This window comes from Bacillus sp. CECT 9360 (assembly GCF_918741275.1).
Classification (GTDB): Bacteria; Bacillota; Bacilli; order Bacillales; family DSM-1321; genus Peribacillus.
In genome coordinates this window covers 1-56,196 of sequence record NZ_CAKKNA010000012.1, presented here as the reverse complement: position 1 = coordinate 56,196, position 56,196 = coordinate 1, and the positions used below count along the sequence as shown (strand labels likewise).

The following is a 56,196-nucleotide window of genomic DNA, read 5'->3' as shown; positions in this document are numbered from 1 at the left end:
AAACGGAAGACTGTGAAGAAGCAGCAACTTCAGACAATATTTCCTTTTCTTTTTTTCGGTAGATGGCAGGAACATCATACGGCTCTCTGTCCAGCTTTACAGGAGTTGGTTCCTTGCTTTTAAGCTCGAATTCAACTTTATCTTGCTCTTTAGGTTCTTTCTTTTCCGGTCGCTGCTCTAATCCGTAAATGGGAGATGGAGTTTCTGTAGGCCGGAACGGAATATTGGAAGGCTGAATCTTCCTCGGCTTATTTTCAACAGATACCGGAGCCACTTTTCTCCTCGTTTCAGTCTGCTCCTGGCGTCCTGTCCGCTTCTGTTCGGCAGCCCCGCCTCTGTGCTCTGCCTCTTTTTTTCTGTTTAACCGGTCATGGTCCGGTATCAATGGAAATTTAAAATTTCCTTTCGGGTATTGATAGAGAACCTTTGCATCCGGAGCGTTTGTTTTCATTGGAGAAATGGGTGCCGCCCCGGGTCCCACCTGAATTGATTTCGTTTTTTCCTTAAGGTTAGAAAAGTCCATCTTTTTTAATTTTTCTTTATCAATTGGTTCATCAAGGATAATTTCTTCTATTTCAATGATTTCTTCATCTTGAAACCAGTTTCTCACTTTTTTATACCATTTCAAAAATATCACTCTTTCTATCACTCATTCTTTACTCATTTTAACAGCATTTCACAAAATTTGTAGAAAAATTAACAGATTGGTACAATATGCGGATTGTTTGGATAACATTGGCTGTCAGGCTGCAATTTCATGGTTCCACCTACTTATCCCTAAGTAGTGATATTTCAAACATCAACTCTTATTTCGACAAAATTCTACACTTATTAATATAGGACAATAAAAAAAGGAGTAAAATTCCCATCTGATACAGCAATATCATTTGCTGTTTCCATGAAAATTCAACTCCGGCTTTATTGCTACCTAAGAATTATTGCTCGCGTTTCTTATTTTTCCCCAATATGAAGATCGGCTCAAGTCCATCTTCTTCATAAAGGAAAGACAATGCAGTGATCGGAACATGTCCGCTTGCAAAAAAGCTCATCGCCATTTGCGCCAATATATCATAGCCCGTATCGTTTTCGACATCCGCGATAATGATGACATCCTGATGGGGAATGGCGATTGCCATCGTGCCCTTCATTTTGCCTTTCATCTCTCTCAACCATGCTTCATTTAGAATTCTGCTTGCATCATATCCGTCGTTTGTATTCAGAAAGTAAAATGTATTTTCTGCCACCGTATCTGCCTTTACCGACGTGGCAAGAGAGCGGACGTTGAAGCGCGCTACCTGGCGAATCCGTTCAGTGTCCCAATTTTCTTTCTTTAACAGCTCCTCGTCTATCAGGCGGTACGTATTTCCTAGGTCCAGTGCATAATAAATTCTTGTCTCCGCTGTATGCTCATCGAAGAAAAACCGGTTCCCTTCCGCAGCCTCTTCCGGAAATGATGTAGATCTTATAACAGGATAAATTTGTTTTTCGCGGCCTTCCAATGTATGCTCTTCCCCCATTACGTTCAACGCCTCTTCCACGTAATAGACGACTTCATCGACTGCTTTTTCCTTAAGTGTTTCCCACTTTGCGATAATCCCTGCCAATTCGATGGATATCCCTTTTCCTGTTGTGGTGTTTTCTATACGAAGAACATCTTTCTTGCTATCGAAGCTAAATGTCCGATTATCCGAACCAATTCGTTGCTTCAGCATGTCCTTCATTTTCCTTCCATCCATTTTCATTCTAGCTCCCCCCTCTGCTCCTGAGAATAAATTGCCCCCATCCATGGATGGGGGTAATAATTATTATTTCTGGTAGATTATTTGGATTTCTGCTCGATATCCGAATTTGTGCTCGATCATCACAATTTCTGCTCGATTATTCGGATTTGTGCTCGATTATCATATTTTCTGCTCGATTACCCGGATTTGTGCTCGATCATCACAATTTCTGCTCGATGCCCGGATTTGCCGCTCGATCATCATAATTTCTGCTCGATTATCACATTTATAAAATTCCTAAGCTCTAATTACAGCGATTGAATAAAATTTTCAATCTCCTGTTGCGTCTTACGGTCCTTGCTGACAAATCGGCCTAATTCTTTACCATCTTCATAGGCAATGAAACTCGGAATTCCAAAAACATCATTTGCCGCGCAAATATCGATGAATTCGTCCCGGTCTACATGAATAAAAGCGTATTCCGGATATTTCTGTTCAACCTCAGGCAGGAGTGGTTCAATTACTCGGCAATCCGGGCACCAATTTGCCGAAAATAAAAAGATATGTTTACCGGCGTTTTTCAGTTCATCATATTGCGCTTCTGATTCCAACTGTTTCATAAATCATTCTCCTCCATCGTATATCTATCATCAATCGTTAAAAGCTAGTGTTGTCCAATGCTATTTTGATAATACCAAACAAATAAGCACAGACCAAATAAAATGCAATTTAATGGTGATTATACTAAACTAAGTAACAACATATTAGTTTGGAGGCGACAGTATGAAAATGATCGTTTATTTGGCAGGTGAAATTCACACGGCTTGGCGAAATGAACTGAAGGAAAAAAGCGAGGCTTTGCAGCTTCCGCTCGAATTTGTCGGCCCGATGGAAAACCATGAACGTTCGGATATTGTCGGAGAGGAAATCTTAGGCCCTCAGTCTTCCAGTATATTGAAGGACGCTGCAGCTTCAAGCATCAATAATCTGCGTACTGAGCTGCTCTTAAAGAAGTCAGACCTTGTCATTGCTTTGTTCGGGGAGAAGTATAAGCAATGGAATACAGCAATGGATGCGAGTGCGGCCATATCTCACGGAAAACCGCTTATCTTGATCCGTCCTGAGGAATTGCACCATCCGCTTAAAGAATTATCAGGTAAAGCGAGCGTGACTGTTGAATCTGTAAACCAGACTTTAAAGGTTTTATCTTACATTTTTGAAAAATAAAATAAAAATCCTTGTCGCTTAAAGTGTATGACAAGGATTTTTCATGCATTTCTCGTTATATTCATATTGACCGATAAGCATTTTCATAATGTGTTGAAACATTTCAGCACGCGTAACCCGTTCATTTGTAAAGACACCGATGGCCCCTTCCTTTTTTCGGATGTTTTGCTTTTTTGTGAAATCGTCCATAACAGGTCCCAGCTCCTCACCTGCAATCAACCTTTGGGAGATATTATCGGGCAGTCGGACCCTGGCACCACCGGCAATCACGATGGTCCCATCCCGGTCAGCCAATGCTCCCCAATTGCAGACAAATAAACCATATTCGGTTTGGACAACTCCTCCTTCAAGGCCGATGCCAATCACAGCGTCGCTTTGTTTCAAACAATTTTTTGCACGGTTACCCGCTCCTTCAATCGTTTCCTCATCAGAGAAAGGCTGGTCAGCGACTCCTGATGGAACATCTAGCGAAATGACCTCTGCAGACTGGCCATATGCATCCATGACAGCCTGCGTCTTCGCCGGGTTCTTGCTTCCAATTGCAACTTTCAAGATTGTCTCCCTCCGAATGTTAACCATTGTCCTTAATGCTTGCCACCGTTGTTTTATCACATGCTCTTACAAGCTTGCCAAGTAGCTCGCGAGCTGCAGCATAATCATCGACATGAATCATGGAAGCATGCGTATGGATATATCGGGAACAAATTCCGATGACACCACTAGGTACTCCTTCGCCAGCGATATGTACTTTTCCAGCATCCGTGCCACCCTGGGAAACAAAATATTGATAGGGAATGTTATTGGATTCAGCAGTATCCAGAATAAATTCGCGCATGCCTTTATGAGTCACCATCGACCGGTCAAGTATCCGTAATAACGCTCCTTTTCCAAGCTGGCCAAATTCCGATTTATTCCCCGACATATCATTTGCCGGACTAGCGTCAACTGCAAAGAATATATCCGGTTTTACCATGAAAGCCGCTGTTTGGGCTCCTCTTAAACCGACTTCCTCCTGAACGGTTGCGCCCGAATATAAGGTGTTTGGCAATGTTTCATCCTTCAAATCCTTTAACAACTCAATGGCCAGACCGCAGCCGTAGCGATTGTCCCATGCTTTGGCAAGGATTTTTTTCTCATTTGCCATCGGAGTAAACGGTGTAAGCGGGACAATTTGTTGACCTGGTCTCACTCCGATCCTTTTCACATCCTCCTGATCGTCGGCACCGATGTCGATTAGCATATGTTTCATTTCCATTGGCTTGGAGCGCTGGGCTTCTGCAAGCAAATGCAGGGGAGTGGAACCGATCACGCCGATAACAGGGCCATTTTCAGTTATAATCTGCACTCTTTGCGCAAGCATTACCTGGCTCCACCAGCCACCAAGAGGTTGAAAGCGAATCATTCCGTTCTCTGTTATCGATGTCACCATAAAACCTACTTCGTCCATATGTCCGGCAACAAGAACCCGTGGTCCATCAGCACTTCCTTTTTTCACACCAAAAATGCTGCCCAAATTGTCCTGTACGAGCTCATCCGAATATTTATTAAGCTCTGAACGCATAAACTTCCTAACAGCATGTTCATTTCCGGGTGCACCAGGCAATTCAGTTAAAGTCTTAAACAGTGATAAAGTTTCCTGATCCATCTCACTACCCCTTTATCCAGTCAATTTTCACACAATTCCTATTCTACAGAAATATATGATGAGTTACCATATGAATGCTTGCCTGTTTTACGTTTGATCTTGAGAAGAGTGTTGTGATTATTAGGCATTCCGTTTATTCTTTTGTATACTATAAGAAGATTATTCAAATTTCAATTTGGAGGGGAACAGTATGAAGATAAGAACCTTGCTTCTAGGTGCTGCAGCTGGCTTTGCCGCGGGATATGTGACGAAACAAGTAGTGGAACAAACAGGTGGTCCTTCTCCTGAAAAAGTGCTGGAAAACGTAAAGTCAGCTGTCAAAAAAGATGGAAAAATATATGGCTCCTGGATTCTTATGAAGCCGGAAAATTATCAGAAGTTCGATTTGAATTATCAAGTGTATAAAGGCGGGATCACCCGCCATGAAAACGGGAAACCGGAACAATTTGAATTTATCGCCGACGCTACTACCGGGACGATTATCAATCTCACCAAAAAAGGCTGAATATAGTTAACAGGCTGACCTAATAGGGCAGCCTGTTTTTTAATTGGGACATTGACTTAAATTGTGCTTCAAGCCGATAGATTCTGTTTCCTTTTTGTGAGAATCTTTCTTCGTATTCGGTCATGATATTTCCCTCAAAATCACTGTTGTGCAAATCAAGGCTTACATATGTCAGTAGCATGCCGTATCGCGAAATACTCATGAGCGAAGATTCAAATAACCCCTGATTATCCGTTTTAAAATGAATCTCACCGTTATCCGGAAGAATATCTTCATACACCTGCAAGAAGGTCTCGTATGTCAGCCTGCGCTTTTCATGGCGTTTTTTTGGCCATGGGTCAGAAAAGTTTAGATAAACCCGTGAAACATCACCTTTGCCGAAAAAATCACGCAAATCATTGGCATTCACATTCATTAACTTTACATTTGGCAACTCAGCTTCTATAAGCCGATCGAGTGCTGACACGATGACATTTTTCGCCAGTTCGATGCCAATAAAATTAACATCAGGATGGGCTTTGGCCATTTCTGTGATAAAACGACCCTTCCCTGTTCCTACCTCTATATAAAGCGGATGATCATTCGCAAATACTTCTTTCCATTTCCCTTTGTGGCTATCGGGCTGCTGGATCAAATAATTTGGATATTCCTTTAATCTTTCTTCAGCCCAGGGCTTATTTCTTAAACGCATCGATGGCACCTCTATTTACCTATATCTTTTACATCAAAAACGGTTTTATTCAATAATTCAACGTATAAATGCGCGCGCAAAACACACTATAACAAGAAATCCTACAAACAAAGAAAGGGTGTGCGCATATGCCGCTTTCTCATGAAAATCAAGTTTCCTTATTAAAGGATATATTAAGCAATCATCAAAGTGACTGTTGTGGATCGGTTTCTGAATGCGAGCAGGTGGAACGGCTCGTAAAATCGTTGATGGTTAACGCAGATATTAATCAAAATGTAAAAACGGTCTTGGAAGAAATTTATCGGTACAGCCAGAATGGAATCAATTCATCCAATCTGGATGCTCATATTACTTCACACCAAAACCAGTTGAACACATGGATTGATGATATCGACCAGTTTTCATGATCAATTTTTTAGAATGGAAGTAATGTTTTGAATCAGCCGATTCATTTCCTCAAGGCGATTCTTATCTTTATGCCACTGAATGGAAGACAATGATTGAGCAATCACATGCCATTTCATCCGCATTTCAAGACTTGCATCGAGGGTCATGCCATACTGGCTCAACCATGCGCGCCAATCGTCCTTTGGTATATATGAATAAAGCAAGACTCCCAGATCAATCGCAGGATCGCCAATAATAGCGCCATCCCAATCAATCAAGAACAATTCTTCTTCTTTTGTCATGAGCCAATTATTATGATTCACATCACCATGGCAGACAACTTTTTCTTCACATTCGATCAGCAATAGGTTATTTTGCAAAAAAGCGATGGCCTCATATACCACCGGGAGCTGAACGATATCATGGTCAAGGCTGGTTTCTAGTTGTGTCAATATGCTTTCAGGCCTTAAAGGGGACTTTCCTAATCTTTTCAGCATCGTCAGCAATGGTTGGGATCTATGGATCTTTCGCAAAAGCTTTGCGACTCTCTCCTCATTCATTTCCTGGTGGGAAAGCTCTCTCCCATTCAACCAATGCTGTGCCGTTATCACATCCCCGTTTTCCAGACGTTTTGTCCATACAAGCTTGGGGACGATGCCTTCCGCTGACAAAACCGCGAGAAATGGGGATGAGTTTCGTTTCAGAAAAAGTTTTTGTTCATTATCTTTAAGGGCGATGAAGGCTTCTCCTGTAGCTCCTCCAGCGGGAACTATTTCCCACTCATGACCTAATAAATGTTCCAAAGTGTGTTCACCTTCAATTTCTTAAAAAGTACCATGAAAAGCGGAAGCGCCCTTGCATAGAAGGAAGAACGACTAAGATCGCCACATCGTTATGTCTTCGTCGTTCTGACCCGTTTAGAGGAACGTCGGCTAAGGCCCGCCACGTCCATGTGACGAACGCCGACGCCAGCACATCCTGTGCAAGTCCGAGGGGCTGGGCGCTGTAGCTAGACAACTATCAAAGTAAAAAAGTTATACTGCCTTTTCTCCTATGAAAAACAAAACTAAAATAAAAAAGACAGCCACAATAGCCATCTTATTAAATTTTAGTGGAAAAGTCGTTTCTTAGTCAAGTCAAATCAAGATTTTTTTATGGGAAAATGCTCCTACAAGGACAGTCTTTTATGATTCTTTCGCAAAAATTCTTATCTTCTTCATCAACATTTTAGCCTGCACTCTAGAATCCCCGACTATTTCGCCGTCAGCCTGGATCTTGACGGGGCTTTTAGAAGTAATCTCCACTTCCCTGCAGACAAAGGATGTTACATTTTTCAGACGCAAATGGCCGCCCCAGAATACAGTCATAAAGACCAATAAAAGTTTTACATGTGGAATGTCATGAACCGCTATTAAATTGAACCGGCCGTCATCATACTCAGAATGGGGTGAAATATTTATTCCGCCGCCGAAGTAAGACTGATTGGCCGTGACGATAAACCAAACCTTCTTAAACACATGCTCAGTGCCGTCGATTACAACAGTCATATCGGTTCTTTTGTAAGTAAGCAGCTTTTTCAGAAAAAAGTAAATGTAGACCAGCTTTCCCAGCTTCAAAGCATTAAACCGGCTTTTCCATGCTGAATGATTCACTTCATATGTAATTTCCGCATCTATCCCTATACCAAAACTGTTAATAAACGCTGCTTGTGTCTCATTCGTCTCTAAATATCCGATATCAACGCACCTGATTTTCTTTGGACTGCTGTTTAAAATCAGCGATAAAGCCGCCATATAGCCTTTAGTCCGTTGAATTCCGCGGGCATAATCATTTCCAGAACCAGCAGGAATACTTGCAATAATTCCATGCGGATAGCCAGCAGCCCCGTTCATGACTTCATGGAGAGTACCGTCGCCTCCTACTGCTGCGATTATCGTGTCTTTGTCTGTTTTAGAGAGAATTTCACTTGCGATCTGCTTTGCATGTCCTTTATATTCGGTATAAAAGGAATGATAAGCAATATTGTTAGCAAGCAGTTGTTTTTCGATTTGCTGCCAGATCTTCAGGCTGCCTTTATTTTGCGCAACCGGATTAATGATAAAATATAAATCCTCCGCTACCCCAGCCTGCTCTTGTTCAACCTTATTAAATTTGATCGTCTTCAACGATAACACCCTGATCCACGTCCCATTCCAACCGTCTGCTCGATGTCGTTTGACAATACTCCAATAAAGCCTGAGCAGCTTTTAATTGCTGGTGCTTTAACGGAGTAGACAGTTCCCTCATTTTCTTGAACCATTCGGGGAACTTACGCTTATCAAGAAGCATCACATCAAAAGGTGCAAGAGGATAATCGATATATCCGTTCCGCGAAACGATTGCTTTTTTTATTGGCAAAGTGACGTCATAAAGTGAAAAAAGCTGGGCGACAATTTTCTCCATTCGGTTTACGGCAAGCAATGGATTTAATATTTTTTTATCTTTATGCTGATGATGTCTTTTTACCCAGAATCTTTCACTGGAGCCAACAAAAGCCGCATCATCTTCTCCCTCAATGAAGGTAATGCACCAGGCATCGGTCGGGCTTAGCAAAATAACTTCCACTTCGACTGGAGCATTCTTTAATAGAAAAATAGGTTTATATAATAATAGAAAAGTATCAGGAAAACGCTGCAAAAAGAACCGAAGCTTTTCATCTAGAAAGAATGGCTGATCGACAAATGACTTCTCATGAATTGTGGAACTTCCCCATTTTATTTGAAAACGGATTAGTTGATTCAAAAACGTTTGTTTTAATTCTTCAAGGCTGTTTACGCTTGATGAAATTTGCAGAGAAAATATATTTTCCTCCTGGACCAAGGCGGTGGGCATTTCATGCCCCTGCGCCTCAGGAGGCTCCCTCTTTTCGCTTCGTTTAAAAATTCCTTTTACTCTTTCCTTTAGATCCGGTTTTTCATCGAGCAGCCATTCTTCTTCCAGATTCCCTGCTGCCGGACGGGAATACAATTGCTCCAATTCACCTGCAAGGTAGGCCGCCTTCAGCTTCTCCCATTGCTGCTGCTTCAAGCGGACAAACTGTGTCGGATAACGATATATATCCTGTTCATATCTGGAGATGTAGTCCTGCAATTTAATAAGTTGTCCCATGCTATCACACCAGTCTCTATTTTATAAAAAATCCATTGATATTATTTCAGAGGTATTGTAAAAACCGGTTCATATGACGGAGAAGCTCCGATATGTGTTTGATAAAGCGTGACCGCTGTTGCGGAAAAGGAATGACCTCTTGACGCAAGGCCCGCTTTTATCTGAAGATCTTCAATGGAAAAAGGTCTTTCATCTATGTATTTTCTTGCTATGGTAATATGCGGTTTAAATGGTTTTCTATCCAATGAAAAACCAGCCTCTTGACAAGCATTGTACACTTTTTTCTGAATTTGAAAAAGTCTTTCCTGAACAGCCACACTGGTCCACAGTATTCTTGGGATTTCTTTGCTGCCAAAAGTGCCGATTTGAAAAAGCGCAAGCTGGAAGGAAGCTTCATCCTCCAAAGCTTCATTGACGAGATACATGGATTTTTGCTTCATATCGTCAGGTGCATTTCCTAGAAAGCTAAGGGTGATATGATAATCAGCTTTATGAAGCCATTTTTTGAAAGGAAAATCCGGTTTGATTTGCTCTGTTATCTCGAAAATATATTCTTTCGTTTCATCAGGCAATGTCAATGCATAGAAAAAGTGAGTATTTGAAGTCATGTTTATCCCTTCCTTTTTTATCTTATCATAAACACATCTTGCCCTCTTATACCCCGTTTAAAATTCCCGCACAAGGATTGTACAGGAATTTCGTTTTTTTCTTATGAATTAGATCCGCACTGTTTTGTTACTTTATCTCGGAACAATTGCTGAAGCTTCCTAGTGACTTGACCTGGAGTGCCGTCACCGACGGATTTGCCATCAATCTCAATGATTGGAAGGACCTCAACTGTTGTCCCCGTTAAGAAAACTTCGTCTGCTTTTAGAAGCTCATCTACTGTATACGCCTCTTCTAAGAAAGGAATTCCATTTTCTTTGCAAGACCTGAGCATTACCTGTCTCGATATTCCGTTAAGGATCAAATTCGTTGCCGGGTGTGTTTTCACTCTACCATCCACAACAATTGAAACGTTGGAAGAACTTCCTTCCGTAACGATCCCGTCCCTGTGCTGCAACGCTTCAAAGCAACCCGCTTCGGCTGCCTTTTGTTTCGCGAGGATATTCCCGAGCAAATTTAAGCTTTTAATATCACATCTTAGCCAGCGAATATCTTCTGTCAAAATCGTTTTTACACCCGTTTCGGCTAATTCAGAGGAATAACCTAAAGGCTTTGTATAGGCTACATAAACCGGATCCACGGCAGGAACCGGGAAGGCATGATTCCTTGGCGAGATGCCCCTTGAAAATTGCATATAAATCGTTCCATCTACCAATCCATTTTCTTGAATCAACTGTTTGAGCTGCTCTTCAATTTCCGGCACCGTAAAGGATATTTTTAACGAAATACTCTCAGCGCTCGTCATGAGACGATTGAGATGCTCCCTGCTTGTGAAGAGCTTTCCGTTATATACACGGATTACTTCGTAAATCCCGTCGCCAAACTGGTAGCCGCGATCATCTAAATCTACCTTTATATCCGATTTCAAGGTGATTTCACCGTTGAGAATCATTTTTTCCATTGTTTATCTCTCCCTTAAGTACTTATTTTGCCAATTCATAAATAGCGTGGGCGTATATCGCCGCAGCCTTCAACATATCCTCTATATCAATGTATTCATCCTTTTGGTGTGCGATATCCTCGCTTCCAGGGAATAATGGCCCGAATGCAACGCCTTCTTCAAGCGATCTCGCATAGGTTCCGCCACCGATGGAAAGCAGTTCTGCTTTCTCTCCTGTTGCTTCTTCGTACACCCTTTGAAGCGCCTTAATCAGGAAGCTGTCACTTTTCACATGGTGCGGCTCAGAATTGGAGTCGGATTCTATTTGAAAACCAAGCTTGTTTCCTATGCTTTCGAGGGCTTTGTAGCCTTCTTCCCATTGATATGTGACCGGGTAGCGCATAGAGAGGGAGATGCTTCCGCCTTTTTCTTTATAGTAGCTAAGTATTCCTGCGTTTAGAGTCAAATCGCCTGTGGTTTCATCCGAATAGGCAATACCCAGTTTGTTTCCGCGCGAATCGCCGAAGAAGTAATCATGAACGAAAGTAAAATAATCCTTAGCAGGCTTTGGGAGAGCAAGCCCTGATAAAAACGCCGACAAATATAATCCAGCGTTGACACCATTGTTCGGTTCCATACCATGAGCCGAAACCCCTTCAACCTCCAGGATGATATCATCATGCTCAATGGTCGCTTTCCCTTTCAGCGAATGCTTTGTGGTGAACGTCTTGAATCGTTGTGTGATTTCTTCCTGTTTAGCTTGTGTATGCAGGCGGGCAATCGCGTAATCAGGTACCATATTCCGTCGTCTGCCTGAGGTGAATTCCACAATATCCAGCTCCGCTTTGGCTCTACTTGCCGTATCCCAATTTTGTGTAATCGAAAAATCCCAGATTCCTTTTTCGGCGTAGATGATCGGAAAATCCGCATCGGGAGCAAAGCCTAAAGTCGGCATTTCTTCGGTTTCAAAGTAGCGGTCGACACATCTCCATTCTGACTCCTCATCTGTCCCGATAATCATCCGGACGCGTTTGTTTAGGGGCAGTTCCAGTTCTTTAATGATCTTCATCGCATAATAAGCCGCCATCGTCGGTCCTTTATCATCAATCGCGCCTCGCGCAAAGATTTTCCCGTCCCTGATTTCCGCGCCATAAGGATCTGAGCTCCAGCCGTCTCCCTCAGGTACCACATCAACATGACAAAGGATGCCCACCAACTCATCGCCCTGTCCCATTTCCAGATGTCCTGCTATATGATCAACATTCTTTGCCGTAAAACCGTCCTTTTCACCCAGCTGCAGCATAAATTCGAGCGCTTCCTTAACCCCTTTGCCGAGCGGTGCCTCGAGAGATGTGTTTTCTTCATCAAGAACACTTCTAATGCGAAGAAGGTTTTGGGTGTCCTCGAGCAAATCTTCCTTCCGATTTTCTACTTCTTTTCGCCAATTAATTTCAGTCACGAACGACACTCCTATTCTTTGGATAATCTAATGTTAGTTTATCATTATTTGCTAAAATTAACGCTCTGCGTAATTAACGGAGTGAATTTATTAGTGGGGGAAGCTCCTTTCTTTCTCTGGATTCATACAGTAAAGAGATAAAAATGAAAAGGAGACAAGAAAATGAACCAACATAATCCACGAACACTTGCCTGGCATGAAACGCTTGAACTTCATGAATTGGTTGCTTTCAGTTCAATCGGTCTGATGAAGGTTAAGAAGGGCTTAAAAGAAATTAAAGATGATGCATTGGAGCGTATTTACCTGCAAACCATTCAGGACCTCGAGAAAAACTTACAAGAACTGCTTCAGTTTTATCCATATGCCCCTAAACCGGGTGAATCAGATGAATATAGGATGTATGGGGACGGCTTTCTGGCAGGTGATTTGCTCGCCTTTGCAAAATCCAGTGTAAGAAACTACGCTGTCGCCATTACCGAAACAGCAACACCAATGCTAAGAGAAGTGCTGAAAAAACAGTTGAACGGGGCCGTCAAAGTCCACGAACGGATTTTCAATTATATGTACCAAAAGGGATTATATCCGGCGTATGACCTGAATAAGCTTCTCGAAAATGATGTCAAGCTTGCGAGGAAGGCTCTGTCTTAATGGATTAAATGGTACAGAATTCCATTGCAAGTCGACATACTTTTCAAAAAAGGATTCTATTTAAACATTCTTTGCCGAACAGCCACTTGTTTTGTCACCCTAACAGGAAACATACATGAAAATTGCAAGTCGACATACTTTTCAAAAAAGGATTCTATTTAAACATTCTTTGCCGAACAGCCACTTGTTTTGTCACCCTAACAGGAAACATACATGAAAGAGAGAATATGTATTTCAAGGGGTGATAGGATGAATACAGGTACGGTTGCAAAATTGTTGGGCGTTTCCCCGAGCACCATAAAACGTTGGATAAAAGAGCTGCATTTGGATATGGAGCGCAATGATCTTGGCCACTATTTGTTTTCGGAAAGAGACATTGAGCTATTAAAACAGATACAGGAACAGCTATTCAGCGGAATGGTTCTGCAGGATATCGCGGTCACCGAAAAGAAAATTCGCAAAGGAACACTTAAGAGTCATAATAATAGCGACCCCGCAATAGAAAAACTGGTATTCAATGTGAACGAGCTGGAGAGAAGATTGAATAACAAGGCGGACGGCGTAGCCTTCTATCAAATATTACAGCATCGGAGTGAAATAGAGGAGCTTCAGCAAGAAGTTCAGAGGCTGCATGAACGCTTAGATGCTTTGGAGGACAAACAAAGAGAAATAAAGAAAAGTCCGCCTGCTGATTTGCTGATTTTTGATCAATCAAGACCAATGAAAAAAACGAGAAAGAAAAAATTGTTATCCATATTGTTTGGATTTTGAAGATGATAGGATTCCTTCAGAATTTGTTAAATTTATAAATAGCAAGAATTCGAGACGCCTGAATAAAAAAATCCAGGCGTTCTATTCATTTACCCAATGGTTTTGAAAATAAATGATCAGGCCAAACTTAATACTCTAATGGATTTTCACCATAGAAAGTAAATCTTCGAAATCAGGCATGACCTCTTCGTATATATCCTTGCCATGACATGGAAGCAATGCCCTGAAATAGTCCAAACTATCATCCGAACTCCCTTTATATGTTTTTAGATTTGTTAATTTTGTATATACATATCACAGGAAGGTAAATATTGCAATTCTTTTGTAAATTCAGTTATTTACCGTGGAATTTCACATATTATAGGAGTAAAATAAAGCCAATGACAGCATAGTGGTTACAGAGGAGTTACAGGGTGGTATAGCAAGTACATAAGGCAGCTGAAACGCTTCCTGATATCGGTTGTTTTTACTTCGTTTTTGAAATGAGTTAAAAATGAATAGGAGTGATTTTTTGAAACCTTCAACTAATCGCATGTTAACCCGTATTAAATCCGTTTATATGTTTATTAATGATAACGGTACGGTTTCAACTCAAGAACTTGTAGATGAATTTGGCATCACTCCCCGGACGATACAGCGCGATTTAAATGTGTTAGCTTATAACGACTTAGTAAAAAGCCCGAGCCGAGGTTTGTGGACAACTACCAACAAACGGGTAAAAATATCATCTTAAAAAGAGAAAACTTGCTTTAAACCATAGAGAACTCCACCTAACTTTTGTTAAAAAGAGATGAGGCGAATCCTTTTAAGGGATCCGCCTCAATTTTTATTCTTTTCCGTATGATTTAAGAGCTCCAATTTCCTCATCCGTCAATTCCCGATATTGCCCTAGCTCCAACTCTTCGTCAAGCAGCAGGCTGCCCATTGAGATTCTCTGTAAGTATATGACCTGTTTCCCGACGGCCTCAAACATCCGCTTTACCTGGTGAAACTTACCTTCTGTAATCGTGAGCTTAATATCAGAGCGGATTCCGGACTTAAGAATCTCCAGTTCACCTGGTTTTGTCTGATAGCCATCATCCAAGGTAACCCCATTTTTAAAGGATTGAACATCTTCTGCGTTGACTTCTCCGTCAATGACAGCAAAATACGTTTTTGGTACGTGTTTTTTCGGAGATAACAGCTGATGTGCAAGCTGTCCGTCATTTGTCAGCAATAATAATCCTTCCGTATCCTTATCAAGGCGGCCTACTGGAAATGGTTCGAAAACGGCATCTTCAGGCTCCAGAATGTCAATCACCGTTTCTTGATACTTGTCTTCCGTTGCCGAGAGGACACCCTGAGGCTTGTTCATCATCAAATAGATAAACTCCCTGTATTCCACTGTCTCTCCATGCACAGTCACCAGATCTTTATCAGGATCAACATGCTCCTTCGCATCCTTTAATGCCTTTTCATTAACTATGACAGCGCCCGATTTCAGCAGTTTTTTTACTTCCTTCCTGCTGCCATAACCTGTATTGGCTAGTAATTTGTCAATTCTCATATGGCCCTCCCAGATATGAAAAAACCTTGCTGCTATGCTAAGCAGACAAGGTCTTTCTATATTTTTAAGTTTTACACTTTCAATTTTAATTTTCTTTGAAGCTTCTCGATACGATTACCGAACAGCTTATAAGCCAGGGTGCTCTTTAATGATAGAACTGTGTATACAAGTCCGCCAACTAATATGCAAATTGCGGTAAATAAAATGGATTGCCACCGGCCTTTAGAATCCAACATTAGAGACATAAGACTCTCCATTCCCCAAACGACTAACCCCATCGCCCCTGAGAAAATAAAAATCAAGATCGTTCTTTTGACAACTAGCTTATAGCTATATTCGGTGAAGAAATGAATGAAATATAAATTCAGCAAACATGCAGCCAGATAGCCTAATGTCGTTGCATAAACAGCACCTGCCGTTTCGAACAGCTTGATCAATGGGATGTTCAAACTTAATTTAATTAACAATCCTACTAACAATCCCAGCACAGTATATTTTTGCTGATTAATTCCTTGCAAGATGGCAGCTGATACCGAGAATAAAGCAAATAAAATGGCAGTTGGTGCATATGTTGCCAGGATATCAGCCCCGAGCTGGCTGTGTTCATAAAATGCAGTATAAATAGGATCGGCCAAAACCGCCATTCCTATAACGGCAGGAATCGTGACGAATAATAAAATTTGAAACGCTTGATCAAGCTGATGCCGGAATGCATTCGAATCGTTGTTCATATATGCACTGGTTACAGATGGTACAAGCGCCATCGAAAAAGCAGTAGCAAGTGTCATTGGAATGACTACAAGCTTTTGCGCATTAAAATTCAAAATACCAAAGGCCCGGGTCGTCGTGTCCCTATCCATTCCGATGGCTGCCATTGTCCTGCTAAAGGTAATATTGTCCACGAACTGGAAAAGCGGCATAGCAATGGCAACAAAGATAAATGGGATAGAAGAAATAAAAATTTCCTTGTAAATTTCGATCAAGGAAATATCCATTGTTCCCTTATCTCTAGCTAAAAGCTGGTTTAAATATGGTTTTTGTTTTTTCCAATACAGTAAAAGGACAGCTAAGCCGCCTATTGCACCAATAGTCGCTGCAAAGGTAGCGACACTGACGGCTGTTACTAAATCGCCATCCAAAACTTTTAAGACGACAAACGCTCCGCTTAATAGGAAAATGATGCGGACTAACTGTTCAACAACTTGCGAAACAGCAGTCGGCTTCATGTCCTGATGTCCTTGAAAAAAACCGCGGATAATACTCATGGCAGGCACGAGGATTAGCGCAAAGCTGACTGCCCGAATCACCGTCGTCAAATCTTCTTCAGAAAACTTGCCATAGCTGCCCAGACTTGCCAATCCCGGTGCCATCGCATACATAACCAAAAAGGCCAAAAAGCCCGTAACCACCATCAGCTTTAAGCTGGATTTAAACAACTTTTGACTGACCGCATACTCTTCAATCGCATTATATTTCGAAACAGTTTTTGATACGGCAAGCGGCATCCCTGCCGTTGCTAAACTGATAAAGATTGTATATGGAATATATGAAAATGAATAAAGTCCGGCACCTTTTTCGCCTAACAATGCATCAAATGGAATGACATATAACAAACCCAAAACTTTAGATAATACCGAACCAAGGGTTAATATAAACGCCCCTCTTAAAACCTTAGATGACATACAATCCCTTCCTACCATTCAGTTGCATTCGCACGCTTTTAATCTTACCACAATTATGAGCCTATCGTAATAATTTATCCTGATTTGCTTTTTCCAGTATCATACTATTTAACTATTCATCAGTGGAAATTGCCTTGTCTATTTTTTATTTTTGATAACTTCCTATATAATAAAGAGACTGAAAATGACATAAGAGCGGTGATATAAATGAAATATGATGTAATTGTAATCGGCGGCGGCCCTTCCGGATTGATGGCTTCGATAGCGGCCGGAGAAAAAGGGGCAAAGGTGCTTCTGATTGATAAAGGAGAAAAGCTTGGCAGAAAGCTTGCCATATCAGGTGGGGGGCGGTGTAATGTAACGAACCGTCTCTCGATTGACGAAATCATAAAACACATACCTGGCAACGGACGTTTTTTATACAGTGCTTTTTCGGAATTCAGCAATGAAGATATCATTGCCTTTTTCGAAAAGCTAGGTATTGAATTAAAGGAAGAAGATCACGGACGGATGTTTCCTGTCAACAACAAGGCGCAAAGCGTGGTTGATGCACTAATTAACCGGATGAAGGATTTAAAGGTTACGGTCTATACAAATTCTCCTGTTGCAGACGTAACATATGAAAACGGGAAAACGACCGGCGTGCGTTTAAAAGATGGCCACTATTTTGAAACAGATTCTGTTGTCGTAGCAGTTGGCGGCAAGTCTGTTCCGCATACCGGCTCCACCGGCGATGGCTACGCTTGGGCGAAAAAAGCCGGACATACCATTACAGAGTTATTCCCTACCGAAGTACCGCTGTTAAGCGATGAACCTTTCATTAAGCAGAAAACACTGCAAGGACTATCACTCAGGGACATTTCTTTGAGTGTATTGAATCCTAAAGGCAAGCCGCTGATCACTCATACAATGGACATGATCTTCACCCATTTTGGAATATCGGGACCCGCCGTATTGCGGTGCAGCCAATTCGTCGTGAAAGCGATGAAAAAGTGGAACCTTTCCCATGTAACGATGAAACTTGATGCCCTGCCTGATAAGAACACGGAAGATCTTTTTCAGGAAATCATTAAAGAGATAAAGGCGGAACCTAAAAAAGCTGTAAAAAACATTTTCAAAGGGATGTTGCAGGAAAGGTATCTTCATTTTCTTCTGGAGAGAAGCGATATCGACCTTCAAGAACAAGGGAGCACTATTTCCCATGATAAACTTCGTAGGTTCGCGGAGCTTTGCAAAGACTTTCAATTTACCGTTAACGGAACTCAGCCACTTGAGAAAGCTTTTGTCACCGGTGGAGGCGTTTCGGTCAAGGAAATCCATCCAAAGGAAATGGGCTCTAAATTGATGGGCGGTTTATATTTTTGCGGGGAAATTCTCGACATACACGGCTATACAGGCGGGTACAACATTACTTCCGCCCTTGTCACGGGCAGGCTTGCTGGGAAAAATGCAGCCTTATACAGCCGGAACGAAAAATAGCACGCAGTCCGCGTGCTATTTTTTTAAAAAAGATAAAAAAGTATAAAATTTTCAACATGTATTGATGTCTAGCGTAAGCAGCCCAGCCCCTCGAGGTCATAAGTCACCCCTCTCCGGACTTCCACAGGATGTGGTGACGTCAGCGTTCGTCACAGGACGTGACGGATTTTAGCTGAGGGTCCTTACTTGGCCCTCCTACGAGGTGCGCGTTATGCTGGTCGGGGCTGAACAGGGCGCTTGCGCTTTTCTTATAAATCCATACTCAAATATCGCTCACCCGTATCCGGTGCGATACAAAGCACTCTTTTGCCTTTTCCTAAACGTTTTGCAATTTCAATTGCGGCATAAACAGCCGCTCCAGCTGAAGGGCCGACAAATATTCCTTCTTCGCTCGCCAATCTTTTAAATGTATCAACAGCTTCCTCATCTGCTATTTGAATAATCTCGTCATAGACGTCTGTGTTTAATATGATAGGAACAAATCCAGGGCTCGTGCCTACCAGTTTATGAGGACCAGGCTTACCTCCTGACAATACCGGTGACCCCTTTGGCTCAACAACGGCAATATATAAACCAGGAATTTTCCCTTTTAAAGCTTCTCCCGTTCCGGTAATCGTTCCTCCCGTGCCAGCAGTAGCCACGAAGGCATCAAGCTGTCCATCCATCTGCTCGAAGATTTCCAGAGCGGTCGTACTCCGGTGGATATCAGCATTTGCTTTGTTTTCAAACTGCTGGGGAATGAAACTGCCCGGAATTTCACGCTGTAACTCAAGAGCTTTTTCAATCGCTCCTGGCATTTTCTTGTCGCTTGGCGTCAGCACAACTTCCGCACCATAAGCTTTTAAAATATTGATTCGTTCTTTTGTCATATTATCAGGCATAATCAAAATCGCCCGATACCCTCTCGCCGCTGCAATCATGGCCAAACCAATGCCCGTATTGCCGCTCGTCGGCTCAATGATCGTATCTCCCGGACCCAGCAGCCCTTCATCCTCAGCAACCTTGATCATATTATAAGCCGCGCGATCCTTTACACTTCCTGAGGGATTAAACATTTCGAGTTTCACATATACATCCGCTGCATTTTCAGGGACAAGCTTGTTGAGTCGGACAACAGGTGTTTCCCCGATTAAATCTGTGATATTATTGACAACCTTCATTTTAAAAGATAACCTCCAATATTTAAAAAAACGTACTTCCGTACTAAGTATACAATGGTTTCTAGAAAGTTGCTTAGCTGCAAATTCTCGGGTTACCAGTTTTTTACATTTATAATATACTATTTTAAAAGGAGATGATTGTATGATTTGGCTGATTATTTTTTTACCACTGCTTGTAGTCATTGCCCTGGTTCTTTATTTAAATCGAAAAAATAAAATCGAATCTCCTGATATGTTTGACGGAAAAAGTGACAACGTTGAATCAGCAAAAACTGAAGCATTAAAGGGGCCGTTTGGCGGACCCGGTGGTGGTCTATAAAAGAATCATAAAGAAAACATTTCAACCGCGATCATTGAAATGTTTTCTTTCATTATTTTTTATAGATGATCATCGCACTAAAGCAGTAAATTTGTTCTTCTTCCTCTTCAGCGGTTGCCGCGACATTGTATTTAATATCGACAATCTGCTTATCACGGATGTCTTCAAGAAACGAATTCATCTCTTCCTCTAGATCCTTTTCATGCTCGTAATCAAAAAGTTTTACTTGAATCATGGCTTTCCCTGCCCTTTTAGAAACAGGGTTGCCCCTAATCCTGAATTTTATTCAAAAGTCGAACATAAATCAGGTTTCGGTCATATATTTGAAATTCCGAGCATATATCTTAATTTTCGGGCATATATTCATAATCTCGGTCATATATCTCAATTTTCGAGCATATATCTAAGATTTCGGGCATATCCCAAATCTCGGGCATATTTCTCAAGTTTCAGGCAAATCCCAATCTCCGAGCGTATATCTCAAATTCGTGTTATATCCCAAATCTTAGGCATATCCAACATTCCGAGCATATCCTCCATATTCAGGATTATTTTACAATCACTTCGCCATCCCAATTCATCATGCCGCCAACCATGTTGCGCACTTTATAGCCTTGCTCCTGCATGTAGTGACAAACATTCATGCTTCTGCTGCCTGACCTGCAGATAAAAATATATTCCTTATCTTTGTCGAAGTAATCAAGATTCTCTGGAATCGTACCCATCCGGATGTGCTTGGCTCCTTCGATCATCCCATACTCCACTTCTTCATCCTCGCGGACATCCACTAATTCGAGCTTTTCGCCTGCTTCCAGCTTTTCCTCTAATTCATCCGTTGTAATCGTTTTGATCTCTTCCATATCGGCACCTCATTATCTAAAATTTTCGTCCTTTCATTATAGCAATAACAACCGCTTCCACCAAACTTTTACTCCACACAAAAACCTCCCTCATTATAAGGGAGGCTTCTATTTAGTTTGCAACAATATTGACGAGCTTGCCCGGTACGGCAATTACCTTGCGCACGGTTTTGCCGTCAATTTGTTCTTTGATTGTGTCATCATCCATTGCTATTTCCTCTAACTGCTCTTTCGTAATATCCGTTGGCACCATTAATTTCGTTTTGACTTTGCCATTGATTTGGATGACGATTTCGACTTCATTGTCAATCAGTTTTGCTTCGTCATAAGCTGGCCATGTTTCGTAAGAGATGCTTTCTGTATGGCCAAGCTTTTCCCAAAGCTCTTCGGTAATATGAGGAGCTACCGGGGAAAGCAATTTAGTAAATCCTTCGATATATGCTTTCGGAAGCGTATCCGCTTTATAGGCATCATTGATGAATACCATCATCTGCGAAATGGCTGTATTGAACTTAAGCTCTTCATAGTTCTCGGTCACTTTTTTCACAGTTTGATGATACACTTTTTCCAATTTGCCGCTGTCATCGTTATTGACTACTTTGGAGGTAAGTGAGCCATCTTCCTCAATGAATAAGCGCCATACACGGTCAAGGAAGCGACGAGATCCATCAAGGCCGTTTGTCGACCAGGCAATCGAGGCATCCAATGGCCCCATGAACATTTCATAAAGGCGAAGCGTATCTGCGCCATGGCTTTCAACAACCTCATCAGGGTTTACGACATTGCCTTTTGATTTGCTCATTTTTTCATTATTCCCCCCAAGAATCATCCCCTGGTTAAACAGTTTCTGGAAAGGTTCCTTCGTAGGGACAATGCCGATATCATATAAGAATTTATGCCAGAAACGGGCATACAATAAATGAAGTACAGCATGCTCTGCCCCGCCGATATAGACATCAACCGGAAGCCATTCTTTCAGTTTTTCATAATCGGCGATTTTCTCGGAGTTTTTCGGATCGATGTAGCGCAGGAAATACCAGCTGCTGCCTGCCCATTGCGGCATCGTATTTGTCTCGCGGCGCCCTTTACGACCGTTTTCGTCCGTTACGTTTACCCAATCCGCGATATTGGCCAGTGGTGATTCCCCTGTGCCGGATGGTTTGATTTCGGTAGTTTTCGGAAGAAGCAACGGAAGCTCTTCTTGTTTTACAGCTTCCACGCTGCCGTCTTCCCAGTGGATGATTGGAATCGGCTCACCCCAGTATCGCTGGCGGCTGAAAAGCCAATCGCGTAGGCGGTAGGTAATTTTCTTTTTGCCGATGCCCTGTTCACCAAGCCATTCAATCATCGCTTTGATCGCTTCTTCTTTTTTCATTCCATCCAGGAAACCTGAGTTGACATGCTCCCCGTCACCAGAATACGGTTCTGTTTCGATGTTTCCGCCTGTAACGACTTCTTTGATTTCTATTCCAAATTTTTTCGCAAATTCATAATCCCGTTCATCATGGGCCGGAACCGCCATGATTGCTCCCGTTCCATAGCTCATTAACACATAGTCCGCAATCCAGATCGGTACTTTCTCCCCGTTTACTGGATTGATGGCATAAGCGCCGGTGAATACGCCTGTTTTATCCTTTGCTAAATCAGTCCGTTCCAGCTCCGATTTATTTTTGACGGTTTGAACATATTCCTCTACCGCACGTTTTTGTTCCTCGGTCGTTATTTTATCAACAAAAGGATGTTCGGGAGAAAGCACGGTATACGTTGCGCCAAATAGTGTGTCAGGACGAGTCGTGAATACGGTGAAGGATTCATCATGTCCGTCAATGGCAAACGTCACTTCAGCACCTTCAGACCGGCCGATCCAGTTTCTTTGCATATCCTTGATGCTTTCAGGCCAATCAACCTCTTCCAGGTCATCGAGCAACCTGTCTGCGTACGCCGTAATCTTAAGCATCCATTGCTTCATTGGACGGCGTTCAACCGGATGGCCCCCGCGCTCGCTTTTTCCATCGATGACTTCTTCATTTGCCAAAACCGTCCCGAGTGCCTGGCACCAGTTAACCGGCACTTCGTCGATGTAAGCGAGGCCTTTTTCATATAATTTTAAGAAAATCCACTGGGTCCACTTATAATAATCTGGATCTGTCGTATTGATTTCACGGTCCCAATCATAGGAGAAACCAAGCGACTTGATTTGGCGCCTGAATGTATTGATATTCTTCTGTGTGAATTCAGCCGGATCATTCCCCGTGTCTAAGGCATACTGCTCTGCGGGCAGCCCGAATGCATCCCAGCCCATCGGGTGAAGCACTTTATAGCCTTGCATTCTCTTCATACGAGATAATATATCGCTTGCCGTATAGCCTTCCGGGTGTCCTACATGTAGACCGGCACCGGATGGGTATGGAAACATATCAAGCGCATAGAATTTGCGTTTTCCCCTTTCTTCATTCGTTTTGAAAGTCTTATGATCCTCCCAATGTTTTTGCCACTTTTTTTCGATTTGCAGATGATCGAAACTCATAGTATTTTCCTCCTATTTTTCTTTAAGCATTTCCGGTTGTTGAAACCAATAAAAAAAACCCTCATCCCAAAAAGGGACGAGAGGATTATGTATATCTTCCCGCGGTACCACCCAAATTGGCGACAAGATAATCGCCCCACTCAAAATCCGTAACGTGGAAACTACGTCAAGCACTACTAAGGTTCATGCTTAAAACTCAAAGGCGAGTTCACGACTGCTCCCGGTTGGCTTGCACCATTCGCCAACTCTCTGTACAGGAACTAAATCGTTACTAATCCTTATCATCGTCATTTTGCAATTATTAGATTATATAATATTCTATTAAATTTCAGTCATAAAATCAATAGCCGTTAGCTAAGATTATAAACAGGTTCTCAGTTATATATGCAACCGCGGAAAAAAAAGTGTGTTATTTCGTTTGTGAAATGATTCGATTTTCATCATTGGATCTTCTAAGCCGGCGGTCAAATAGGATCGTCGTCATGATCGCAACCACAAATAGAACCGACAAGACGCTAAACATCATGTTCATTCCATGGAAGTCGACCAAAAAACCACCGAGCAGCGGACCAATCATTCTTCCCGCTGTCGCCGTGCTGTTCACGACCCCCTGGTAGAAACCTTCTCTACCTTTTACAGCTAGGTCATTCGCTACTGCAGGGACAGCTGGCCAAACAAACATCTCGCCAATAGTCAAAATCACCATGGCTGTTAGTAACCCTGCAAAACCATTGGCATTTGCAGCTACTGAGAAGGAAACAATAAAAGTAAGCATTCCAGCAATCAATTGAACCTTTAACGTTTTCGCAAACCATTTGATAGCCGCCGTTACAATCGGCTGGGCCAATACAATCAAAGCACCATTGATCGTCCAGAGAAGACTATATTGCTTAAGCGAAATGCCTATTTCCTGGGTATAGGCAGCAATTGTCGATTGCCATTGCACATAACCGACCCAGCATAAAAAGTAGCCGATACAGAGGATAAACAAGGCGTTTAGCTTTGCACTGTTTTTCAAAGGTCTCTGTTCATTTAAGATGGATGTCTGACTTCCAGCCTCTCCATCCATTCCTTTAAAACCAAAAAAAGCAAGCAGCATGAATAGCAGATACAAACCTGTATTAGCGGCGAATATATACTCAAAGGATATGGAAGCAATCACCCCGCCTAATGCGGAACCTATGGCAACCCCGAGATTTTGGGCTACATAGATGGCGTTAAAGGCCTTTCTGCCTCCTTCTTTCCAGCTCGTTCCAGCCATAGCAAAGATAGCCGGGAACACGATTCCTGTACCAAAGCCGGAGAGTGTCAAAAACACAATGTAAGGAATCCATTCATGATTGATCGTCAAACCTAGTGAGGAAATCAAGGTAATTACAATACCGGCAAGCGACGTTTTGTAACCGCCGATTTTATCAAATAAGCTCCCCCCGATAAGATTCCCAATAACACTTGCCAAGGCGTTCGCCATCAGCACAAGACCCGCTACTGACAATGATTTCCCAAGCTGATCATGAATGAAAATGGTATTCAAAGGCCATAAAAAAGAAGAAGCCGTTACATTTATAATCATTCCAATAATTAATAGCCAAAAAGAACGAGGCATGAAAAACTTCCTTTGCATTAAATTGTTTCGTTAACCTAAACAATTTTATGGCTTTTCATATCCCACTGCAATATTTTTTTCTTATATTCCACAAAGATGTATTATTCGGTAAATTATCCCCTGGACGACCATGGTGAACCAATCCGAATATACAAATATCCGGATCAGCTCAAGTATTTTTATCAGCGATCATGATCCAGCACAGTCATGTTATGCCGCATTTGGTCAAGCTGAAGCTTCATTCTAAGCAGTTGTTCTCTTTGCTGGGTGTTGGAACTGTTCGCTAATGTTTCAACATTATTCAAAGCGCTTTGCAGTTCCTGCTGAGACTGGATAAAATCCAGGTCATTATCATGTTCCTGCGTAGATGCTTCCCTGTACTGATCAGTAGCGCTACGGAGAGCGTCTTCACATTGCTGAATGCAATTTTCAACGGATTGTCTTGTTGCCACTAGGTGCCTCCTCCTCTCCATTCGTATTCAAATAATAGATGATATCCATCATCTTGATTAGTTTTGTCTGTTTCAATCTGGATTATCAGATTTAACCAGGGCCAAATCTCTCCAGTAGCATAATTCAATTGGAGAAGCCGGTTTTTTCATGATAAGCTATGTTACATATCCTGTTGATTTTGGGTCATTTGCTCCCCATCTATGAAACGATTGGGGAAAGCTCGCTTTTCCCAATCGTTTCATGGATGGGAAGCTACCTTTCAGCAAAGCTGAAAGGTGTGTGAAACCAGGTTTCACACAAATGAATCAACAGAGTCTCATCTAAAATACGTTCTACCTTAGGGAAAAAGATAAAGGAGGGTTTTGGCTTGAATCAGACAAACCCGTTTATATATGCGACAGATGATAAACGATATCATACGTGGAACTACCATCTACGCCAAGAGTTTGGCCATAAAGTGTTTAAAGTGGCTCTTGACGGCGGCTTCGATTGTCCTAATCGCGATGGCACCGTCGCCCATGGCGGCTGCACATTCTGCAGCGTTGCCGGTTCCGGGGATTTTGCAGGTAACAGGGCAAAAGATTTAAAAACACAGTTTGAGGAAATAAGCGCCAAGATGCATCATAAATGGAAAGATGGCAAGTATATGGCCTATTTCCAAGCTTTCACTAACACGCATGCTCCGCTTGATGAACTAAAGGAAAAGTATGAAACCGTATTAAAACAAGATGGGGTCGTCGGGCTTTCGATTGCGACTCGTCCTGATTGCCTGCCTGATGACGTTGTCGAGTATTTGGCAGAGCTGAATGAGCGCACTTATTTATGGGTCGAGCTTGGCCTGCAGACTGTCCACGAAAGAACCTCACTCCTTATCAATAGGGCCCACGATTTCCAATGCTATGTAGAAGGCGTAAACAAGCTTCGAAAGCATGGAATCCGGGTTTGTTCCCATATCATTAACGGCCTTCCGCTCGAGTCTTACGAGATGATGATGGAGACGGCCCGGGAAGTAGCCAAGCTTGATGTCCAAGGGATTAAGATTCATTTGCTTCATCTTCTAAAGGGAACGCCTATGGTGAAGCAATACGAAAAAGGGATGCTTGAATTCCTCTCCTTTGAAGATTATGTTTCTCTAGTGTGCGACCAGCTTGAAATACTTCCGCCTGAAATGATCGTCCACCGAATCACGGGAGATGGCCCTATTGAGCTGATGGTCGGCCCGATGTGGAGCGTCAACAAATGGGAAGTGCTAAATGCGATTGATGCTGAGTTGAAAGAACGGAACAGTTGGCAGGGTAAATTCTATAGTCAGCAAGTTGTGGAAGTGTAATGAAGCTTGATAAAATTCTCCCCTTTGCCCAAACGTTGCTCGCAAAAGCGGTGCAGCCTGGCAACATAGCGGTTGATGCTACGGCTGGCAATGGGATTGACACGTTGTTCCTTGCTAAACTCACTGGAAATGATGGACATGTATATGCATTTGATATTCAGGATGAAGCGATTGCCGCAACTTCACGCCGCCTTCAATCCGCGGGAATGGATAACCGTAGTACGTTATTTTTGACAGGGCATGAAAACATGAAAGCAATGATACCCGAAAGCAAGTACGGAAAGATAACAGCCGCTGTGTTTAATCTTGGTTATTTGCCGGGAGGTGATAAGACAATCGCAACCAAAGCAGATACCACCATATCAGCGATTGAACAGTTATTGGAGATCATGGCACATGAAGGAATCATTGTCCTCGTCATTTACCACGGATATCCTCAAGGGGCTGATGAGAGGGATTCGTTACTACACTATGTTTCAAACCTGCCTCAGGAGCAGGCCCACGTTCTTCAATACAGCTTTATTAATCAAATCAATCATCCCCCTTTTATTATTGCCATCGAAAAACGCTAAAAAGAGTCTGTGGGACCCTCAACGGGAAACAGACTCTTTTTATTTTTATTTTATTTAACCGCTGAAAAAAACAACCCGCCGGACTTTTTCTTTTGGAGATTCCGATAGGCCCTGCCATTAATATAGAAAAAGATTGATTCCAAACCGCCGAAGCGGATTAATTTTTTCGCCAGTAATTTTACGGCTTTTTGGGATTTTACTTTATCATCAGATAGGTACAGTCCTAAAAGACCTCTGTGAATTAATTGATGGAACCGTTTATGCGGCAGCTTTTTTGCATATTGGTTCGACTTTTTAACAAAATGGGAAAAACGTTCAAACATCTCTTTGTCATCTTTGTAATAAAAACAAAAATTCAAATCTCCGCCATCCAGGTCTTCTTCCTGGTCGATAAAATAATCAAGCAAGATATGAAGGCCTTGTATATATGGAAAGTATCCTTCACGGATCATATCTGCATTGTCTGCCTCGAAATCGTCTCGAATACTGTAGGAGACTAGGCAGAAAATTCCGAGAGTAGAGCCGGAACATGCCGAAAATTCATACCACGACATCGCGGGCAGCTGCTGTTCATAACGATCAAACCACGATTGTAGGCGGGGAATTCTTTCTTCGACCGTCACATGCTTATGAACTTGCAGGTCGCAATAGTAAGAACACAGTTCCTTTAAATAAGGAAGGATGGTCTGGTAATTGGGGATGTCCCGCAAGACAGATCGGCACGTTTCCACCAGGTCACTCAAATATCCGCCATCGTCATGTTCGGTACGGCAGCGGTAATAATTAGTCTGTTCGGCTTCAATATCAAGGGCATGCTGCATCGATTCATGCAGGGCCTTAAAATCTTCCGGGTCGAGCGAAGTGCTTCTGTCGCATAAATTATCCAGGTAATCACTGATCGTTTGATAGGCGACGATAAACCGAATCGCTTCGGCTCGCTTTTCCTCAGCGACCAAGGCCAGGATGGACCCTCCTTCACAATGAAAGGTTTTGGCATTGATACTGTCCAGTGCTTGTTTTCTTAATTCTTGATCTGGAATAAGTTCGACCCTCTTTTTCCAATAATCGAGTTCTTCGTGCGCGATTGGGAATACATCCCGATATACTTGTTTCATTAATGCTATAGGGTTTGTCGGGACCGACATCCGTAACACCTCACTTAAATGATGTATCCTAGCGTTTTTAATCGATTTTCAACAAACCCTAATGCATACTGAAATACGTCTTCTCTTTCCGGTTCGTTAAAGATTTCATGATACAAACCAGGCCATTCTTTGTAATGCTTCTCACTGCACTGATTGTAATTGAACCATTCCCGCACAGACCTTTTATCGACAACCCGGTCATCACCGCCCTGCATGAGCATGAGCGGTACGTCTTCAAAATAGGGAATATCATCAAACGCCTGCTTCATCGCATTGACAAGTTCGCGGTACCATCTGACCGATACTTTCGTCACGTAAAGGCTATCATTCAAGTCCGCCTCACGCACTTCTGGATTTCTTGTCGCGATTTCGGGAGTGATATCTGCGTTGATTTTTAATTTTGGATAAACGAGATTAATCCCGTGGGACAGCGTATTTAACAGTTTTGATGGCTGGGTTACGAGCCCTAAGCATGGGGATGACAGAATAACCCCTGCTAAATCATACTCCTCTTCCTGCAGCAGGCGGATTGCCACGAGGCCGCCCATGCTGTGCCCCAATAAAAATACTGGAAGCGAATATTGGTACGCTTCGTGAATCCAGCCTCTTACCTCATTTAAATAGGTATCAAAAGAATTAATATGTCCCCTGAAAGCACGGGTAGTCATTCCCTGTCCCGGAAGGTCTCCCATAATGACATGGTAACCGGATGAACGCCACATCTGAGAAAGCCATTTGTAGCGGCCGTGATGCTCCATCGCGCCATGTATCATGACAATCACAGCTTTTGCGTTACCTTCTGCCTCCCATTTCCACATAGGAAATCCTCCTTTATTTTCTACATTTAGGAATGAACTGCTACATATATTGCGGCATCGTATTTTACACCCTTTTATATTCCCGCTAAAATGAAATAGATGCTTATTACATCCCATGTTTAAAAATTATGTAATTTATAAAACGCTATACTTGAATAATACCGAAAAAAACGCACCTCGGAAAGGATTTGATTCCAAATTGATTAATTACCCATATAAAAACCATACACCGAAAATAGCAAAAAGCGCGTACATCGCTGATAATGCCGTCATTACGGGCGATGTTATCATTGGCGAATACTCGAGTCTATGGTTTAACTGTGTAATCCGGGGTGATGTCGCCCCGACAATTATCGGAAATAAAGTGAATATCCAAGATAACTGTGTACTGCATCAAAGCCCGAACAACCCACTGATTCTGGAAGACGAGGTGTCTGTAGGCCACCAGGTAATCCTCCATAGCTGCAAAATAAGAAAAGGCGCCCTGATTGGTATGGGCTCCATCATTCTGGATAATGCCGAAATCGGCGAAGGAGCATTCATCGGTGCAGGAAGCCTTATTCCCCAGGGTAAAGTGATCCCTCCCAACACCCTTGCCTTCGGCCGGCCGGCGAAAGTAATTCGGGAATTAAATGAAGAAGACAAGAAAGACATGGAGCGAATTTGCCGGGAATACGCTGAAAAGGCGCAACTCTATAAGCAGGCTAAGCAAATTAAATAGCCGATTTTCTTTGCATACTATAAATAGTATGAATTAACTTTAAGGGAAATATGAAATAAAGAAGAGGACTTACATAGCTGTAAATCCTCTTCTTTATTTCTATAAATTATTTTGCTTGTGCTTTTAAATCTTCAGCTTTGTCAGTCCGCTCCCACGGCAACTCGATATCACTGCGACCGAAATGCCCGTACGCTGCTGTTTGCTTGTAGATTGGGCGGCGTAGATTCAGCATGTTGATGATACCCGCAGGGCGAAGATCAAAGTTGCGACGAATGAGGTCCACAAGGACGTCTTCATTAACTGTTCCCGTTCCGAACGTATCGACGGAAATTGATACAGGCTGGGCAACACCGATTGCATAAGCAAGCTGTACCTCCACTTTATCAGCAAGACCGGCTGCCACGATGTTCTTTGCTACGTAGCGTGCTGCATATGCTGCTGAACGGTCTACTTTTGTAGGATCCTTGCCTGAGAATGCACCACCGCCGTGGCGCGCATAGCCGCCATACGTATCAACGATAATTTTACGGCCTGTTAATCCTGCATCCCCTTGAGGACCGCCGATAACAAAGCGACCAGTTGGGTTGATGAAATATTTTGTGTTTTCATCAATCAGCGCTTCTGGAACTACCGGGTTGATGACATGCTCTTTTAAATTACGTTGGATTTGCTCCAGGCTGATTTCCGGGTGATGTTGAGTCGAAATGACGATCGTATCGATGCGAACCGGTTTGTCGTTCTCATCGTACTCAACAGTCACCTGTGTTTTCCCATCTGGACGCAGATAAGGAAGAATTTCCTCCTTGCGTACTTCTGCTAAACGCCTTGAGATTTTGTGAGCTAATGAAATCGGAAGAGGCATAAGCTCTTTCGTTTCGTTGCAGGCAAACCCAAACATTAATCCTTGGTCTCCCGCCCCGATTGCTTCGATCTCTTCATCAGTCATTTGACCTTCACGTGCTTCTAATGCCTGATCTACACCCATTGCAATATCAGCCGACTGTTCATCGATAGATGTTAGTACAGCACAAGTTTGTGCGTCAAATCCATATTTTGCCCGAGTATATCCAATGTCAGCAATAGTTTCACGCACGATTTTAGGAATATCTACATATGTAGAGGTAGTGATTTCTCCCGCTACAAGTACGAGGCCAGTGGTTACTGACGTTTCACATGCAACACGAGCGTTTGCGTCTTTCGCAAGAATCGCATCCAAAATTGAATCTGAAATCTGGTCACAAATTTTATCCGGGTGACCTTCAGTTACAGACTCAGAAGTAAATAGACGACGTTGTTTGGACATCTGATTTCCTCCTTACGGTTAATATTTTTTTAGGCTCAAGAAACGTAATGATGCTTCATTTCCTTTACCATGATTTGTCGACGGAGTTCATTCCCTTTTAAGTTTCCACCATAGATGCATTTTAGTATGATGACAGCAACTATTCTACCGTTTCTTTACATACTGTATACAAAAAAAAACTTTCCTACTCATAGAGGAAAGGTTTGTTGTCTAACATCTATCCTTTCACTCTTATCGTTCAAGGGTTTGACCTTGCATCAGGTTAGCACCAGCGCCAATAAATTCCCTTAAGAGGAATGATCACTTAAATCTTTTGGCAGGTTGCCGGGTTTCATAGGGGCCTGTCCCCTCCACCATCTCGGGATAAGAGAATCCGTACAAGTTAGTATCATAACAAAATTTCAAAAAAAGTCAACTATTGAGTCTCATCCCTTCATAAAGGCTACTTCCTCTTGGGTAAAACTAATCAGTTAACTAAATTTGGTGGGAGATTAATCATAAGAAAATGTTCACAATTTTATAATTAATAGTATAGACTATTTATATAAATGTGTTATACTAATTACATTGAATTAAATATTTATAAAGGAAGGTATCTCATATATGAATTCTGTTGACATTTCAAATGAGTTACACGAGTTATTAGCCGGAAGCAACGTGAATGTACAACTTTCTGTTCCTCAATTAGTCGAGAAAGTATTGAACCGGAAAGAAGGTTCACTTACATCAACGGGTGCGGTCAAAGCCGAGACCGGTAAGTATACAGGCCGTTCTCCAAAGGATAAATATACAGTAGCAGAATCTTCCGTAAGGGACAAAATCGATTGGGGCGCAGTGAACCAGCCGATTTCCGAAGAAGTTTTCTCAAACTTATATGATAAAGTGATCCGTCATTTGAAAGAAAAAGAAGATATTTTTGTATTTAACGGTTTCGCCGGCGCCGATGAGAAGTACCGTCTGCCGATTCAGGTCATTAATGAATATGCGTGGCATAATTTATTCGCCCACCAATTGTTCATTAGGCCAAACGAAGAAGAACTTAGGGGCCATAAAGCAGAATTCACGGTTATTTCCGCTCCGGACTTTAAAGCAAATCCGGCGATTGACGGTACGAAATCCGAAACGTTTATCATCATTTCATTCGAGCGGCGCACTGTTTTGATAGGCGGGACGGAATATGCAGGTGAAATGAAGAAATCTGTCTTTTCCATTATGAATTACCTGCTGCCGGAACAAGGAATTCTTCCAATGCACTGCTCAGCAAACGTGGGCCGGGAAGGGGATGTCGCCTTATTCTTCGGTTTATCTGGTACGGGTAAAACCACTTTATCCGCTGATTCTAACCGTAAGCTGATCGGCGATGATGAGCATGGCTGGTCCAATAACGGCGTTTTCAATATCGAGGGCGGCTGTTATGCTAAATGCATTAACTTATCCCGCGAAAAAGAACCGCAGATTTTCGATGCGATTCGATTTGGAGCCGTTCTGGAAAATGTAGTGGTTGATGAAGATACAAGAATCGCGGATTATGATGATAACGCCTTAACTGAAAATACTCGAGCTGCTTATCAGATCCAGTCCATCGACAATATCGTGAATCCGAGTATTGCAGGGCATCCAAATACAATTATCTTTTTAACGGCCGATGCTTTTGGTGTACTGCCACCTATTAGCAAACTTTCAAAAGAGCAAGCCATGTTCCATTTTTTAAGTGGTTACACAAGCAAACTGGCCGGAACAGAGCGCGGGGTTACCTCTCCAGAGGCTACCTTCTCCACATGCTTCGGTTCTCCATTTCTGCCGCTTCCAGCCACACACTATGCAGAAATGCTTGGAAAAAAAATCGATGAGCATGGAGCGAAGGTTTATCTTGTTAATACCGGCTGGACCGGCGGCGAGTACGGTGTCGGGAGCCGCATGAAGCTGGCTTATACACGCGCAATGGTACAGGCTGCGCTCGAAGGCGAATTGACGAATGTTGAAACCATCAAGGATGATATTTTCGGATTGGAAATTCCGCTTCATGTTCCAGGTGTACCTGATACTGTATTACAGCCTGTCAAGACATGGGAAGATAAAGCAGCATACGAAGCCAAAGCTACGGAGCTGGCAGCTAAATTCCGCGCTAACTTTAAAAAATTCTCTAACGTTGCAAGCGATATCGAAGAGCTTGGCGGACCGAATGCCTAATAAGAGTTTCAAACGCCCAAAATCCATCAATTGGAATTTGGGCTTCTTTTATTTTTTCTTAACATGGACGTTCATCTTTGTATTTCCTATTTTAATTTGCCAATCGCCCTCTTTATCAAAAACGAGCTGCCCATCGTATATGGAAAGGGGTTTCCCTTCACTATCAGTAAAATCTTCCTTGGCGGCAAAGATAAAAGTCTTGGATGGTGCAAGGCTATACTTCTTAGAAACTTTCACTTCTAATTCTTCTGGCAGTTGATCTCCCTTATATTCAATCGCTACATGATCCATAGTCCCAGTATGAAAATCCTCTCCTGATGTTAAAACCGTGATTTTCCCACTATTTGGGTACGCTTCTTTAACATCAACAGTAAAGCTAGAAAGTTCTTTGCCATTCACCTTAAAAGATAAAATCCATTCACCTTTCTCCGAAAATGGAGTAAATTTTGTTAAAGCATGGGCATCATCAGAATCCAGCCCGCTTGTGAGAACCGTTTCGGTTAGTGTAATTGATGTACTTCCATCCACCTGTTTCCCGGTTACTTCTAATGTTTCATCAACCATATCTTCATTCTGGTCTTCCCAAAGAAATATCATCATTTTAGAAAGATTTCTATGGTCTTCAGCTACCCATTCCATAGGTCTGAGTACGCCCAGCCGCCCTGGAATGCCGTAAAGTGTCTTCTTTTGGATAACATTCCCATCCTTATCCGTCCTGTCAAAGTAAACACCTGATTGAACCTCCTGCTCCGGATTGGAAGAGGTATAATCTATCTCCTCTTTTTGAAATAAAATGATTGCTAAAAACGCTGCCAATGAAAGCACTATACAAATAGTTCCTGCGTATATGCCCTTATTAAAGAGAACCCAACTCTTTTTTTTGTACTGTTCCGAGTTTTTAATATTATGCAGGATACGACTGCGTTGCTGTTCAGACAAATGGTAGTCGGGGAGGTTTTTCAGGTCATTCAATAGCATATCTTCATCGTGATCTTTATTCATTCTCTTCATCCTCCATCAGCTTCTTCAGTTTTCGTATCGCCCTAAAGAAGGTCACATTGAGTTTATTAGGGCTCCATTTCAATACTTCTCCGGCCTCTTTCGGTGACAGCTCAGCGATTCCTCTCAGCAGAATCACTTCACGATAATGATCCGGCAGCCTATTTATCGCTTGATATAACTTTTCATATCTTTCTTTGCTAATCAACAGCTCTTCAATGAGTAGCTGTGAATGTCCTTGGGTTAGATCTTGTTTTTTCTGCAGCCGTTTCCATAAACTCTTCTTCTTTGACGAATCAATCGCTGTGTTCCGTGCAATTTTTAACAGCCAGGTTTTAGGATGCGATTCCTTCCTATAGCCGTTGAAAGACCGCAACGCTTTAAGAAACGTATCTTGCACTAAATCTTCCACGTCTGAATGACCCGTATAATAAACAAGGTATTTGGTGATGTCCGCTTCAAAATCATGAAACCATTTTTCTATTATTCGTTCATTCTCATTCATCCCCTTAGAACCCTCCCCTCACTTATTAGACGATATAAGTTGGGATATATTACATATACCGCAAATTTTTTTACATAAAAAAAACAGACCAATATGGCCTGCGTCAGTTTGTGGAATTCAATGATACCAGTTTGTATATAATAATCGTCTGCCCGCTCTCCCATTCCAGCTTTTGTATGACAGCCGTCCCGCTCGTCTCGCTTTGGATGGTTTTCCGGATATCAAGTGGAATATCAAGCGGATAGAGACGATAGCCATCCTTTGTAAGACGAAAAATATTCTCTTCTTCTCTCTTTTCCCGGCCTTTGGTTACAATCATGGTATTGAGTTCTAATGGCATCCCCATAATTCGTACCCTCCTTAGTAAGATATCTCTATAGTATCACTTTTCCGTTTGCTGTTTCATCCACTGAGTTAAATCTTCTACGACGCGCCGGTTTGTTGCGGGAGGAAAGTAATGCGTGAAGTCGTCAAAATACCAGCTTTCAACCGGTTTATCCTTTGCTTTCAGTATCTTTTCCAGCCGGTGGGCATGTTCGACGGAAACATTTTCATCCTGTACCCCGTGAATGATGAGCACAGGTGCCATAAGTTCATCCGCTTCAAATAACGGTGTCCGATACTCATATTCCTCAGGATATTTCTTTGGCGTTCCCCCTATTACCCGCTTCATCATTCTTCTAAGATCCTCTCTCTCTACGTAGGTCAGGAACATGTCAGAAACGCCTCCCCAGGTTACAACCGAAGCGGTATTTTTACAGTTTATCGCCGTCCACAAAGCCATCACCCCGCCTCGTGAAAAGCCGAATACATGAATGGAATTCGGTCTAACCCTTGGGTGGTTTTCAAGCAGGTTAAATGCAGAAATTGCATCCTGCCGGTCTTCGCCTGCAAAGTCTTCATCCCCTTCACCACCCTGGTTCCCCCGGTAAAAAGGGGCAAAAACAATAAACCCCTGGGCTGCGAACTGCACGATCCTCCCCGGCCTGACCTTACCGACATTCTTTATGCCTCCCCGTAAATATAAAAACCCATCATGAATATCTCCCTCTATAGGCTCTGCTAACAGTCCCTTTACTTTGAGTCCTTGAGAAAGATAGGTAATCGAATAAAGATGAATCCCCGGATGAGGTGATGGAAAACGTCGCTTTTCAATAATGGTGCCGTCTTTCATGCCAGATTCTCCTTTCACCGCTTTTGATCTTATTGTAAAACAAACATGTCCATCTATCCCATAGGAATCATGAAAAATGCTTCAATGCTTTCTTGTTCCCGGTGAACCTGGATAGTCAAACCCTAGGTTTCAAAAGTGTTCCATAGGCAATCACACATTTTTGTTTATCGAATACGATATGTTAGGCCCATACACATACGCAAAAATGAACAAAAAGGAGGAAGATTCACATGAAAAGGTTAAAAATAGGCATATTTCTTTTACTTAGCTTCATTCTGATTGTCTCCCTCGCCGCATGCGGCAAGGAGGATGTGCAAAAGGTAAGAGTGGCCGAAGTAACACGTTCCATTTTTTACGCTCCACAATATGTAGCGCTTGAAAAAGGATTTTTCAAAGAAGAAGGTTTGGATGTCGATTTAAAGACGACACCCGGTGGAGACAAGACAATGACAGCACTGCTTTCAAACGGAGCTGACGTTGCCCTCGTAGGTTCAGAGACTTCCGTTTATGTTGCCGCACAAGATCCTAAAGACCCGGTAATCAATTTTGCCCAACTGACTCAGACAGACGGCACTTTCCTTGTTTCCAGAAAGAAGATGGATCACTTCGAATGGAACATGCTTGAGGGCAGCACCTTCCTTGGACAGCGTAAAGGGGGGATGCCCCAGATGGTCGGAGAATTTGTTCTGAAAAAACACGACATTGATCCTAAAAGTGATTTGAAGCTCATCCAAAATATCGACTATGCTAATATTTCAACAGCCTTTGCTTCCGGAACAGGAGACTTTGTCCAGCTTTTTGAACCGACCGCAAGCGTGTTTGAAAAAGAAGGCAAAGGATATATTGTGGCTTCATTTGGTACCGAATCAGGGCATGTTCCTTATACGACATTTATGTCTAAACAAAGCTATATAAAAGAAAACAAAGAAACGATCGAGAAATTCACACGCGCAGTGAAAAAGGCGCAGGACTTTGTCCAAAAAGAGAGCGCTGCAGAAACAGCCAAGATCATTCATCCATTCTTTGAAGATACCGACCTTGAAACGATTGAAATGGTAATCGATCGATATAAAAGCCAGGGCTCTTTTGCGGAAGATCCAATTCTCGATAAACAAGAATGGGATAATCTGCAGAACATCATGGATGAAGCTGGAGAGCTGCCAAAGAGAATCGAGTACAATGAATTGGTAAACACCGACTTTGCCGAAAAGGTCTCTAAATAGAGGAGGCTAGACCATGGGGTTTTTATCGGTGAAGAATATTCATCATACGTATTTTTCAGAAAAAACAGCGACCACTGCATTAAATAATATTAGCCTGGACATTGAGGAAGGTGAATTCACCTCCTTCCTCGGTCCAAGCGGTTGCGGAAAAACGACGCTGCTGTCAATTATAGCCGGGCTTTTATCTCCGACGTCAGGAAGTATATTATTAGAAAACAAACCATTAAACACAGGTAAAGAACTCTCAATCGGCTATATGCTTCAGCAGGATTATCTGTTTCCATGGAAGACGATAGAAGAGAATATTACGCTTGGGTTGAAGCTATTAAACAGAGATGAAACTGAATCCAGAAATCAAGCATTCAAGCTGCTTGAGGATGTTGGATTGCAGGGAGTCGAGAAGCAGTTCCCAGGCCAGCTTTCCGGAGGAATGAGACAAAGGGCAGCATTGGCAAGGACTCTCGCTGTCGATCCGAAAATATTATTATTGGATGAACCGTTTTCGGCACTCGATTACCAAACCAAGCTAAAGCTTGAAGACCTCGTATCCGAAACCCTGAAGGCATTTCGAAAAACAGCCGTTCTCGTGACACATGATATCGGTGAGTCGATTGCGATGAGTGACAAAATTTATTTATTCTCGGCCCAACCAGGGAGAATCCAAAAGTCTTTCACCATCCCACTAGAGCTTCGTTCACTATCTCCATTTGAAGCAAGGAACCATCCCATGTATACAGATTTATTTCAAACGATATGGAAGGAGCTTGAGAGTCTTGAACATTAAAAGCCTCCATGATCAATACAAAGCTTCTCTACAAAAGGAAAAGCGCTGGATCCGCATTTTCCAATTGTTAATCTTCACTGTTTTCTTTGCTTCATGGGAAAGTCTTTCACGATTGGAATGGATTGACCCGCTGATCTTTAGTTCACCATCAAAGGTATGGAATCTTTTCACCGATAAGGTTATGGATGGAACCTTGCTGTCACATTTGAGCGTCACCGTATTTGAAACCGTGCTCGGCTTTATCCTCGGGACACTGCTTGGGACGATTCTCGCTGCTATCCTATGGTGGTCCCCGTTTCTATCAAAAATATTGGATCCTTATCTCGTCATTTTAAACGCGATGCCAAAAGTAGCCCTCGGCCCTATTTTAATCGTTGCCCTAGGACCGAGCCTCACCTCGATCATCGCGATGGGAGCGATCATCTCAATTATCATCACAACGATTGTCGTATACTCCTCGTTCAAAGAAGTCGATCCAAATTATTTAAAAGTACTGCAAACCTTTGGTGCAAACCGCTCGCAAATGTTTAAGGAAGCCATCCTTCCGGCCTCGTTTCCAACCATCATCTCAACCTTGAAAGTAAATGTCGGATTGTCATGGGTAGGAGTAATCGTGGGGGAGTTCCTGGTTTCTGAAAAAGGGTTGGGCTATATGATCATCTATGGTTTCCAGGTTTTCAATTTCAACCTTGTTATGCTTTCATTGATGATCATCGCTGTATTCGCTTCAATTATGTATCAGCTCGTCGAACTGCTTGAAAGGAAACTGATAAAAAAACACTGAAAAGGAATAGCAGGGAATAATCTCCCTATATTCCTTTTTCTAATGATTGCAGGGCCTGTAAGCTGAGCGGCAGGATCTCGTCCTTCATAATAAAACTAAATCTTGCATCTGCCTTTACGTCATCAGGCAGACTTTGCATCAGAACAGGTCCGTTCGTTTCCATATAGTTGTCTCTGGTCTTTAGTTCCTGAAGTTCAGCAAAATAGATCGATTTTATGAAGGTCTCTTCAGGAGAGTCGACCCGATATTGGCCAAGATAGATGAACTCATTCGTCACCCCTCCAGTTTCTTCAAAAACCTCACGCTCTGCCGCTTTTTCAATCGTCTCTCCTTTTTCCCGCTTACCACCTGGAAATTCCAAACCGCGCTCCGCATGGTTCGTCAGTACCCACTTATTTCCGAATCGGCACAGCACTAATACATGCCATGCGTCACCAAACGCATTTTTATCATAGGAAAAATTCACTACATATCCATTGGCATCCACAAATGGTTTCAAAATATCCGCTCCAATCCATAGAGAAAAAGCACTGTTTTACATCATTTTACACCATAAGACAAGAAAATCATTTATCCTGTATTTATATTCCAATATCGAGAGGAGCAACAGAATGAAAAAGTTTCTTATTTGCATTCCCGTTTTGATTTTGCTTGTAAGCGCCTGTGATCAAAAGGCGGAACCTGTTGTGGAAGGTTCGTCCAATAAGAAGGCTGCCGATAGCGGAGAGATGGAGGAACTAACTCTGGAACAGGTTTACGAGAAAACAGTTGAAGTCTCGAATAAGCTTAAAAGCCTGACACTGGTCTCCGAACTAAATCAGTCGATCACTTTGAAGGATCAGCCACAGCCGTTTATGATTAACTCCGAAATTAAGATGGATGTAGTGAAAGATCCGCTCAGCCTTTATCAAAAAATGAATATGACACTTGAGGGACAGCCTCCTCAGGATACCGAAAGCTACTTGACTCACGATGGCTTCTTCCAGTTCGATCCGCTCACACAAAAGTGGATTAAACTTCCGAAAAATATGTCAACTGAACTATTGCAGATACAAAATTCACAAGCAGATCCATCTGCGGAGCTAAAGAGTATGCAGGAATACCTCAAAGACATCTCATTCGAAAGTAATGATTCAAGCTATATTTTAACCTTACACGCTTCCGGTGAAAAATTCCAAGACTTCCTGCAGGAAGAACTGAAAAATAACCTGAGTCCCGAGCTTGCCGAAAGCCTTCAGCTTGGGGATAACATGGATATTAAAAAGCTTACCTATGTGTATCATATCGATAAAAAAACCTTCTACCCAACTAAGCTGATAAATGAAATGGAAATTGTCACCGAAGAACAAAATGAAGAAATTACAATCAGCCAAAAATCAAATAGTACCTTCAGTAATTTTAATGGAGTAAAACCGATTGAGGTGCCAAAAGAAATCCTGGACTCAGCCGAAGAAATGGATATTACCGATGGCTTCTCACCTGCAATCATTCTAATATCCCCATGCTTTCAATATGATTTTTCGCTTCCGCATCGCCCAGTTCATGAATCATTCCATAAATCTTCTGAAGGGTCTCATCATAGGCATCGTTTTCCCGGTCATAATGATACTGAACATAAGGAACATGGGCCCGATAAAAATTCTGGATTTCCGTTGAATAATTTTGATCAAAATATTCCCTCAACCGGGTTACTTCTTCGTCTGTCGCTTCAATTTTAAAATTCCAAGGAGAGCTTTCACGATCCTGGGATATTTGTCCGTTGGCCAAGTAAATATAATAGGTTTTCTTCATATCACGAAAGGCCTCCTTCCACCGTATATGTTTGGTAGAGATAGTTTCCCTTATTGCACCCCTATTCATTCGTAATGGTTAAACGAACATTTTTTCTATACCTAATTCTTTTTATTGGCAATATCTTCTCCTAAAATGTAAAATAATAGATTAAAGTACCACTCAAAGGGTAAAACATATATATGAGACAAAAGAACAAAATATAGCGAATGCTTCATCTATAGAAATGACAGGAACGAAATTTTGGTTTGTTACATACCCTATTTAAAATGGAGTCTTAAATGGAGGTGAGACGCATGAAGTTGATTGAGGACTTATACAACCTGTATAGAAATAAGCTTACCGGAGACGAAGAAGACATCGACATGCTGGCCTTTGCTGTTTTGGAACAGTTGGACCGTCAAGAAATATTGAATTTATTTCACGAAATGGATGACCAGGAATTGAACAATCTTATGGGCATCTATATCATTGAATCCTTAAAAGGAAAATTCGCGCGGGAGGGGCTTGAGGATACAAAGCCATCGAATTTCCATCATCGTAATCTTCATTAAACTCATGTACATATCAACCCTGGAGGATTCACATCTTCAGGGGGTTTTTTATATAAAGGCTCTGTTAAACGATAATGTTGTTTTTGGGAAGGGAATCTGCGAGACTCCTCGAAAATGCATACGCATTTTCTCGTGCGGTGTCTATTCAAGGATGATGAATCAACGTCCTGCGGAAAAACGGGCTGGCAAGACCCCGCAGCGAGGTACGAGTGAGGAGGCTTGCCAGTTCGTCCGCGGAAAGCGAGTAGATTCCATGACCATTTTAAAATCAACAATGGAATTTAACAGAGCCTATATAAAAAAAGTCCCGCTATAACTAACGCAGGACTTTTCTTCGTTCTATTATTTGGCAAGGTACGCGCGAAGCATCCATGAATGCTTGTTCAGGCTTTTTTTCATGCCGGTAAGCATGTCGCTTGTTACCACGTCTTCGGCTTTGTCAGAAAGCTCGATTGCTTCATCAAACTCTTTAGAAACCTTTTCAAAGTCGTTAATAACGCTTTGGACCATGTCGTCGGTTTTTTCCTTACCCGTTGCTTCTTCAAGCGTGGTCAATTCCATATATTCCTTAATGGTAGCAACCGGTTTTTCTTCCATCGCCAATAATCTCTCAGCCAATTCATCAATATTTGTAGATGATTCATTGTATAGTTCTTCCAATTTAGTATGCAGTTCAAAGAAGTGCGGTCCATTTACGAACCAATGAAAGTTGTGCAGTTTCGTGTACAGTAAGCTAAAGTTTGAAATTTCCTTATTAATTACTTTTACTAGTTCCTTAGACATTGTATCGTCCTCCTCTTCGCTACTATATTTCCCTTTTCAATTTAAGTTAAAACCCAATTTATATCGTCGCTTAAAAAATTAAATGGTAAAATAGCTTTATGGAGGAGGAATGCTTCATGAAAACTATTATAGTTATTGGGATCGTGATTGTTTTGACCGTCTTACTGTTATCCGTACTCACGATAAACAAAGGGTATAGTTATAAACACACAGTTGACCCCATCGATCCTCTTCCTGAAGAGGATGAAAAAAAAGATATCTAAAAAAGTTCCTGCCGATGACAGGAACTTTTTTGATTTAAGCAAACACCTGGTGAAGGTCTTCTTTACTTTGTTGCAACCAATAACGCATTAATTTCTTTGCGCCTTCCAGGTCATGTAGTTTTGCCTGACCGCATTGTTTTTCGTTAGCAGCCGGAATATCTGTGATCTCAACAGCGTCTTTCATCGTATCATCAAGGACATCAATGATTTCTGACACGGTAGGTTCACCGCTGACGACAAGATAAAAACCTGTCTGACAACCCATTGGGGAAATATCGATGATATCGAAGTGATCGTATTTCTCGGAATGCTTGCGGATATTGAAAGCAAGCAAGTGTTCCAGTGTATGAATCGCATCTGGCTTCATGGCTTGTTTATTAGGCTGGAAAAAGCGTATATCAAATTTATTAACAACACCGTCCGTTCCCACCTTGTGGACACCGCAATGTCTTACAAAAGGGGCTTTAACGGCATTATGGTCCAATTCAAAGCTTTCTACTGAAGGCATTTAACCCACTCCTTAACATTAAGTATTTCTATTCTACCTCTAATTGCAATATTTTTCATCTATTTCTAATCCCCTATAATACGTGAGTTGTCCTGCATTCTTTTTTCGAATAAGTTGTGATATAGTAAAATCATCATTTTACTGTAACGAAAAAGGAAGCGACCTTCATGCTAAAAAAACTGCTACTTGGTGTCATCCGATTTTATCAGGTTGCCATCTCACCACTGAAGCCTCCCACTTGCCGATTCTACCCTACCTGTTCTCATTATGGATTAGAAGCCATCAAGCGATTTGGGCCGTTTAAAGGAAGCTGGTTGACGCTCAAGCGAATCGTAAAGTGCCATCCCTTCCACCCTGGCGGCTTTGATTATGTGCCTGAAAAGAAAAAATAAATAATCCGCACTCAGGCGGATTAGAAAACTCCAAGGCGGAGATTGCACTTTCACGGATGGGAAAGTTTGTACTTTCCTATCTGCCAAATAAATTTCGCTTGCATTATACGACCCATTCATTGTATTATACAAAGGTCAAATCGGAATCATTACGTTTTTTTATTTATTAAATCGGAATCAATACGAATTATGAAAAGGGTGAATACTGTGAAAACAAAGGCAATACTGTTATTGTTACTTAGTCTTGTCGTTATCCTTTCTGGCTGCAATGATGATAAAGGGGTAACTAACAGCGATAAAAGTGATGGAAAGATTCAGATTTTCACCACCGTTTATCCATTAAAGGATTTTACTGAGAAGATAGGCGGTCAATATGTAGAGGTTGAAACGGTATATCCGCCTGGTACGGATGAGCATTCTTTTGAGCCATCACAGAAAGAGATCATTCAAATGGCTGAGTCAGACCTGTTTTTTTATATCGGCCATAACCTTGAAGGATTCGTTACGAAAGCTGAACCAATCTTGAAACAAGAAGGAGTTAATTTAACACCGTTAGGCCAAAAGATTCATATTGAGCACGAAGAACACTATGAACAAGATGAAGAACACCATGATCACGATACTGATATTGGTCACGCCGATATCAATCCGCATTTATGGCTAGATCCGATGTATTCCCTGGCCATGGCTGGAATCATTAAGGATTCGTTAATCAAGGAAATACCAGATCAAAAAGAATACTTTGAAAAAAATTACAAAGATCTTGAAAAACAATTGCACGAGCTGGATGATAAGTTCAAGGCAGCTGTAAAAAATTCAAAAACAAATAAAATAATCGTCTCACATGGAGCATATGGATATTGGGAGAATCGATATGGGATCGAACAAATCAGCGTGACTGGGCTGTCCGGTTCAAGCGAGCCTTCTCAAAAACAGCTTGAAGAGATCATAGAAACGGCAAAAGAAAATGATCTCCAATATATCATTTTTGAACAAAACACGAGCTCAAAGCTCACAGAAATTATTCAGAATGAGATAGGTGCCAAACCATTACGATTGCATAATTTATCGGTGTTAACTGAAAAAGATATCGAGAACGATGAAGATTATTTCAGCCTCATGAATCAAAATGCTGAAACCCTAAAAACTGCCTTACGGTAAAAAACTATCGATATTTTGTAAAAAAACGAATGTTGCTAACAGCGCATTCGTTTTTTAATGGATTCCATCCCAATAATTCACCGTTCTGTTGCAAGTATGAACAGTCCCTTTTTGATTCACCCTAATATTGTACCGTTACAATACAGCATAAGGAGTGAATGACATGGCACAGGATGTTAAATGCTCAGTTGATAGCTGTCATTTCTGGAAGCATGGCAATCGTTGTTCAGCCGATATGATCAGTGTTGTGAGCTACTCAGAGGAACGGGCGCGTACAAGTAACGAAACCGGGTGCAGAACATATAGACCCGCTGAAAATCTTTAATATTAAATAAGCCTACAGGTAAAATCCTGTAGGCTTTTGTTTTATAGTCTAGGCACGTTCCACTTTCTCTTCAACGTCTGTAGCTCCTGGTCAGCCAGATCGGTAATCTCCTTCACAACAGACACAGGCAATCCTCTTTCCAATAGAATTTCCGCAATTAGGTAAGGTTTTTTCATTATATAAAAACTCAACTCCCTGCCACATTCTTAAACTGCCTAGCATAATTATATAAATAAAATTCCGGCAAAAAAAGCGGCATTGGCCCATTTCCATCCAAAATGGGCTGACAGAGTATTTTTTAAAAGAAAACTCACCAAAGAGCAAACCTCCTGAGCCCAGTTGCACTTTTGCAGATAGAAAAGTATATGCTTTCCTATCTGCAATTAAATTATCGCTTAAATGATTCCCTGAACGTGGTTTTCAATTCAAGCTGTTTTTCATTCACTTCAAACCCGATACCCGGTTTATCCGGCACAAATATATGACCATCCTTCACCTGAACTTCCGGATCAACGATGTCTTCTTCCCAATATCTTGCTGAGGAAGAAAGATCGCCTGGGATTGTGAAACCCTCTAAAGAGGATAATGCAATATTATGGGCTCTTGAAATGCCAAATTCAATCATGCCGCCACACCAGACCGGTACATCATTTTCGAGACATAGATCATGAATACGGACAGCTTCGGTCCAGCCGCCGACGCGTCCCATTTTAATATTGATGATTCTGCAGCTCCCTAAGCGAAGGGCACTATACGCATCATGAAGGGAACAGATACTTTCATCGAGGCAGATAGGCGTTTTTATTGCCCTTTGCAACAAAGAATGGTCGATGATGTCATCATGTCGAAGCGGCTGTTCAATCATTTGAAGCTTAAATGCATCAAGCTTCTTGATATGATCCATATCATTAAGAGTATAAGATGAATTCGCATCAGCCATCAACGTAATTTCAGGGTAATGTCGCCGAATTTCAGCTAATAGACGGACATCATTATCGGGACTGATTTTCATTTTAAAGCGTTGATATCCTTCTGCTTGAAAATCTTCTATCTGGCGTAAGGCTGTTTCTATCGAATCAGTGGCAATTACGACACCCGCCGCAACTTTTTGTTTTGCCCCCCCAAAAAGCTTGCCCAGATAAACTCCTTCTTGCTTAGCATATAAATCCCAGATGGCCTGCTCCATTCCGGATTTTGCCATCGCATTCCTTCTAATGCCATCCCAAATATCGGCTAGTTCAGAAGGATGATTCAAATCCATTGCCAAAAGCTTTGGTACGATAAAATCCTTCAGCATATGGTAACACGTTTGAATCGTTTCCTCCGTATACCACGGGCTTGAAAAAGGGACTGCCTCACCATATCCAACCGTGCCATCACGATCGACAGCTTTAATGATGATAGACTCTCTAACCCGGACTGTTTCCAAGTGGGTTTCAAACGGCGATTTTAGCGGGGCCGAAATGATTTTCAGTGACACAGAGACAATATTCATTCACTGGCCTCCAAGCTTTTTTTAAGCTCCCGCCTTGATAGCTTATTGGAAGCATTTCGCGGCAGCGCGTCGCAAAATATAACCTGATTTGGTACCTTATATGATGCTAAATGTTCCCTACAGTAGGCTATTAGCTCTTTTTCGTTTGTTCTTGCTTCTTCGTGGGTGACGACAAACGCGACCGGAACCTGCCCCCATCTTTCATCAGCCTTCGCCGAAACCCCAGCTTCAAAGACAGCCGGGTGCTGGCTGATAACGGATTCGATTTCAGCCGGATAGACATTTTCCCCGCCTGAAATAATTAAATCTGCTCTGCGGTCCAGCACATAGAGAAACCCGTCATCATCTAAATAACCGATATCACCTGTATAAAGCCAGCCATCTTTTATCGCCTTTTTCGTTTCAGCTTCCCTGTTCAAATAGCTGCTCGTCACATTAGGACCCGAGACCACGATTTCCCCGGGCTCTTCCGTCCCTGCCGGTCTGCCATCGATCTCTATTTTCAATCGGGAAGGAAAAAGTGGCTTTCCAGCAGAGCCGATTTTTATCAGGCTATACTCGGGGACTAAGGTTACAATCTGCGAGGAAGTCTCTGTCATGCCGTACGTTTGATAAACCGGTATCCCCTTATCTTTGCACGCTTCAAGCATAGACTTGGGTGCAGGTCCTCCGCCGAGGAGCATGCAGCGGAAACTTTCGGGATAGGTTTCGTTGCCCAACGCCACAAGCATCCTATTCAACATCGCTGTCACCACTGAAATGATTGTTACCCCTTTTTGTTGAATCATGGCATTCGCTTCATCCTCTTCAAACCTCTCGACAAGGATGACCTTCATTCCATAAATCACGCTTCTCATCAGAATCGATAGACCACTTATGTGAAAAATAGGGACACCGCAAAACCAGCAATCGTCTTCAGAAAGTCCCAAGTTCAGCATCGAACCCATCGCACTCCACCAATGGTTTCCGAATGTCTGGATCACGCCCTTTGGATTGCCCGTCGTTCCTGAGGTATACATGATCGTTGCTGTATCTTGAAGAATAAACTCCTCTTGGATATTTGCTTCATTCAAGGTTGTAATCAATCGGATTTCTTCCATCTTTGCAATAAAGACTCCTGAAGACTGCTTCTTGATTTCAACCAGCTTTTCGTGGAAATGTTTTTCTGATACCAGCCATTTTGAACCGCTATCTGCCAGCTGCCAGCTTAACTCCTTAGGCGTTAGTCTGTTGTTGAGGAACACAATCTTGGTCCCCAGATAGAAAAGAGCATGAATCATAACCACGCTGTCGATATGATTCCGCACCAAAAGAGCGCAGACGTCTCCAGCTTGAAAACCCGTGGCGACAAGTTTTCCAGCAGTCTCCTCGGCCATAGCATCCAGTTCGTTAAATGTATATAATTTGTTTTTGAATTCGACGGCCACTCTGTTTGGTGTCAATTCTGCTCTTTTTTTCAGCCAGTTAGGCAGTTTTTCTTCTGCAAACATCATTTCATTTCTCCTTTATTTCAAAGCCGGTATAAGAAAAGAGCTCAACAGGGACCATAGGTCCCGTTGAGCTTTCAGTTAATCTCCTTGAATCAAGGGAAGCGAGGGAATTGTCCAAAATCTGGCTTGCGCTTCTCTTTAAATGCGTCACGGCCTTCTTTCGCCTCGTCTGTTGTATAGTAAAGAAGCGTCGCGTCTCCCGCTAACTGCTGAAGTCCGGCAAGTCCATCGGTATCAGCGTTCATGGCTGCTTTCAAGAAACGAAGAGCTGTTGGACTTTTCTCAAGCATTTCTTCACACCATTTCACCGTTTCAGCTTCCAACTGCTCTAACGGGACAACTGTATTCACTAAGCCCATATCCAAAGCTTCTTGGGCGTTATATTGACGGCATAGGTACCAGATCTCTCGCGCTTTCTTATGTCCGACGATACGCGCGAGGTATCCTGAACCGTACCCTGCATCAAAGCTTCCTACATTTGGCCCGGTTTGGCCAAACACAGCGTTATCAGCCGCAATCGTTAAATCACATACCACATGAAGCACGTGACCTCCGCCAATCGCATAGCCTGCTACCATGGCGACAACCGGTTTAGGGATAACTCGGATTAAACGCTGTAGATCCAAAACATTCAAGCGCGGGATTTCGTCTTCCCCTACATACCCGCCGTGTCCGCGGACACTTTGGTCTCCGCCGGAACAGAACGCTTTTCCGCCTTCGCCCGTCAAAACAATCACACCTACACTCGAGTCATCCCTTGCTCTTGAGAATGCATCGATTAATTCCATTACCGTCTTTGGACGGAATGCATTATGTACTTCTGGCCGATTAATAGAAATTCTTGCGATTCCATTATAGTTTTGATACAAAATATCTTCATACTCGCGAACTGTTGCCCACTCTATTGCCATTATATCTCCTCCTTATTCTTTAAACAAAAACCTACTAATTATTTTACCAAACTTTTTGATATCTTCCACATGAATTGCATGCCCGCATCCCTTTATTATTTGCCAATCACCATTTTTCATTTGCTTTTGCATTTGACTTGCAATTCGGCAAAATTTATCATCAAGCTCTCCCGTCACAAGCAAAATAGGAAACTTAAGATGTGGCAATCGATCCCACCAGGAAGGCTGGCTGCCGGTTCCCATTGCGATTAGACTGTTTGCCAAGCCTGTCTCAGAGTTTGAAAGCCGTTGTTTTCTCATCTCCCTGAGTTGATCGGAAGGCAGGTTTCGCTGTGTTTCAAATAACGGGATGCTTTCCCAATAATCGATAAATCGATTCAGGCCAACGTGTAAAATTCGTTCTGCGAGCTCTTTATCCTGTCTCCTCCTCATTCTTCTTTCCTCGACTGTTAAAAGTCCGGGAGAAGCACTTTCGAGGATAAGCTTATTGATATATTGCGGAAACATACAAGCAAAAGTTAATGCAAGCCTGCCACCCATCGAGTAGCCAAGCATATCGACTTTTTCCAGTTCCAAGGCTTTAATAATATATTGCAAATCCTTTGCGACTCTTTCTATTTTATAACGATTGCAGTCATCTGGCGAATCTGTGTCTCCATGTCCTATTATATCGACCATGATAAGCTTGTGCTTGGAACCTAATAAAGGAACAAGGGAATTCCATGTTTCACGACTTCCGGTAAAACCATGCAAAAGAAGCAATGGCTCCCCTTCACCACTTATGTCCACATGATATCTTACACCATCACTGACAATTTTCATTCTAATTCCTCACGTAACGCCTCTTTTATTTCCTGGGAAACATGACTCCACAAGTTTCGATGTTTTAAGACATTCGATTCTCTGTTTGTCGGTACTTCAATAACCTTTAGTCCGGGAATATTAAAGGATTTTGTAAATGTTTCTGAGAATTCATCCCAATTACCAACGTTGGTGTACTTTCCTTCATAAAGAGCAACGGCATGTGCAAAGTTCAAACCATGTGGAGTGCCAAATAACATCTCAAAATAATCCTTTTCTGATGCTTGAGGTAAAAAGGAAAAAATACCGCCGCCATCGTTATTAATCAGTACGATTGTAATGTTGGTCTGCTGCAGCTTAGCAGCCATCAGTCCGTTCATATCGTGAAAGAAACTCAAATCCCCAATAACTAACACGGTGTTTTCCATTATCGTACTAACGCCAAGAGCTGTAGAAATGATCCCATCAATGCCATTGGCGCCCCGATTGGCAAATATCCTGATTTCTTTGTCATTGGAAAAAAAGAATGTATCCAAATCCCTGATCGGCATGCTATTCCCAACAAATAGGCTTGAGTTTTCCGGCATCAAGTCTTGAAGCAGTAAAAACAATTTACCTTCATCTAATGCTTGTTCATCACGAATTGATGAAAGAGCATATTTAGCTGTGTTATTCACTTTGAGCCATTTTTCCCGCCACGTATCGTCTTCATTCTTTTCAAGTCGTTCTAAGACACTGCTGCAAAATAAGAGTTCATTGCTGTAAATCATTTCCGTGACCAGACCAGCAGGCTCTCTCCATCCGGACCCGCCATCCACTACCAGATGTTTTGCATGTCTGTGTTTTTTTAAATAAAGCAAAAGGGCTTTTGAAACAGGCATAGCGCCGAAACGAAGTACCAAATCCGGCTTAAGGACCCCCACTGCGTTGTCGTCACGGAGAAATGTATCATAGCAGTCGATTATATGCTCCGAGTTACGGATTCCGCTCCTTATTTGGGATAAAGGGTCGGCTAAAATTGGAAAAGAAAGCTTTTCCGCTAATGACATAACGGCTGCTTTTATCTCTTCATTTTTCAATTCGCCGCAGACAATGATTCCCTGCTTGGATTCTAATAGGGCGTTTGCAATCGCTTGCAATTGTGTAGGGGATAGCGTCAGTTCCCCCCTTTCTACAGTTACTGCGGTTGCTTTTCTTTCCCTGACTATTCGGTAATTCTTCACATCATCCATGAGCGGGACAAGTGGCTCACGGAGCGGAAAGTTCAAATGCACCGGTCCTGCCGGTTCTTTTGCAGCTGTTGCTACCGCCCGCGCTCCAATTGTTCTCGCATATCTGATCATTTCCTCTGAATGCTCCGGAATCGCCATTTCCACAAACCATTTAACGTGCTTTCCATACATTTGAACCTGATCGATTGCCTGTGGCGCGCTGACATCCCGAAGCTCATGCGGACGGTCAGCTGTCAGCACGACAAGAGGAACCCTCGAATAGTAGGCTTCAATTATTGCTGGATAGTAATTGGCGGTGGCCGTCCCTGATGTACAAACGATTGCAACCGGTTCGTGAAGCGCCTTTGCCAGCCCGAGAGCAAAAAAAGCGGCTGAGCGCTCATCAATATTCAAATGCACTGTAATATCAGGATGTTCAGCAAGCACCAGTGCCAAAGGAGTTGACCTTGAACCTGGACTGACGACAACATGTTTGACATCCGTCTGAGCAAGCTCATCAACAAAGGATGCGATATATGCGGTTATTGCTTGTCTGTCATTCATCCAAATTTCCTCCTAAGGCACTTAACATGGGCTTAAACTTAATAGCTGTTTCGATATATTCACTTTCCGGTGTCGAATCTTCGACAATGCCACAACCGGCAAACAAAGAAGCTTCCTTCCCCTGCAATAAGGCCGAACGGATTGCCACCGCAAATTCACCGTTTCCATACGAATCTGTCCAACCAATGGGGCCCGCATAAAAGCCCCGTTCAAGGAGCTCCACCTCCCGAATCCGTTTAACCGCTTTTTCTTTAGGCAAACCGCCCAGAGCAGGAGTCGGATGCAGCTTCTCAAGCATTTCAAAAATCGATACAAATTCATCGCACATCCCTTTTACGGGCGTATATAAATGCTGGATATGCCGGTTTTTCATTAACACAGGACTTTCCGGAATCTGCACCGTGCCGCACACCGATTTCATCGCTTCGCCAATCATGGAAACGACGTATTGATGTTCGACGAGATTTTTTTGGTCATGCAGCAATTCATGTCCAAGCCTTTCATCCTCTTGCTCATCTTTCCCGCGGGCAATTGAACCAGCCAGGCATGTGGAAATCATTTCATTGCCAGTCTTTTTAATTAATCTTTCAGGCGAGGCACCAATAAAACAATCACTGCCGACCTCCAGACTAAAAATAAAACTTGCTTGCTGCTCGGCAGCCAATTTTTGTAAAACTTGTTCTGAATAGATTGGATTTTTAAAAACGAGTCTCATTTCTCTCGCCAGCACTAATTTATCCAAATCAGAATGTTTAATTTCTTCTATCGCCCCTGCAACGGTATCCTTCCATTGCTCAGGAGCTATTTCTTTTTTCGAAATAATTTCTTGAGGTCTATCTTCCATTTCAACAGAACTGTTTATGATTGAATCCCTTTCATTTATCTTCTTTATGAAGAGCTCTAGATGGTCTTCCGGCGAACAAATAAGGTTGGTTGTTAAGTATGCTTGTCCCTTTACAATCGATAGCATAAATGTAGGGATATAGAATAAATTATCTCCAAATTGATCCCACAATAGGGAATCACTTTTATTGTGATCAAAAGAAAAGCCTCCAAACAATAACGGCCCTGTAGCATCTTTACGTGTGAAGCCTGTCTTTACGGCATCTTCCATGATAGCCTTCCAGCTGTTTTCCACACCCCTAAATCGCGTGCTGCCAGCTGTCGCCTGGAGTTTCTCTACTTTACCTAAACCCGCTAGGATTATTTCTTTATTAGGATCCTGCCAAAAAAAGCGTTCACCCAAGTATTGTTCTCTTCCTGCTCGATAAAATGAAAAGGGGTTGATATGATCAACTTCTACAACTTCACTGAACAGGACGTTATGCTGTTTTCTTTTCGCTTCATCCAGTGCTGTTTTCAGCCCTTCAATCAACGCAGTTTCATGTGAGATTGCCAAAACAAATCCCCCTATTCTTTCCCTTTAAAAAGCTTTACAAACCTATTTAAAGATACACCTCGATTTGACCTCATGTCAATTATTCCAGGACTTTTGAATAATTTTCGTCCAACTTACTTCCTTATTATATAATGAATCGCAAAAACCTGACAGGATTCCGTACATTGCCATTTTTTATAGTAAAAAAGACATTGACACTACCCTCTCATTTTTCTACACTTAATTTGTAACGATTTGTTCATATTTAGTTTCTCGATATAATTTCAGAATATCAATATATACTTTTAAGGAGAGAAATCATGCAAACTCGAATTCACACAGATTCAGCTCCACTCCTTCCAGATAATAAACCCAATTGGAGGGTTTTATGGCAGCTGACTCGTCCACATACATTAACTGCAGGATTTGTGCCGGTATTGATTGGTACTGCACTCGCTATCCAGTTATATGATATCAATGTCTTGCTTTTTGTCGCCATGCTGCTTGCCTGCCTACTTATCCAGGCTGCGACCAACATGTTTAATGAGTATTATGACTTCGTACGGGGTCTGGATACTGAAGAATCCATTGGCATTGGCGGAGCCATCGTGAGAGATGGCATGGCTCCAAAAACCGTCTTGAAACTCGCGCTCTCTTTGTACGGCATTGCTACAATGCTTGGGGTTTATATATGTATGGAATCCTCCTGGTGGCTCGCTCTCATCGGCTTGATTTGTATGGCGATAGGATATTTATACACCGGCGGGCCATTGCCGATTTCATCTACGCCCTTTGGAGAGCTATTCGCCGGATTTTTCATGGGCTTCCTTATCATACAACTGGCTTTTTTCATCCAAACCGAAAATGTTACCACATTATCTATATTGGTTGCCATCCCCATCGGCATATTAGTGGGTTTAATAAATCTGTCAAATAATATTCGCGATCTGGAAGGCGACAAAGAAAACGGTAGAAAGACGCTGGCAATTTTAATTGGCCGCAAAAAAGCTGTGTCCCTTCTCGGCTGGATGCTCGCGCTTACTTATATATGGATTATATGCCTTGTCGCATTCGAAACTGTATCGCCCTGGGTTTTGTTAGTACTGTTCAGTGTCCCAAAAGCCTTCCAAGCAACAAAAGGTTTTATTGGAAAGACTGTCCCAATCCAGATGATGCCTGCCATGAAAGCAACAGCTCAAACGAATACATTCTTTGGTTTCCTCTTATCCATCGGCTTGTTTATAAGCTACTTCTTATAATTTTTTTACTACCCTTCCTTATCGGCAAGGGTCTTTTTTTTGCATTCTTTAAGCACTGTTAAATTGTGGTTTGTTTTTCTCTTTAAAGATTCGGGTATTGAATATATAAGCAACTCAAATATATTCAAACGATAAGGAGTGCAAACCATGGCTACTAGGGAACAAATTACTACTCTAAAAGAAGAGCTGTTAAATCATAAAGAAGAACTACAAGATAGGGTGACACACGATCGAGAGGATTGGCTGGGAGACAGTCAGAGTGATGCTGTCGGGGAATTATCTGCATACGATAACCATCCGGCAGATATGGGAACGGAATTATTCGAACGCGAAAGAAACATGGCCATTGATAATCACGCAGAGTCAGAGATTGAGAAAATCGATTCTGCCTTACAGGCAATCGAGGAAGGCTCTTACGGTACTTGTAAAATATGTGGAAAGGAAATCCCTTATGAGCGGTTAGAAGCTGTGCCAGCCACCTTATATTGCGTAGATCATACCCCCGATCAGAATGCGGTCCATGACCGTCCCGTGGAAGAAGAAGTGTTAGAACCTTCTCATGGAGATCACTTCGAAAACCGTCGGAAAGGTAACGACATTAACGATAAAGAAGATAGCTTTGGGGAAGTCGCCCGCTTTGGGACGTCTGAGACTCCTTCTGATTATACCGGAGACCATGAATCTTATGATACCTTATATAAGACAGTGAGTGAAAATGATAGGTTTACCGAGGAATACGAAAGCTTCCTGGGGAACGACATGGACGGAAAAAACAGAAAAGCCTATCCCTCGAAAAAACAAGAGGAATATGAAGATTTGCTGGATGAAGAAAATATCGAATCACCATTGGGCGATGTCCCTTACAAGCGCTCAGATGGGTATGTGGATAACGATAAAAAATAGTCGGCCATTCCCGCATAAATACAAAAAAGCAGCATACACTTGGTATGCTGCTTTTTTGTATGACCCCTACGGGATTCGAACCCGTGTTACCGCCGTGAAAGGGCGGTGTCTTAACCGCTTGACCAAGGGGCCGGATGGCAGAGAAGAAGGGATTCGAACCCTCGCACCGCTTACGCGATCTACACCCTTAGCAGGGGCGCCCCTTGAGCCACTTGGGTACTTCTCTATATGGCTCCGCAGGTAGGACTCGAACCTACGACCGTTCGGTTAACAGCCGAATGCTCTACCACTGAGCTACTGCGGAATGGTGGGCCTAAATGGACTCGAACCATCGACCTCACGCTTATCAGGCGTGCGCTCTAACCAGCTGAGCTATAGGCCCATTCGGAAAAATGGAGCGGGTGATGGGAATCGAACCCACGATATCAGCTTGGAAGGCTGAAGTTTTACCATTAAACTACACCCGCATAATGAAAGGGGCGACTGATGGGAATCGAACCCACGAATGTCGGAACCACAATCCGATGCGTTAACCACTTCGCCACAACCGCCACAAATAGAAATCTTGAAAAGGTGGCTCAGGACGGAATCGAACCGCCGACACAAGGATTTTCAGTCCTTTGCTCTACCGACTGAGCTACTGAGCCATACATAATATTATTTAGCCAAATTCAAATGGCCTTGTCTTTTATCCGTACTCAGAAAGTCGATACAAGAAGCAACTCGTAGCTACTGAGCCAAAATACTTTTTAAAATAAAAATGGCGGTCCGGACGGGACTCGAACCCGCGACCTCCTGCGTGACAGGCAGGCATTCTAACCAACTGAACTACCGGACCATTATGATTGCGGGGACAGGATTTGAACCTGCGACCTTCGGGTTATGAGCCCGACGAGCTACCAGACTGCTCCACCCCGCGACGGTAAAAATGATACAGATTTGTATATAGACCAAGCATTAAAAATTATGGAGGAGGTAGAGGGATTCGAACCCCCGCGGGCTTTGACACCCCTGTCGGTTTTCAAGACCGATCCCTTCAGCCGGACTTGGGTATACCTCCATATTCAACAAAAATGGTGGACCTTGTAGGACTCGAACCTACGACCGGACGGTTATGAGCCGTCTGCTCTAACCAGCTGAGCTAAAGGTCCCATATATTTTATAAATGGTAGCGGCGGAGGGGATCGAACCCCCGACCTCACGGGTATGAACCGTACGCTCTAGCCAGCTGAGCTACACCGCCAAAATAAAATATATCGTTATAAAATTGGTGGAGCCTAGCGGGATCGAACCGCTGACCTCCTGCGTGCAAGGCAGGCGCTCTCCCAGCTGAGCTAAGGCCCCAATATGGACATGGTCGGGAAGACAGGATTCGAACCTGCGACCCCTTGGTCCCAAACCAAGTGCTCTACCAAGCTGAGCTACTTCCCGTAATATATGGTGCGCCCGGCGGGAGTCGAACCTACAACCTTCTGATTCG

At 42.5% G+C, this 56,196-nt stretch carries 61 protein-coding genes, 14 tRNA genes, 1 pseudogene, 1 riboswitch and 1 other annotated feature (1 of these 78 only partly in view); of the genes and pseudogenes, 24 read left to right on the top strand and 52 right to left on the bottom strand.

All coding sequences use genetic code 11. The features are described 5' to 3' along the window. From LQ216_RS15355 to LQ216_RS15345, 3 genes are all read right to left on the bottom strand, one after another. Positions 1–451, bottom strand: partial view of a DNA translocase FtsK gene (locus tag LQ216_RS15355; RefSeq protein WP_230130385.1) — the 5' portion only. The gene continues 1,799 nt to the left of window position 1, outside the view; the window shows 451 of its 2,250 coding nt (coding positions 1–451); the start codon lies at positions 449–451; its stop codon lies beyond the left edge, outside the window. Between the two features lie 484 nt (positions 452–935). Then, positions 936–1,742 carry a DUF1444 domain-containing protein gene (locus LQ216_RS15350; protein ID WP_230130346.1) on the bottom strand — a complete coding sequence of 269 codons (807 nt, stop codon included), beginning with the start codon at positions 1,740–1,742 and terminating at the stop codon, positions 936–938. Positions 1,743–2,029: 287 nt separating this feature from the next. Further along, on the bottom strand, positions 2,030–2,341 hold the full coding sequence (locus LQ216_RS15345) for a thioredoxin family protein (RefSeq protein ID WP_230130345.1): 312 nt from the start codon (positions 2,339–2,341) through the stop codon (positions 2,030–2,032). 163 nt (positions 2,342–2,504) lie between these two features. On the opposite strand from LQ216_RS15345, the gene LQ216_RS15340 reads away from it, so the two are divergent. Continuing rightward, on the top strand, positions 2,505–2,948 hold the full coding sequence (locus LQ216_RS15340) for a YtoQ family protein (protein WP_230130344.1): 444 nt from the start codon (positions 2,505–2,507) through the stop codon (positions 2,946–2,948). A gap of 18 nt (positions 2,949–2,966) precedes the next feature. Here LQ216_RS15340 and LQ216_RS15335 read toward each other — a convergent pair whose 3' ends face one another. Continuing rightward, complete coding sequence (locus tag LQ216_RS15335) at positions 2,967–3,500, bottom strand: DUF84 family protein (protein WP_230130343.1); 534 nt, start codon at positions 3,498–3,500, stop codon at positions 2,967–2,969. A 19-nt stretch (positions 3,501–3,519) separates the two neighbouring features. After that, complete coding sequence (locus LQ216_RS15330; protein ID WP_230130342.1) at positions 3,520–4,593, bottom strand: M42 family metallopeptidase; 1,074 nt, start codon at positions 4,591–4,593, stop codon at positions 3,520–3,522. Between the two features lie 190 nt (positions 4,594–4,783). Between LQ216_RS15330 and LQ216_RS15325 the strand changes: the two genes are divergently transcribed. After that, positions 4,784–5,098: a PepSY domain-containing protein gene (locus LQ216_RS15325; protein WP_230130341.1), complete on the top strand. Its 315-nt coding sequence runs from the start codon at positions 4,784–4,786 to the stop codon at positions 5,096–5,098. Between the two features lie 19 nt (positions 5,099–5,117). Here the strand turns inward: LQ216_RS15325 and trmB are convergent, their stop codons facing one another. Beyond that, positions 5,118–5,789, bottom strand: coding sequence for a tRNA (guanosine(46)-N7)-methyltransferase TrmB (trmB, locus tag LQ216_RS15320; protein WP_230130340.1), 672 nt, complete (start codon positions 5,787–5,789; stop codon positions 5,118–5,120). Between the two features lie 128 nt (positions 5,790–5,917). Here trmB and LQ216_RS15315 point away from each other — a divergent pair, with 128 nt between their 5' ends. Continuing rightward, entirely contained in the window at positions 5,918–6,196 is a 279-nt protein-coding gene (locus tag LQ216_RS15315; RefSeq protein ID WP_230130339.1) for a YtzH-like family protein, read from the top strand. Here LQ216_RS15315 and LQ216_RS15310 read toward each other — a convergent pair whose 3' ends face one another. From LQ216_RS15310 to pepV, 6 genes are all read right to left on the bottom strand, one after another. After that, positions 6,197–6,979, bottom strand: a complete 783-nt coding sequence (locus LQ216_RS15310; protein ID WP_230130338.1) for a phosphotransferase family protein — start codon at positions 6,977–6,979, stop codon at positions 6,197–6,199. A gap of 381 nt (positions 6,980–7,360) precedes the next feature. Continuing rightward, entirely contained in the window at positions 7,361–8,341 is a 981-nt protein-coding gene (locus LQ216_RS15305) for a diacylglycerol kinase family protein (RefSeq protein ID WP_230130337.1), read from the bottom strand. Further along, positions 8,322–9,323, bottom strand: a complete 1,002-nt coding sequence (locus LQ216_RS15300; protein ID WP_230130336.1) for an NERD domain-containing protein — start codon at positions 9,321–9,323, stop codon at positions 8,322–8,324. Before LQ216_RS15300 ends, LQ216_RS15305 begins: the two co-directional genes overlap by 20 nt. Positions 9,324–9,364: 41 nt before the next feature. Then, positions 9,365–9,931, bottom strand: a complete 567-nt coding sequence (gene thpR, locus LQ216_RS15295) for an RNA 2',3'-cyclic phosphodiesterase (protein ID WP_230130335.1) — start codon at positions 9,929–9,931, stop codon at positions 9,365–9,367. A gap of 101 nt (positions 9,932–10,032) precedes the next feature. Then, positions 10,033–10,890, bottom strand: a complete 858-nt coding sequence (gene dat / locus LQ216_RS15290) for a D-amino-acid transaminase (RefSeq protein ID WP_230130334.1) — start codon at positions 10,888–10,890, stop codon at positions 10,033–10,035. 22 nt (positions 10,891–10,912) lie between these two features. After that, positions 10,913–12,328: a dipeptidase PepV gene (gene pepV, locus LQ216_RS15285; protein ID WP_230130333.1), complete on the bottom strand. Its 1,416-nt coding sequence runs from the start codon at positions 12,326–12,328 to the stop codon at positions 10,913–10,915. 162 nt (positions 12,329–12,490) lie between these two features. Between pepV and LQ216_RS15280 the strand changes: the two genes are divergently transcribed. The 3 genes from LQ216_RS15280 to LQ216_RS15270 all read left to right on the top strand — a co-directional run bounded on the left by LQ216_RS15280 (position 12,491) and on the right by LQ216_RS15270 (position 14,480). After that, complete coding sequence (locus LQ216_RS15280) at positions 12,491–12,976, top strand: spore coat protein (protein WP_230130332.1); 486 nt, start codon at positions 12,491–12,493, stop codon at positions 12,974–12,976. 249 nt (positions 12,977–13,225) lie between these two features. Continuing rightward, on the top strand, positions 13,226–13,747 hold the full coding sequence (locus LQ216_RS15275; RefSeq protein ID WP_230130331.1) for a MerR family transcriptional regulator: 522 nt from the start codon (positions 13,226–13,228) through the stop codon (positions 13,745–13,747). 511 nt (positions 13,748–14,258) lie between these two features. Continuing rightward, the gene (locus tag LQ216_RS15270) at positions 14,259–14,480 is read left to right on the top strand and encodes a DeoR family transcriptional regulator (protein WP_230130330.1); all 222 of its coding nucleotides are present in this window, start codon (positions 14,259–14,261) and stop codon (positions 14,478–14,480) included. Positions 14,481–14,573: 93 nt separating this feature from the next. Here LQ216_RS15270 and LQ216_RS15265 read toward each other — a convergent pair whose 3' ends face one another. Both LQ216_RS15265 and LQ216_RS15260 read right to left on the bottom strand, forming a co-directional pair. Next, positions 14,574–15,293 carry a pseudouridine synthase gene (locus LQ216_RS15265; protein ID WP_230130329.1) on the bottom strand — a complete coding sequence of 240 codons (720 nt, stop codon included), beginning with the start codon at positions 15,291–15,293 and terminating at the stop codon, positions 14,574–14,576. A 71-nt stretch (positions 15,294–15,364) separates the two neighbouring features. Next, positions 15,365–16,975: a polysaccharide biosynthesis protein gene (locus tag LQ216_RS15260; RefSeq protein WP_230130328.1), complete on the bottom strand. Its 1,611-nt coding sequence runs from the start codon at positions 16,973–16,975 to the stop codon at positions 15,365–15,367. A gap of 207 nt (positions 16,976–17,182) precedes the next feature. Between LQ216_RS15260 and LQ216_RS15255 the strand changes: the two genes are divergently transcribed. Further along, positions 17,183–18,454, top strand: a complete 1,272-nt coding sequence (locus LQ216_RS15255; RefSeq protein WP_230130327.1) for an NAD(P)/FAD-dependent oxidoreductase — start codon at positions 17,183–17,185, stop codon at positions 18,452–18,454. 248 nt (positions 18,455–18,702) lie between these two features. Here LQ216_RS15255 and cysK read toward each other — a convergent pair whose 3' ends face one another. Beyond that, complete coding sequence (cysK, locus tag LQ216_RS15250) at positions 18,703–19,614, bottom strand: cysteine synthase A (protein WP_230130326.1); 912 nt, start codon at positions 19,612–19,614, stop codon at positions 18,703–18,705. 142 nt (positions 19,615–19,756) lie between these two features. Here cysK and LQ216_RS15245 point away from each other — a divergent pair, with 142 nt between their 5' ends. Next, positions 19,757–19,933, top strand: coding sequence for a hypothetical protein (locus LQ216_RS15245; protein ID WP_230130325.1), 177 nt, complete (start codon positions 19,757–19,759; stop codon positions 19,931–19,933). Positions 19,934–19,985: 52 nt separating this feature from the next. Here LQ216_RS15245 and LQ216_RS15240 read toward each other — a convergent pair whose 3' ends face one another. The 5 genes from LQ216_RS15240 to LQ216_RS15220 form a co-directional block, all read right to left on the bottom strand. Next, positions 19,986–20,168 carry a sporulation protein Cse60 gene (locus LQ216_RS15240; RefSeq protein WP_117304258.1) on the bottom strand — a complete coding sequence of 61 codons (183 nt, stop codon included), beginning with the start codon at positions 20,166–20,168 and terminating at the stop codon, positions 19,986–19,988. A gap of 313 nt (positions 20,169–20,481) precedes the next feature. Then, positions 20,482–20,793 (bottom strand): rhodanese-like domain-containing protein, encoded by a 312-nt coding sequence (locus tag LQ216_RS15235; protein ID WP_230130324.1) that lies wholly within the window; start codon positions 20,791–20,793, stop codon positions 20,482–20,484. A 112-nt stretch (positions 20,794–20,905) separates the two neighbouring features. Continuing rightward, entirely contained in the window at positions 20,906–23,320 is a 2,415-nt protein-coding gene (gene leuS / locus LQ216_RS15230; protein WP_230130323.1) for a leucine--tRNA ligase, read from the bottom strand. A gap of 69 nt (positions 23,321–23,389) precedes the next feature. After that, positions 23,390–23,614 (bottom strand) — a binding site (T-box leader). A gap of 115 nt (positions 23,615–23,729) precedes the next feature. After that, positions 23,730–24,926 (bottom strand): MFS transporter, encoded by a 1,197-nt coding sequence (locus tag LQ216_RS15225; protein WP_230130322.1) that lies wholly within the window; start codon positions 24,924–24,926, stop codon positions 23,730–23,732. Between the two features lie 182 nt (positions 24,927–25,108). Beyond that, positions 25,109–25,378: a DUF2524 family protein gene (locus LQ216_RS15220; protein WP_230130321.1), complete on the bottom strand. Its 270-nt coding sequence runs from the start codon at positions 25,376–25,378 to the stop codon at positions 25,109–25,111. Positions 25,379–25,746: 368 nt separating this feature from the next. Between LQ216_RS15220 and LQ216_RS15215 the strand changes: the two genes are divergently transcribed. Further along, entirely contained in the window at positions 25,747–26,709 is a 963-nt protein-coding gene (locus LQ216_RS15215) for a TIGR01212 family radical SAM protein (RefSeq protein ID WP_230130320.1), read from the top strand. Continuing rightward, the gene (locus tag LQ216_RS15210; protein ID WP_230130319.1) at positions 26,709–27,281 is read left to right on the top strand and encodes a class I SAM-dependent methyltransferase; all 573 of its coding nucleotides are present in this window, start codon (positions 26,709–26,711) and stop codon (positions 27,279–27,281) included. Before LQ216_RS15215 ends, LQ216_RS15210 begins: the two co-directional genes overlap by 1 nt. 50 nt (positions 27,282–27,331) lie before the next feature. Here LQ216_RS15210 and LQ216_RS15205 read toward each other — a convergent pair whose 3' ends face one another. Further along, positions 27,332–28,426: a tetraprenyl-beta-curcumene synthase family protein gene (locus LQ216_RS15205; RefSeq protein WP_230130318.1), complete on the bottom strand. Its 1,095-nt coding sequence runs from the start codon at positions 28,424–28,426 to the stop codon at positions 27,332–27,334. A 14-nt stretch (positions 28,427–28,440) separates the two neighbouring features. Continuing rightward, complete coding sequence (locus tag LQ216_RS15200; RefSeq protein ID WP_230130317.1) at positions 28,441–29,244, bottom strand: alpha/beta hydrolase; 804 nt, start codon at positions 29,242–29,244, stop codon at positions 28,441–28,443. A 202-nt stretch (positions 29,245–29,446) separates the two neighbouring features. Between LQ216_RS15200 and LQ216_RS15195 the strand changes: the two genes are divergently transcribed. Continuing rightward, positions 29,447–29,965 carry a gamma carbonic anhydrase family protein gene (locus LQ216_RS15195; RefSeq protein WP_230130384.1) on the top strand — a complete coding sequence of 173 codons (519 nt, stop codon included), beginning with the start codon at positions 29,447–29,449 and terminating at the stop codon, positions 29,963–29,965. A 106-nt stretch (positions 29,966–30,071) separates the two neighbouring features. On the opposite strand, the gene metK is transcribed toward LQ216_RS15195, so the two are convergent. Beyond that, complete coding sequence (gene metK / locus LQ216_RS15190; protein ID WP_230130316.1) at positions 30,072–31,268, bottom strand: methionine adenosyltransferase; 1,197 nt, start codon at positions 31,266–31,268, stop codon at positions 30,072–30,074. 228 nt (positions 31,269–31,496) lie between these two features. Continuing rightward, positions 31,497–31,638, bottom strand: a riboswitch (SAM riboswitch). Between the two features lie 233 nt (positions 31,639–31,871). Here metK and pckA point away from each other — a divergent pair. Then, a complete protein-coding gene (pckA, locus tag LQ216_RS15185; protein ID WP_230130315.1) occupies positions 31,872–33,458 on the top strand; it encodes a phosphoenolpyruvate carboxykinase (ATP) in 1,587 nt (528 codons plus the stop codon). A 48-nt stretch (positions 33,459–33,506) separates the two neighbouring features. On the opposite strand, the gene LQ216_RS15180 is transcribed toward pckA, so the two are convergent. The 4 genes from LQ216_RS15180 to LQ216_RS15165 form a co-directional block, all read right to left on the bottom strand. After that, on the bottom strand, positions 33,507–34,460 hold the full coding sequence (locus tag LQ216_RS15180; protein ID WP_230130314.1) for a hypothetical protein: 954 nt from the start codon (positions 34,458–34,460) through the stop codon (positions 33,507–33,509). Then, complete coding sequence (locus LQ216_RS15175) at positions 34,453–34,962, bottom strand: RNA polymerase sigma factor (RefSeq protein ID WP_230130313.1); 510 nt, start codon at positions 34,960–34,962, stop codon at positions 34,453–34,455. The genes LQ216_RS15180 and LQ216_RS15175 overlap by 8 nt, the downstream gene beginning before the upstream one ends. A 103-nt stretch (positions 34,963–35,065) precedes the next feature. Next, positions 35,066–35,308: a DUF2584 domain-containing protein gene (locus tag LQ216_RS15170; protein WP_230130312.1), complete on the bottom strand. Its 243-nt coding sequence runs from the start codon at positions 35,306–35,308 to the stop codon at positions 35,066–35,068. Positions 35,309–35,344: 36 nt separating this feature from the next. Further along, a complete protein-coding gene (locus tag LQ216_RS15165) occupies positions 35,345–36,136 on the bottom strand; it encodes a prolyl oligopeptidase family serine peptidase (protein ID WP_230130311.1) in 792 nt (263 codons plus the stop codon). 230 nt (positions 36,137–36,366) lie between these two features. Between LQ216_RS15165 and LQ216_RS15160 the strand changes: the two genes are divergently transcribed. The 3 genes from LQ216_RS15160 to LQ216_RS15150 are packed head-to-tail and all read left to right on the top strand — an operon-like array spanning position 36,367 to position 38,927. Continuing rightward, a complete protein-coding gene (locus tag LQ216_RS15160; protein WP_230130310.1) occupies positions 36,367–37,359 on the top strand; it encodes an ABC transporter substrate-binding protein in 993 nt (330 codons plus the stop codon). A 13-nt stretch (positions 37,360–37,372) separates the two neighbouring features. Beyond that, positions 37,373–38,143 carry an ABC transporter ATP-binding protein gene (locus LQ216_RS15155; protein ID WP_230130309.1) on the top strand — a complete coding sequence of 257 codons (771 nt, stop codon included), beginning with the start codon at positions 37,373–37,375 and terminating at the stop codon, positions 38,141–38,143. Next, positions 38,133–38,927 carry an ABC transporter permease gene (locus tag LQ216_RS15150; protein WP_230130308.1) on the top strand — a complete coding sequence of 265 codons (795 nt, stop codon included), beginning with the start codon at positions 38,133–38,135 and terminating at the stop codon, positions 38,925–38,927. The genes LQ216_RS15155 and LQ216_RS15150 overlap by 11 nt, the downstream gene beginning before the upstream one ends. A gap of 25 nt (positions 38,928–38,952) precedes the next feature. Here LQ216_RS15150 and ytkD read toward each other — a convergent pair whose 3' ends face one another. Further along, complete coding sequence (gene ytkD / locus LQ216_RS15145) at positions 38,953–39,426, bottom strand: RNA deprotection pyrophosphohydrolase (protein ID WP_230130307.1); 474 nt, start codon at positions 39,424–39,426, stop codon at positions 38,953–38,955. A gap of 112 nt (positions 39,427–39,538) precedes the next feature. Between ytkD and LQ216_RS20530 the strand changes: the two are divergent. Beyond that, positions 39,539–40,366, top strand: a pseudogene (locus LQ216_RS20530) (DUF6612 family protein); the annotation flags it as partial. 46 nt (positions 40,367–40,412) lie between these two features. On the opposite strand, the gene LQ216_RS15140 reads toward LQ216_RS20530, so the two are convergent. Beyond that, positions 40,413–40,718, bottom strand: a complete 306-nt coding sequence (locus LQ216_RS15140; RefSeq protein ID WP_230130306.1) for a hydrolase — start codon at positions 40,716–40,718, stop codon at positions 40,413–40,415. 296 nt (positions 40,719–41,014) lie between these two features. On the opposite strand from LQ216_RS15140, the gene LQ216_RS15135 reads away from it, so the two are divergent. After that, positions 41,015–41,272 (top strand): DUF6154 family protein, encoded by a 258-nt coding sequence (locus tag LQ216_RS15135; protein WP_230130305.1) that lies wholly within the window; start codon positions 41,015–41,017, stop codon positions 41,270–41,272. 151 nt (positions 41,273–41,423) lie between these two features. After that, a complete protein-coding gene (locus tag LQ216_RS15130) occupies positions 41,424–41,588 on the top strand; it encodes a hypothetical protein (protein WP_230130304.1) in 165 nt (54 codons plus the stop codon). Between the two features lie 26 nt (positions 41,589–41,614). Here the strand turns inward: LQ216_RS15130 and LQ216_RS15125 are convergent, their stop codons facing one another. Next, on the bottom strand, positions 41,615–42,055 hold the full coding sequence (locus LQ216_RS15125) for a DNA starvation/stationary phase protection protein (RefSeq protein WP_230130303.1): 441 nt from the start codon (positions 42,053–42,055) through the stop codon (positions 41,615–41,617). Positions 42,056–42,171: 116 nt separating this feature from the next. On the opposite strand from LQ216_RS15125, the gene ytzI reads away from it, so the two are divergent. Then, entirely contained in the window at positions 42,172–42,318 is a 147-nt protein-coding gene (ytzI, locus tag LQ216_RS15120; protein WP_230130302.1) for a YtzI protein, read from the top strand. Positions 42,319–42,352: 34 nt separating this feature from the next. Here ytzI and LQ216_RS15115 read toward each other — a convergent pair whose 3' ends face one another. Continuing rightward, positions 42,353–42,826, bottom strand: coding sequence for an S-ribosylhomocysteine lyase (locus LQ216_RS15115; RefSeq protein WP_230130301.1), 474 nt, complete (start codon positions 42,824–42,826; stop codon positions 42,353–42,355). 167 nt (positions 42,827–42,993) lie between these two features. Between LQ216_RS15115 and yidD the strand changes: the two genes are divergently transcribed. The 3 genes from yidD to LQ216_RS15100 all read left to right on the top strand — a co-directional run bounded on the left by yidD (position 42,994) and on the right by LQ216_RS15100 (position 44,704). After that, positions 42,994–43,218 carry a membrane protein insertion efficiency factor YidD gene (gene yidD, locus LQ216_RS15110; RefSeq protein WP_230130300.1) on the top strand — a complete coding sequence of 75 codons (225 nt, stop codon included), beginning with the start codon at positions 42,994–42,996 and terminating at the stop codon, positions 43,216–43,218. A gap of 207 nt (positions 43,219–43,425) precedes the next feature. Next, on the top strand, positions 43,426–44,379 hold the full coding sequence (locus LQ216_RS15105) for a zinc ABC transporter substrate-binding protein (protein WP_230130299.1): 954 nt from the start codon (positions 43,426–43,428) through the stop codon (positions 44,377–44,379). Between the two features lie 163 nt (positions 44,380–44,542). Beyond that, entirely contained in the window at positions 44,543–44,704 is a 162-nt protein-coding gene (locus LQ216_RS15100; protein WP_230130298.1) for a DUF1540 domain-containing protein, read from the top strand. A 41-nt stretch (positions 44,705–44,745) separates the two neighbouring features. Here the strand turns inward: LQ216_RS15100 and LQ216_RS20405 are convergent, their stop codons facing one another. The 7 genes from LQ216_RS20405 to LQ216_RS15070 form a co-directional block, all read right to left on the bottom strand. Then, the gene (locus LQ216_RS20405; RefSeq protein ID WP_290369283.1) at positions 44,746–44,880 is read right to left on the bottom strand and encodes a hypothetical protein; all 135 of its coding nucleotides are present in this window, start codon (positions 44,878–44,880) and stop codon (positions 44,746–44,748) included. Positions 44,881–45,092: 212 nt separating this feature from the next. Further along, positions 45,093–46,199, bottom strand: coding sequence for an o-succinylbenzoate synthase (menC, locus tag LQ216_RS15095; protein ID WP_230130297.1), 1,107 nt, complete (start codon positions 46,197–46,199; stop codon positions 45,093–45,095). Then, on the bottom strand, positions 46,196–47,692 hold the full coding sequence (locus tag LQ216_RS15090) for an o-succinylbenzoate--CoA ligase (RefSeq protein WP_230130296.1): 1,497 nt from the start codon (positions 47,690–47,692) through the stop codon (positions 46,196–46,198). Before LQ216_RS15090 ends, menC begins: the two co-directional genes overlap by 4 nt. An 89-nt stretch (positions 47,693–47,781) precedes the next feature. Next, complete coding sequence (gene menB, locus LQ216_RS15085) at positions 47,782–48,600, bottom strand: 1,4-dihydroxy-2-naphthoyl-CoA synthase (RefSeq protein ID WP_230130295.1); 819 nt, start codon at positions 48,598–48,600, stop codon at positions 47,782–47,784. Positions 48,601–48,612: 12 nt separating this feature from the next. Further along, positions 48,613–49,422: a 2-succinyl-6-hydroxy-2,4-cyclohexadiene-1-carboxylate synthase gene (gene menH / locus LQ216_RS15080; protein WP_230130294.1), complete on the bottom strand. Its 810-nt coding sequence runs from the start codon at positions 49,420–49,422 to the stop codon at positions 48,613–48,615. Continuing rightward, positions 49,419–51,176, bottom strand: coding sequence for a 2-succinyl-5-enolpyruvyl-6-hydroxy-3-cyclohexene-1-carboxylic-acid synthase (menD, locus tag LQ216_RS15075; RefSeq protein ID WP_230130293.1), 1,758 nt, complete (start codon positions 51,174–51,176; stop codon positions 49,419–49,421). Before menD ends, menH begins: the two co-directional genes overlap by 4 nt. After that, entirely contained in the window at positions 51,169–52,575 is a 1,407-nt protein-coding gene (locus LQ216_RS15070) for an isochorismate synthase (protein WP_230130292.1), read from the bottom strand. Before LQ216_RS15070 ends, menD begins: the two co-directional genes overlap by 8 nt. A gap of 299 nt (positions 52,576–52,874) precedes the next feature. Between LQ216_RS15070 and LQ216_RS15065 the strand changes: the two genes are divergently transcribed. Beyond that, on the top strand, positions 52,875–53,813 hold the full coding sequence (locus LQ216_RS15065) for a 1,4-dihydroxy-2-naphthoate polyprenyltransferase (protein ID WP_230130291.1): 939 nt from the start codon (positions 52,875–52,877) through the stop codon (positions 53,811–53,813). A 147-nt stretch (positions 53,814–53,960) separates the two neighbouring features. Then, the gene (locus LQ216_RS15060) at positions 53,961–54,716 is read left to right on the top strand and encodes a TraR/DksA C4-type zinc finger protein (protein ID WP_230130290.1); all 756 of its coding nucleotides are present in this window, start codon (positions 53,961–53,963) and stop codon (positions 54,714–54,716) included. A 60-nt stretch (positions 54,717–54,776) separates the two neighbouring features. Here the strand turns inward: LQ216_RS15060 and LQ216_RS15055 are convergent. The 14 genes from LQ216_RS15055 to LQ216_RS14990 form a co-directional block, all read right to left on the bottom strand. Next, positions 54,777–54,848 (bottom strand) — tRNA-Glu (locus LQ216_RS15055). A 3-nt stretch (positions 54,849–54,851) separates the two neighbouring features. Then, positions 54,852–54,942, bottom strand: a tRNA-Ser gene (locus LQ216_RS15050). 3 nt (positions 54,943–54,945) lie between these two features. Then, a tRNA-Asn gene (locus LQ216_RS15045) sits at positions 54,946–55,020 on the bottom strand. Between the two features lies 1 nt (position 55,021). Beyond that, a tRNA-Ile gene (locus LQ216_RS15040) sits at positions 55,022–55,098 on the bottom strand. Positions 55,099–55,109: 11 nt separating this feature from the next. Next, positions 55,110–55,183, bottom strand: a tRNA-Gly gene (locus LQ216_RS15035). Between the two features lie 11 nt (positions 55,184–55,194). Continuing rightward, positions 55,195–55,267 (bottom strand) — tRNA-His (locus tag LQ216_RS15030). A gap of 23 nt (positions 55,268–55,290) precedes the next feature. Continuing rightward, positions 55,291–55,363, bottom strand: a tRNA-Phe gene (locus LQ216_RS15025). A 114-nt stretch (positions 55,364–55,477) separates the two neighbouring features. Then, positions 55,478–55,554 (bottom strand) — tRNA-Asp (locus LQ216_RS15020). A gap of 7 nt (positions 55,555–55,561) precedes the next feature. Then, positions 55,562–55,635, bottom strand: a tRNA-Met gene (locus LQ216_RS15015). 48 nt (positions 55,636–55,683) lie between these two features. Next, a tRNA-Ser gene (locus tag LQ216_RS15010) sits at positions 55,684–55,776 on the bottom strand. Between the two features lie 14 nt (positions 55,777–55,790). After that, positions 55,791–55,867: transfer RNA gene (locus tag LQ216_RS15005), tRNA-Ile, on the bottom strand. A gap of 15 nt (positions 55,868–55,882) precedes the next feature. Continuing rightward, positions 55,883–55,959, bottom strand: a tRNA-Met gene (locus tag LQ216_RS15000). Positions 55,960–55,984: 25 nt separating this feature from the next. Next, a tRNA-Ala gene (locus LQ216_RS14995) sits at positions 55,985–56,060 on the bottom strand. 10 nt (positions 56,061–56,070) lie between these two features. Continuing rightward, positions 56,071–56,147 (bottom strand) — tRNA-Pro (locus tag LQ216_RS14990). Between the last annotated feature and the right edge of the window lie 49 nt (positions 56,148–56,196).

Coding starts and splice junctions, on each gene's coding strand:
- LQ216_RS15350 (WP_230130346.1), bottom strand. CDS start 1,742: ATGAAAATGGATGGAAGGAAAATGAAGGACATGCTGAAGCAACGAATT.
- LQ216_RS15345 (WP_230130345.1), bottom strand. CDS start 2,341: ATGAAACAGTTGGAATCAGAAGCGCAATATGATGAACTGAAAAACGCC.
- LQ216_RS15340 (WP_230130344.1), top strand. CDS start 2,505: ATGAAAATGATCGTTTATTTGGCAGGTGAAATTCACACGGCTTGGCGA.
- LQ216_RS15330 (WP_230130342.1), bottom strand. CDS start 4,593: ATGGATCAGGAAACTTTATCACTGTTTAAGACTTTAACTGAATTGCCT.
- LQ216_RS15325 (WP_230130341.1), top strand. CDS start 4,784: ATGAAGATAAGAACCTTGCTTCTAGGTGCTGCAGCTGGCTTTGCCGCG.
- trmB (WP_230130340.1), bottom strand. CDS start 5,789: ATGCGTTTAAGAAATAAGCCCTGGGCTGAAGAAAGATTAAAGGAATAT.
- LQ216_RS15315 (WP_230130339.1), top strand. CDS start 5,918: ATGCCGCTTTCTCATGAAAATCAAGTTTCCTTATTAAAGGATATATTA.
- LQ216_RS15300 (WP_230130336.1), bottom strand. CDS start 9,323: ATGGGACAACTTATTAAATTGCAGGACTACATCTCCAGATATGAACAG.
- thpR (WP_230130335.1), bottom strand. CDS start 9,931: ATGACTTCAAATACTCACTTTTTCTATGCATTGACATTGCCTGATGAA.
- dat (WP_230130334.1), bottom strand. CDS start 10,890: ATGGAAAAAATGATTCTCAACGGTGAAATCACCTTGAAATCGGATATA.
- LQ216_RS15280 (WP_230130332.1), top strand. CDS start 12,491: ATGAACCAACATAATCCACGAACACTTGCCTGGCATGAAACGCTTGAA.
- LQ216_RS15275 (WP_230130331.1), top strand. CDS start 13,226: ATGAATACAGGTACGGTTGCAAAATTGTTGGGCGTTTCCCCGAGCACC.
- LQ216_RS15265 (WP_230130329.1), bottom strand. CDS start 15,293: ATGAGAATTGACAAATTACTAGCCAATACAGGTTATGGCAGCAGGAAG.
- LQ216_RS15260 (WP_230130328.1), bottom strand. CDS start 16,975: ATGTCATCTAAGGTTTTAAGAGGGGCGTTTATATTAACCCTTGGTTCG.
- LQ216_RS15255 (WP_230130327.1), top strand. CDS start 17,183: ATGAAATATGATGTAATTGTAATCGGCGGCGGCCCTTCCGGATTGATG.
- cysK (WP_230130326.1), bottom strand. CDS start 19,614: ATGAAGGTTGTCAATAATATCACAGATTTAATCGGGGAAACACCTGTT.
- LQ216_RS15245 (WP_230130325.1), top strand. CDS start 19,757: ATGATTTGGCTGATTATTTTTTTACCACTGCTTGTAGTCATTGCCCTG.
- LQ216_RS15240 (WP_117304258.1), bottom strand. CDS start 20,168: ATGATTCAAGTAAAACTTTTTGATTACGAGCATGAAAAGGATCTAGAG.
- LQ216_RS15235 (WP_230130324.1), bottom strand. CDS start 20,793: ATGGAAGAGATCAAAACGATTACAACGGATGAATTAGAGGAAAAGCTG.
- leuS (WP_230130323.1), bottom strand. CDS start 23,320: ATGAGTTTCGATCATCTGCAAATCGAAAAAAAGTGGCAAAAACATTGG.
- LQ216_RS15225 (WP_230130322.1), bottom strand. CDS start 24,926: ATGCCTCGTTCTTTTTGGCTATTAATTATTGGAATGATTATAAATGTA.
- LQ216_RS15210 (WP_230130319.1), top strand. CDS start 26,709: ATGAAGCTTGATAAAATTCTCCCCTTTGCCCAAACGTTGCTCGCAAAA.
- LQ216_RS15205 (WP_230130318.1), bottom strand. CDS start 28,426: ATGTCGGTCCCGACAAACCCTATAGCATTAATGAAACAAGTATATCGG.
- LQ216_RS15200 (WP_230130317.1), bottom strand. CDS start 29,244: ATGTGGAAATGGGAGGCAGAAGGTAACGCAAAAGCTGTGATTGTCATG.
- metK (WP_230130316.1), bottom strand. CDS start 31,268: ATGTCCAAACAACGTCGTCTATTTACTTCTGAGTCTGTAACTGAAGGT.
- pckA (WP_230130315.1), top strand. CDS start 31,872: ATGAATTCTGTTGACATTTCAAATGAGTTACACGAGTTATTAGCCGGA.
- LQ216_RS15180 (WP_230130314.1), bottom strand. CDS start 34,460: ATGAATAAAGATCACGATGAAGATATGCTATTGAATGACCTGAAAAAC.
- LQ216_RS15175 (WP_230130313.1), bottom strand. CDS start 34,962: ATGAATGAGAATGAACGAATAATAGAAAAATGGTTTCATGATTTTGAA.
- LQ216_RS15170 (WP_230130312.1), bottom strand. CDS start 35,308: ATGGGGATGCCATTAGAACTCAATACCATGATTGTAACCAAAGGCCGG.
- LQ216_RS15165 (WP_230130311.1), bottom strand. CDS start 36,136: ATGAAAGACGGCACCATTATTGAAAAGCGACGTTTTCCATCACCTCAT.
- LQ216_RS15160 (WP_230130310.1), top strand. CDS start 36,367: ATGAAAAGGTTAAAAATAGGCATATTTCTTTTACTTAGCTTCATTCTG.
- LQ216_RS15155 (WP_230130309.1), top strand. CDS start 37,373: ATGGGGTTTTTATCGGTGAAGAATATTCATCATACGTATTTTTCAGAA.
- LQ216_RS15140 (WP_230130306.1), bottom strand. CDS start 40,718: ATGAAGAAAACCTATTATATTTACTTGGCCAACGGACAAATATCCCAG.
- LQ216_RS15135 (WP_230130305.1), top strand. CDS start 41,015: ATGAAGTTGATTGAGGACTTATACAACCTGTATAGAAATAAGCTTACC.
- LQ216_RS15130 (WP_230130304.1), top strand. CDS start 41,424: ATGATGAATCAACGTCCTGCGGAAAAACGGGCTGGCAAGACCCCGCAG.
- LQ216_RS15125 (WP_230130303.1), bottom strand. CDS start 42,055: ATGTCTAAGGAACTAGTAAAAGTAATTAATAAGGAAATTTCAAACTTT.
- ytzI (WP_230130302.1), top strand. CDS start 42,172: ATGAAAACTATTATAGTTATTGGGATCGTGATTGTTTTGACCGTCTTA.
- LQ216_RS15115 (WP_230130301.1), bottom strand. CDS start 42,826: ATGCCTTCAGTAGAAAGCTTTGAATTGGACCATAATGCCGTTAAAGCC.
- yidD (WP_230130300.1), top strand. CDS start 42,994: ATGCTAAAAAAACTGCTACTTGGTGTCATCCGATTTTATCAGGTTGCC.
- LQ216_RS15100 (WP_230130298.1), top strand. CDS start 44,543: ATGGCACAGGATGTTAAATGCTCAGTTGATAGCTGTCATTTCTGGAAG.
- LQ216_RS20405 (WP_290369283.1), bottom strand. CDS start 44,880: ATGAAAAAACCTTACCTAATTGCGGAAATTCTATTGGAAAGAGGATTG.
- menC (WP_230130297.1), bottom strand. CDS start 46,199: ATGAATATTGTCTCTGTGTCACTGAAAATCATTTCGGCCCCGCTAAAA.
- LQ216_RS15090 (WP_230130296.1), bottom strand. CDS start 47,692: ATGATGTTTGCAGAAGAAAAACTGCCTAACTGGCTGAAAAAAAGAGCA.
- menB (WP_230130295.1), bottom strand. CDS start 48,600: ATGGCAATAGAGTGGGCAACAGTTCGCGAGTATGAAGATATTTTGTAT.
- menH (WP_230130294.1), bottom strand. CDS start 49,422: ATGAAAATTGTCAGTGATGGTGTAAGATATCATGTGGACATAAGTGGT.
- menD (WP_230130293.1), bottom strand. CDS start 51,176: ATGAATGACAGACAAGCAATAACCGCATATATCGCATCCTTTGTTGAT.
- LQ216_RS15065 (WP_230130291.1), top strand. CDS start 52,875: ATGCAAACTCGAATTCACACAGATTCAGCTCCACTCCTTCCAGATAAT.
- LQ216_RS15060 (WP_230130290.1), top strand. CDS start 53,961: ATGGCTACTAGGGAACAAATTACTACTCTAAAAGAAGAGCTGTTAAAT.